The organism is Shewanella sp. YLB-07, assembly GCF_009377275.1.
Genome location: NZ_VOQB01000001.1, coordinates 230,685 through 288,355 on the forward strand (window position 1 = coordinate 230,685; position 57,671 = coordinate 288,355).

Below are 57,671 nucleotides of genomic sequence, written 5' to 3' on the forward strand. Positions count from 1 at the left end.
GGATAGCGATCGATGAGAACGAGCCGTTAAGTACAGAGATCGAACTCATGAAACTTCCCGGTTCTCAATCGAATGTTGAATATCCGATCCAGCTATCCCAATTTGGTCCAGTTAAGCATGTGAATGGACAAGACTATGCGCTGTCTTGGGTGGCACACCAAGGTTATGCGGTCGATATGGAGTTGATGGGACTAGAGACTGCTGTGAGTGTGCAAGAAGGATTAGCACTGGCAACGACGTTTGGGATCCCAGTACAGAACTTGATGTTAGTAGACAGTGAAGGCAACGCCGCTTGGAAGCCCGCCGGAGCAGTGCCATCTAGGACTAATCCTGCTAATGTGGCGCAATTACCAGAAACTTTCCAAGGAGCCTTGTGGGGGATAGATGAGAGAGAGCTACCACAAGTAGTGAATCCTGAGCACGGACGGCTGTGGTCGGCCAACTCCCGTGTGATATCGGCAGAACAATTCAGCCGCTTCGGTGATGGAGGCTATGCGCTAGGTGCCAGAAGCCAGCAAATCCGTGACCGTTTATTCGAGTCGGAGCAGTTTACCGAGCAGGACTTTTATCGATTGCAGTTAGACAATGAGGCTAAGTTTTTAACGCCTTGGCATGATTATCTGATTAACCTGCTCTCACTAGAACCGGTAAGATTTGCTAAAGATATTCAATTTATCAGGGATTGGCAGGCATGTGCCTGTGCTGACTCGGTCGGATACACCTTAGTTCGCAGTTTCAGGGCTAAGTTGATCGATGCCGGCTTCGCCCCAATAGAGACAGGTTTGAACGAGATAAACGTCTCTTTATCTCCGGTTAAGCGCTATCTGGAACCTGCCATGTGGCAGTTGCTCGAAGATGAACCTGATTCTTGGCTTCCCGAGCAGTATTCAAGTTGGGATCAGTTTGCCATTCAGGCTTACGTTGACTCGACTCAGGAATTATTAAGTAAACACAGTGATGAGGGAGCTCTAGCCGATCTTAACTGGGGCAAGGTTAATGCCCTTAAGATACAGCACCCCTTCAGTAAACAGATGCCTTTGCTAAGTGCTTTATTGGATATGCCAACCGTGATAGGTTTCGGCGATAGCTTTATGCCAGCAGTACAGAGAAGTACTTTTGGTGCATCCCAGCGCTTTATCGTGCAACCAGGGCTCGAGTCTCAGGCCATCATGGTGATTCCTGGTGGTCAGTCTGGTCACCCCTTATCCGATTATTACCGTGCTGGCTTCGATGAATATGCAAACCATGAGTCAACGCCTCTGCTGCCTGGCGTCATCTTGCATAAGATAATTATTCAAGCGATCTAAGTCGAAAAAATGTGTAAACCAAGGGAGAAGTACTTTTCCCTTGGTTTTGATTGGCTCAGTTCACTTCACTATTTATTAGCCATTATCCTAGCCACTTCTTTAGTTATTTTTTAGCCGACATTTAATATTTTAGTATAATCCCTTGATACTCATTAAGTAGTAACCTTTTTTTGTAAACTGATTTTGGTTTATCTCACTTCAGTTGGTGATCTATTTCGAGACATTCCCTTGCCATATTCGCATTAGTGAATATATTCACTGATAAGCACACTCTATGCAGCATATTTGGTGAATTATGACACTTTGTAAGTAAGTGTAATATCTGAAGTCTTCACCTGAAACTCTGATATGCTGCGATACAAATAATTACAATAGGGTCGTATCCCATGACATTCTTTCGACTTGTTGCGCTAGTGTTAGTTGCTGTGTTTTTGAGCGGGTGTCAGGAAGATGTGACCTTTCAAGTCGATACAGTGACAGAATTCAGAGTTGACTTTTCGGATACTCATAAAGGGTTGGTTAGTGAGGGAGAGATTGAAGATGCTGTCACTGCTTGTTACCTAAGAGTCTATGCGATTAATCACTTAGATTACGGAATTAAAATTGGCCCGCAAATAAAAGTGAACAATCATGGTGTTGAGCACACCTTGAGTATCGACTCTTGGGGAGATGACTGGGAGTACCTTGTTGCAGGTAAAGACGGCGAAGAATATAAACAGAAGCTTTGTTTTAAAGAGGAAGCACTTAATCCAATTAGTTGTGCAGAACTTGCTGATGCCATCAAAAATAAAGCGTATAAACTTGAGCTTAATCGATGTGAGAAAATAGACCAATCACCGGCAAGTTGTAATATGGGGATCGGTGTAGTGCAAGGGGGGATCAACTTCAGATCCATTGGAGCCAATGAGATGGATAGTACTCGGTTAGCGGATTAAATACTTAGCAGTTCACTTCGCTTCTAAGAATGACTTAAGAGGTTAAAAAATTTTTCAACCTCTTAATCGAACTTCACCTCAAACTGGGTTTACAGCCAATGATTTAAGCTGCATTTACCTCTTTATCGTCTAAATCGATTTGCGCTGGATCTTCCTGCTTCTGCACTGAATGACTTTTTTCTTGAGGAATAATCAAACTCATTAAAATTGCTGATATCCCTGCAACAGTAACTGATGAGCTGAATATGCTTTTAAATAGAGGAGAGAAAGAGTTTGTTACTTCTGGCACCGCAATAACACCAAGTCCTAAACCAAAAGAGACAGCCATAATAAGAAGGTCACGACGATCCAGTTTAGCCGTCGCTAAAATTCGAATCCCTGCCGATGCAACTGTACCAAACATCACTAATGTGGCTCCCCCTAAAACAGGCTTAGGTAATGTTTGTAAAACCGCGCCAATAACCGGGAATAGCCCTAATAAAATAAACAAGCCGGCGATATAAAAAGCAACATAACGACTCGCGACCCCAGTGAGTTGGATCACACCATTGTTTTGACTGAACGTTGACATAGGAAAACTACCAAATGTAGCAGCCAAACAAGAGTTTACACCATCACCTAACACTCCGCCTTTAATGCGTTTGATATATAGCGGCCCTTGGGTTGGCTCTTTAGAAACCATAGAGTTTGCCGTTAAATCACCGGTTGTTTCAATGGCGGTGACAACAGAGATAATGGCCACAGGAATAAACGCAGCTAAATCAAAATTAAATCCATATTTAAACGGGAGCGGTACTGCAATGACGGGGACATCTGGTATCTGAAAATCCACCATCCCCATAAAATAAGCGGTAACGTAACCCACGAACATACCGATCATGATACCTGATAGACGTAACACTGGATTGCTAAAGCGATTAATAGCAATAATGGTGGCTAAGGTGACCCCACCCACTATCAGGTATTTGGCTGCACCCATATCTTCGGCACCAAATCCCCCGGCAATATCAGTCATGCCAACCTTAATCAAGGATAAACCAATAGTGGTGATAACTACGCCAGTAACGACAGGGGTAATGACATGTTGAAGCTTATGAATGATTCTGCTTAAAAACATCTCCACAAATGAGGCAAAGAAACAAACCCCAAAAATCATGGCTAAAATATCTTCGGAACTCCCTCCTCTATTTTTGACAATGAAGCCCGCAGCCAATACTGCACTTAAAAAGGCAAAACTAGTTCCTTGTACACACAATAGACCCGAGCCAATAGGACCGAAGCGTTTTGCTTGTATAAATGTGCCAACACCAGAAACAAATAGCGCCATGGAAATAAGGTAAGGCAGTTCACTGCCTAGGCCCAGAACACCGCCTATGATCAATGCGGGGGTGATAATGCCGACAAAACTGGCCAGTATATGCTGAAAAGCTGCAAATAAGGCTTTAAGTGGTTCGGGACGATCATGCAGTCCGTATAACAAGTCACTATTCTTTGGTGATGTACTCATATCTACTCCGACTCCTTCTGGTTGTGGTGCAATTATTTTTATTTTATTTATCTTTAACGCCAACGCTCCTACTTTGATTAAGCGAAACACCTATAAAAGTTGTCACAACTGTCAGCTTGAATCTCAACATATAGTGGTTTTTTTGTGCTGTCTATAATTTGAACTGCCACATGGTGGAATATTCGAATGGTTTTTGAGGATTTTATGAAGGGGGGATAACGCGAAGTGACCGTTTGTATTTGCTCTGTGTATTAGTGTTTTCACTTAATATAAGAAACCACTGTCCGGGCTATGTCCTGATCTTGTGAGTAGATCATAGGAGCTTGCTCTATCTAGGTTTTATACCAGTAGGTACCAGTGTCTTCTATTACTCCTTCCATTGAATATACCTACATCTGAAATTTACCATTATTACAGGCACTGGGTCATCAAAGGGTGTGTTTGTTTCATCGGCGAAACTAGAGGCTGAATGATTCTTATGTTGCCTTCTTGTGGGCTTTGTTCAGATATTGATAAATATGTTGACATTATATCCATTGGAAGTGCATAAATATCTAGATGCCTAATCGGATTTTGGTGAATAGGGTATGGAAAATATTCATCGATAAGTGGCCTTTTGAACTGATGAGCTGAACGGCGGCAGAGACCTTATAATAAAAAATGGAAGTAGTATGAAAAACACAAGACTTCAACCAAATGGTTTTGCGCTAGCCATTACTTTAGCTTTAATGAGTAGCAACCTTTACGCTGAAACAGCCGAAGTGGAACAATTAGATGCGAAAGTAGAAAAAATATCTGTGCTTGGTAGCCGGGTATCGAGTCGTACGGCTACCGAGTCAGCTGTTCCTGTCGACATTATTAGTGCAGAAAGCCTTAGCCGCGGTGGGTTTACCGAGTTAGGTCAGAGCCTGCAGGCGAGTGTCCCCTCATTCAATTTCAGTCGAACTCAGGTCTCCGATGGCTCAGATCTTTTTCGCCCTGCGACATTACGGGGGCTTCAGCCTGATCAAACCTTAGTGTTAATCAATGGTAAGCGTCGCCATAATCAGGCTATTTTTGGCCTTAACGGTACCGTTGGAGCTGGCGCTGCGGGTACCGATATGAATGCTATTCCGCTTATCGCCCTTAAAGATGTGCAGGTACTGCGTGATGGCGCCGCGGCGCAATATGGTTCAGATGCCATAGCCGGAGTGATAAATCTATCACTCAAGGACACCACAGGTGAGACATCAGGTTACTTGCAAGGCGGCACAACGGGGGAAGGCGATGGTGATAACTATTCTGTTGGACTCAATACCGGTTTTGATCTTGGTGATGACGGCGGTTTTATCAACTTGTCTCTAGAGTACCGAGATGACGATGGCACTAACCGCGCCCAACCCGATATAGGTGGCTCACCCACTATAGCTCCAGGCACTCTGTCCGATGAAGTTCGCTGGGGTCAAGGTAATGCAGCCTCTGAATTTCAGTCGGTTTTCTATAATGCCATGATGCCTGTGGGTGAGGTGGAACTATACTCTTTTGGTGGATATTCAAATCGTACAGCCTTAGGCAATGGTTTTTGGAGAAACTTCAATGAAGCGTCTAAAAACATAGCTCAAGTGTACCCAGATGGCTTCCTGCCTCGTATCTATAATGAAGCACAGGATATCTCTGTCGCCGCAGGCGTGCGTGGTGATATCAATGATGATTGGCAATTTGATGTCTCTGGTGTTTATGGCCAAAACCGCTATGACTTCGATTCCAGAAATAGTATCAATGCGTCATATGCTGCCGAATACCTTTATAATAATCCTGATGCCAGCGATGCAGATATCGCTGCTAATTCAGGTCCTACATCGGGTTATTCCGGTGGTTTCCGTTTCGATCAGACGACATTGAATGCTGACATTAACGGTTTTGTCGATATCGGTTGGGATGAACCTCTCTATGTCGCGTTTGGTACCGAGTACCGTAGCGAAAATTATGAAATTGTTGCGGGTGAACTTGCATCTTATTCCTGTGGTATGTCTAACGCCGATAGCGCTTTTCCATCGGTTATGGATCCTGATGTGTTCGCAGGTTGTGGTTTTCAGGCATATCCGGGCTTGAGACCCGACGCAGCAGGTAAGGCCGATCGTAATAGCTATGCCTTCTATCTTGACCTTGAGACTCAATTAACGGATGTGTGGTCTTTGGGAACGGCGGCTCGGTTCGAAGACTTCTCCGATGCGGGTAGTGATCTGGTGTGGAAAGTATCATCTCGCTATGAAGTCACCGATGACTTTGCTCTACGCGGCGCAGTTTCTACCGGTTTTAGAGCGCCGTCTCTGCAGCAAAGTGCTTATACCGCTTATACGACTAACTTAGGTCCAGGGGGAGTGCTTTCTGATTCATTCACGGCTACAGCAGGTTCAGCTTTCCCGTCGGCATTAGGTGTTGAGAGCTTAGACCTTGAAACCTCCGAAAACTTGAGTCTTGGTTTTGTCTTTAATGCGACGGAAGAGATCTCGGTCACCTTAGATGCTTATAAGGTTAAGATTAAAGATAGAATAACCTTGGGTAGTCTACTTACTGCCGAAGATGTGGCCTTTAGTCCTGAAGCTGTAGCGGCATTAAATGCTACCGGGGCTGATCAGGCTAACTACTTCTCTAATTCGGTAAATTCGACGACTCAAGGCTTAGATTTGATTGTGACCTATGGTACCCAAATGTTTGCGGGTGACTTTAATGCTACGTTGGCGGGTAACCTCAATGAAACTGAGATAGACAGTGTTAATGCGGCAGAAGGCATTCCTGAAGATGTGGCACTCGACGATCTACAGCGCAGTTTCTTGACCGATGGTCAGCCTAAAGAGCGTGCGACCTTAACTTTCGACTACAGTAAAAATGATTGGCGCGGAATGATCAGAGCTAACTACTTCGGAGAAACCAACGTCACCTATTTTGGTAACGATCATATAGGCTTACCCGATGAGTTATCGCCAACGGGTTCATTTTTGCCTACCAGCATAGTGGAAGCTGCCGTTTTGGTCGATATCAATATTGAATACCAGTTTACTGAGTCACTGAGCTTCTCTGCGGGTATCAATAATATCTTCGATGTTACTCCGGACGAGTTAGGGGCCAATGAATCACTCGATTTTATTACTAATCAAGCATTCAAGTATCCGGTTCGTGCATTGCCATATGGTTTCGACGGAACTACCTATACGGCAAAAGTTAACTTTAACTTCTAACGTTAACTTCCTAATACCAATTGGCATTAGTCTGTATAACTAAAAAAGCCATCGGCATCTATAGATGCTCGATGGCTTTTGATTTTCAGTTGTGAACTTAAAGCTTACAACTCACAACAGCTTTTCCTCGAAGCTTGCTATTCTTTCAGCTCTAGGCTGCCCTTAAGCCATTCTCTGTGTCGGCTTCCAGCGCAGTAACTGAGTCGGTAACTTAACCCCTTGTGAGGTCAGGTTGTTTACTCGGTTAAGGTAAGCTGCGCCATACATTAGGTGTTTGGCCACATCGACGGCGTTACGGTCCTGGTAGTTATCTAAGTAACTGCCTTTAGCCCACTGGTTGAATGCGCCCAATGCTGGACCTGCCCAGATTTGATAATCCATCTCACGGCCCACTTCGCCCGAGTTTGACCAGCGGCTGGAAAGCCCCAAGTACCAGCGGAAGATAAGGGCCATCTTACGCTTAGGATTCCCCTCGGCGCGCTCGATCTGCTTAGGATCACGTTCATTAAAATGCGCCACTGTGCCGGCCCAGATCTCATCAAGAGATGAGCGGAACACTTGCTTCTCTAACTTCTCACGCTCAGCAGTCGGAATCGCTTCGATAGAGTCGTAACGTGTGTAGAGTTCGTAGAGCTTGTTGGCTCGCATAGGGAAAAGCGTACCACGCTTAACTACCTGCAGCTTGACGCCCATCTCGAACATATCGGCAGCGGGTGCCATGGTCACATCGGCCATCTCAGTGTTCGCCAGCAGCTTGCGAGTGTGCTCACTGGCTCCGGCTTCGACGCAGGCTTGGTTTACCGAGCCTGTGACTATATAGGCGGCGCCCATGTTGAAGGTCGCTAAAGCTGCGTCAGGTGTGCCCACACCGCCGCCACAACCGACGCGGATCGGCGTGTCGTATTGATACTTGGTTTGAATTTCTTCTTTCAATGCCAAAATGGTCGGCAGCAGAGTCACTAATGGACGGTTATCTGTGTGTCCGCCAGAATCCGCTTCGGCCGTGATGTCATCGCTCATAGGAACAAGTTGCGCCAGTTCCATCTGCTCAGGCGTAATCGAGCCGTCATCGACCAATTTTTGTAGCATCTTGACCGGGGCTGGCATCATGAACTTCTCAGCCACTTCGGTGCGGCTGACTTTAGCGATAACTTTATTGGCGATAACAATATTGCCATGGCTATCACGGCTAAGCCCAGCTGCGCGGTAGTAGACGATTTGAGGTGTGAGTCCCAAAAATGCTGAGGCTTCTACGGTGCGAACCTTATGCTTGATAAATAGCTCGACGCTGCCACGCTCTAATGCTGGCTCACTCGGGCTATGAATAAGGTTAAACATGTAAGGGCCGTTCGGTAGGGCGGCTTGGATACGGTTTATTGCGGTTTCTACGCGGCTTGGAATAAGACCCGCAGCACCGAATGAGCATAAGATGCCTGCTCTTCCCAGGGCGATAACTAGCTCTTCAGATGAGATGCCGTTGGCCATAGCGCCTGCATAGTAAGCGTATTTTACACCGTGTACGCGGCGGAAGTTACTGTCGCCCAGGCTTTCTGTGCCTAAAGCCGGTGCAAATGCGCTGACAGGGTGTGCATTGCTATTTGCGCCTTGTTCTGAGGCTAAGGCCGCATCCTGTGCGATGCCGACACCTTTCTCACTGTGGTTAACGACATAACAGCCGCGGCTGAAATCTTTCAGTTGTCGCTCCATGGTATTGACATCGAAACTGATATTGGCATCGGTAACCGACCAAGGCCAAGGAGAAAGCTTTTCATTGGTTGTAATAGGATTCATTCTTGACCCTTAAAGTAATTCTTTTAGTTCAATGTGAAGCAGTTTAGCTGTGTCTCTTTCACATTCATTAATCTTTAATTCTTGTGCTGTTAAGCCGTTAATGACTAAAGCGCTCTTCTTTAGCCATTAACTTAGTCTTAAAAACGGTGTTTTTAAGACTCTTCGATACAGATGGCAATATCAAACACTTGGTAAATACGCAGACCATCTTTACTCAGGCTGGCGTCACCTGTGATGATTTTCTTACCATCGACATCTTTAATCGAGGTGATGCTGACATCCATAGACATCTGCTTGTTCAGTGGATTGATCTGTCCACGGTACTTCCACTTGATGTCTGACAAGATCTGACCGAACTTAGGGTTTTTAAATCCAGCGCCCAAATCTTTAGTGATGGCGTAAGTCTGCATGGTTTCTATGATAGCTTCAACACCAAGAGAACCCGGCATAACAGGATCCTGATGGAAGTGGAACTGGAAGAACCAGTCACTCGGATCGATTGTGCGCTCGGCATAAAGATAACCAAGACCTTCGGTGCCGCCGTTATCGACTATCTCGACCTTATCGATAAAGTTAAGCTGTCCACCGGCTAAGCGGTAGTGTGGCTGATCTTGTGGTGCGTTAAAGTGACGGCTGCTCTTGTCGAGTAAGTTTACCGTATAATCTGCTGCTATGCCTTTAGCCACATGCCATGGCTGAGTGACCTTACCATTGTCCAGACCTAACTGGTCTTTGAGGGCGTCGCCCTTGAAGTAACCAAATACCGCCTTACCTTCGTAGAAAGGTACGCCATCAGTGCTCAGCTCGAAGCTGAAGCTCTGGATGATGTTGGTGCCGGCCATCACAGTAGACAGCAGACGAGAGTCGTTACGAATTGTCTTACCGCGTAGGTCGATATTTCTTAGCATCTTGCCGTTACCGTCTAAGTTACGGAAGAAAAGCTCTAAGCCTGGGAAGCCAAGTGTGGTGCCCATGTAGCCCGAGATAAAGCCATTTGGCTGCAAGGATATTTCCATCAATATCGAGTACGGCATGGTGGCTTCATGGCTGTTCTTATCAAAATACCAGGCATCACTTGGGACTTCGTATTCGGCGATACAAGATGAAGGCTTCTTAAATTCACCGCGCTTACCGTTGACTTCAATCACGCGTGTCGTCACCTGCAGATCGCCACAAGGTGTGCGTGGTGGGATCATACCGCGATAGATGGAGAACTCGGGGCCGAAACAGTTTTCTATGTTACCGGTAGCAAACTCAAACATGTGATATGGGGTAAACGGCACGGTATCAGGCACACGGTTTGGATAATCAGGGGTAACAGGGGCCTCGACATGCTGGATAGGAATAACGCCCTTATTAGGAATCTTAGTCTGATCCGGGATTTGCGCCATCAAGGGGGCGTTAGGGCGAACAATCTTCGCTGTGCTACCAGAAGCATGCTGAGTATTTGTAGCCGTTTCAGTGATCAGGCTAGGGTAACGAACACACTCATCTTCTTCCTTGATCATGACTCCCAAGTTCTTGAAGTCTACAACTGTCTTACCATTAAGAATGATATCGATATTGGCTTTAGCGTAAGGGCGTGGGCTGAAACCGATTTCTATTATTTCCATACGATAAGTCAGCACACCAGATTGTGGCAATACCTGACCGCGACAACGTACCTGCTGTGAGGCATCTGCCAGTGGCTGGAAACGGCCATTCTTGGTTTGGGTGTGCATACCAAGATGCAACATATAGAACTGCAATAATTGACCACAACCTTCAGCCATCAGAGAACCGGCCATCACCTCATCACCCTGGAAGTGACACGGGAAGTACCAATGATTTGGCTCTAGTTGCTTATGACCTTCGATGAGACCTAGGCCCCAGGCGCCGCCTGTGCGTTCGACCTTGCTGATCTGTTCGATCATCAGAAATTTTTCTGATGCGAAGCAAAGCGATGCTTGTGTCGGACCTGCATGAGTGGCACCGAAACAACCGGCAATATCAGCATTGAGAAGCTTGTGGATATCGCCATAGTTGAAGCTGGTTTTAGGGCAATCCAGCAGAGGGTTGAAGGTCTGCTTGACGACTAAATTACGTGCCTTTATCTCATCTTCGGTGTGAATCACGCCCTTACCGTCGGCCAGTTCTTCATCGGTGAAGAAGCCTGCGCAGCCACCATCCATCTTGAGGACCATGGTATCGCCAACGAAACACTCGTAAGAGAAGAAGAACAACAGGGTATCGCCGTTACGGGCATAGTTGTTGATCTTAATGTCATAACGCAGGGTATCGCCGCCACGAGGTAAGTCGCTAAGGAAGGTGAGGGTACAATCAAGCAGGCGATAGACACGCTCGCCCTTGTTCTCGAAATCAATGCCTAAGTAGCTAATAAGCATCAAGTCACACTGACCAGACTCTACCGCTACGGCCCAAGGGATCTGACCGTCGACCAAGTAAGGTGCATCAACCGGGATATCATACTCTGTGGTCATAGTGCAGGGTTTATACTGATTCATGGTGGCATCGAGTTTAGTCACCCTAGATACCAGCAGGTAATCTGTGGTTGGTAGACGTACGCGACGAGAATAGCCGTCTATGATGGCGTAATCTGAGCCAAACACCTTAGCGATATCACCCTCGGCATATTCAACCAAGTCGGCATAGTTCCAGATACAAGGTTTAAGTTCAGGTGTCGGCGCTATATAGGGCGCTATGTTAGCGTGATCCGGCGCTAATTCATTCTCTTGTTGTAAAGAGCTAGCAGCCGCAGGCGCTTGTGCAGTAACAAATTGTGCTTGTACAGAGGGTGCTTGAGTATGTGTTGAGCCTGTTTGGCCAGTTGCCTGGGCTATCTCTTGGGCAAGCTGCTGTTTCAGAAGAACGTCGGCCACTTTCATGCCAGCTGAACGGCTCTTTAAAAATGCCTGATGAGCTTGCTGTGTGAGCTGCTGGTTTTGCTGGAATGCTGCTAAGTCACCTGCGGAGACGTCAATTGGTGTACTTGGCGTTATTATTACTTTATTTGTCATAGGGGTACCTAATACTGGGGTAGGACTCACAGGTGCTGCTTCGATATGTTGCGATGCTGTTTGCACTCTTGCTTGAGCGGGGCGCGTGACCAATGGCTTGTGCTGCTTAATCACAGATGAAGCACTGCCTTGGGCAAGCTTCATCTGAATTGAGGGTAAACTTGCCAGTGGTGTATCGACGATATGTTGATAGATATCGCGGCCACCTAAGGTCACTTGCTTGAGCAATTGATGTTTAGCATCGGACTTGAGCTCACTGCTTAAGCGTGATTTAAGCGCATTGTTTTCACTCGCTGTTTGACTTAACAGCAGTTGAGATTGTTGATCTTCATTGATGTTCACCACAAGTGCACTGCCAGCATTACTCTGTTTGGACAGGCTTAGTAGGCCATGAAGCAGGCCTGCCATTCCCGCAGCGGCGAAGCTGTGTCCGATGCGGCTATCTGCGCTGGTGCCAATCGCATTAGGAAATGCACTTAGCGAAGAGACAGATGTTGTAGATGAACTTCCTGGTGCGATATTGGTTTCAACGAGCTTTATGGTGCTAATGTCAACGCTGGCTTGAGTCAATAACTTATCGGTGACAAGATTCGATTCGTTTGCTCTGCCGAAGGCGAGTGCACTAATTTGGCCATAAGAAGTGCTTACATCTGTGCTAGCTGCATCAGGGACAAGTACTATTGCACCGGCACCTTCACCCACATTCCAGCCTGTGTTCGTCGCGGGATCAAAGGCAACAGGTTCAATACTGTTTTTCAGTATCACCTGTTCGAAACTACCTGAAAGGTCAACTGCGGCGATGACGACAGCATCGAGCGCTTCACTGGCCATCATATTTTGCGCGACATCGATACAGCGGCTGACAGATTGCTCTGCGGCTGAGATGGTAAATGCCGGGCCATCGAAGTCCCATAAGGATGCGATACGCGAGGCCATGATGTTGCCGATAAAGCTGGTGTATTGATTGAGCTTAGCCGCATCGAGTACGCTATCCATGGTGATAGCTTCCAGGGCTAGGTATTCATCACCGGTTAAGGTCACCCCGATGGCTGCAAGGCTCTCTTGCAGTTGAGTGTGCAGGTTAACCCGGCCGCGAAACTGGTGCAGTTCTAGCTCGGTTTCCATGGCAACTAACACGGCGACTTTCTGCCCAGGCTTTAACTTGGCATCACGGATAGCTTCATCGGTTACCTTCATCAACATAAGCTGTTGTGAGATCAAACGGTCATCTTCGTTTGGTGGCAGCTTGAAGCGTAGAAAATCTAGCTCGAAGCTGTCGATATAGGCTCCCTTAGGGGCTGCATTAAGACCAAACTCTGCCAGTAGATCAGGGTGTTTATCTAAACCTTTCCAGCGCTGTATCGGTAGCGAAATAAAGCCGTCAGTATCTGATGCAATGGCATTATTGAGCTTATTGATACTGCTCAATGGACCGAAATGAGACGCCATACCGACTATTTTCATCGCTTCAGGATCGGCGGTAATTGGCGTGGGTATCGCGGCGTTTTCATGTTGAATAGAGTAGGATTCCAATAACAGGTGAGCATTACAGCCACCGAAACCGAATACCGATACGCCGGCGTGGCGCAGCTTGTTTCCTGGTTTCACCGGCCAGGATTGTACCTGATTGGGTAGCGTGTTTGCGCTAAACAGACCCTTAGGTGATTCGATGGCATTGCTGATATTGATACTCGGCGGCAATGCTCCCTCTTTCATGGCGAAGATCATCTTCATGACCCCAGGCATGCCAGCAGCAGTGAGCAGGTGGCCCAAGTTAGACTTAGCCGAGCCAATTAGCGGCGCATCGGTGCCGGCAAGCTTGTCTTCGAAGAAGGTCTCCATGGACGTAAGCTCAATCTTGTCACCCAGTGGCGTGCCTGTGGCGTGACACTCGATCACTTCGATATCTTTAGGTTCGATATCACTGGCTGCATAGGCACGTTCAAAGGCTTTAACTTGTCCTTTAGGGTTAGGACTCAGTACAAACTGGCCTTTACCGTCGTTGGACAGGCCGACGCCACTGACGACTGCATAAATTTTATTACCATCACGCTCGGCATCATCTAATCGTTTGAGTACCATGACGCCAGCACCTTCACCGGCGAACAAGCCTTTACTGTCACTGTCAAACGGTGCCGAGAAGCCATGATCCGGATAGGCATGGAAGATGGAGAAGCCCATGTTGATGAAGAAAGGATCGGCGCCAGAAACGGCGCCGGCTAACATCACATCGGCCTTGCCCGCGGTGAGATAATCACACGCGAGTTTTAGCGAATAGACAGAGCTGGCACAGGCGGCATCGAGACTGAGTTGAACAGCGCCTAAACCTAAGGCATCGGCAACGACCTTCGAGGCGTTGTGAGCGATAGCCCCATTGGCATTATCGATAACCGTTTCGCTGCGGACTCTTTGTGTGTGAGCATTGGTTGGGTTGAGCTTAAAGCCCTTGTTGCCAAGTTTATCTTGCAAGGCTTTTTCAACGGCGCTGTGATAGATAGGCAAAAACAGATCATTTGAGCGGGTTGTCGGAAATGACAAGGCGCCCATGATGATCCCCGTGCGCGCTAAAGAGGGACTGTTTAAGGTGATCCCGGCATCGATAAGTGCTTTACGGCTGGTGTCCAGCGCCCAAAGGAAGCTGTTATCCAGGCCCGACAAGCTCTCACTGGGTAGTTGATAACCTGTGGCATCGAAGCTGAAGTTTTCAATGTAGCCACCCTGATTACAATAGAAGCGGTCTGATTGGCCCTGAACACCCTGATAATCTTGGGTGTTAGCCCCTAGTTTCTCATTGGTTAGGATACTGCGAGAGTCTCGCTTATCGAGTAGATTCTGCCAAAACTCCTGTGGGCTTTTAGCATCGGGATAGAGGGTGGCTAGACCCACTATGGCGATTTTTATCTGTTTGCTTGAAGGCTTGTCTCTATTCTTATTCGAGAAGGACATTAAACTTCCCCTTTGAGTAATTTGTGTGCATCGGGCTCACCGGAGACGATGCCATTGTGATTGGTTAAACCCGTAGAGTTCAATTCTCGAATCGCAATCTCTCGGTTGAGTCCATCGATGAGAGGTTGCAGTGATAGCGGCACTCTATGACTGATAAGTTGTCCCAATGCCTTTAGTAGGCTAGTGATGTCATCTCCGCCTTTGGCGTTGACTGGCACTGTGCAGCATGGGTAGCTGCTCGCCTCGGCACCGCAGCTTCTGTCGAGCTTAGCTATCTTGTCGATCAAGGTGCTGTTTTGTCTATCTGCGCCCAGTTCGACAAATAGCTTAGCGCCTTGTCGTTGAGCGCTATGGATTAGCGAGGTAAAGTCCAAGGTATTACAGAAGGTATCGGCGATAGACTGGGCAATCATATTGCTATCAATAGCGCCTGCTTCGTTGACGGCCTTATCGCGCCTGTCACCAGACAGGCTCGCAGCACTGATAAACTTGATATCTTGTGGTAATTCTTCACACAGTGGTTGAGTATAAAACTCAATCACGTTGCCGTGCTCTTCCATCGCAGGTGTCGTGTGCATAGCAGTCACTCGGTTAGCGGCTATGCCACGCTTCTTCAGCTTGCTCAGTAGTTCTCGGCATTGAATTTCACAACCCGCGATCACACAGGTATCTCCCTGAATGATGGCCAGATATGCCCGGGGGAATTCAGGTAGCAGTGCTTTAATCGGTTCGCTAGGGCTACGTACTACGAAGCTGTTCCAGACTATGTCGCTATCTGTGTTGTTCAGTTTCCATGCTTGCCTCACTGCGGTCAGTTGTCCGGATATGGCGGTGGTAAACAAGGGATCCGTTTGGGTCTTGCTTATCAAATCATGGGGATTGTCCCATACGCCAAGACTGGCCCACATAGAGGCTTCACCCATGGAGTAACCTAAGGCAAAGTTTGGGGTGATATTGAACTCTTGCATCAAGAGTTGAGTCAGCAGATAACTGCTGCCTACACCGGCAATAGCCAGATCGCCTAAGGGCATGGCCGGGGCAACTTTAGCGTCTAAGTGATAGATCGCATCGGCTTGCAACATAGACTTGAGATCGCCCTCACGCTCTAGTCGTGAGTAGAGTGTTGGGAAGTATCTGTGAAGCTCGCTAAACATGTCGGCATAAACAGTACCCACTCCAGGATAGACGAAGGCAAGACCCGCTTTTTCAACATTGCCCAATGGCTCCGAAGTGAAGTAACTGCCTGCAGGCGTCTTGTAGCTATGCAGGCCGTCCTCAGCCATTACCGCTGGCAATGCTTCTATCATAGCGTTGAGTTCAAGCTGCATAGCGTCAACTGAGCTTGCTTGGAGTGTGACGGCGTAACGGGTGTTGGTCTGCTCGAACGCGATAAGATTATCTCTCATCACAGTGAGCACAGAATCTGAGTTAGGCTCAGCCAGAAGTTCTGCCTTGAGACGGTTGAGGGCGGTTAATAGCTCAGTTTGAGTATCACCCGATAGTACAAGCTGTAAGCGCTGACTGTCGACAATCGATTTTGGCGCAATAAAACCTGTACCTTGGGTAATAATAAAGCTGGTATTAATCTGTTTGCCTGCCGAAATATTGTTAACTGAATGAGAGAAGTTGACCGCAGTCACTCTTGCCTGATGATTTTGCGTAAACCAGTAGTGACTCTTGGCCTGTTTAGGGCCCAGTGTGACACCCTGGTTTACTTCATCTCTAAATCTAGTTCGAAAAGCAAGTTCGGTGATCAACTGATGAACAGCTGTAAATTTCTGCTGGCTGTTAAGATCATGCAGATTTTCAATCTTACTCACAGTGGCGCTATCGCGTTTGGCCTGAGCCAGTGCAAGCGCCATGGTCTGCTGTACACCGTCATTACCTTGTTGTATCGCCGCGAGCTGCGCATGAGGATGGATTCTCAGCTGCGCCGCCTTGAGCGCAGGCATCATCAACAGGGACTGGCTCGGTGTCGATAATTGAACTAGTTTTCCTTCATCGATAGCTTGAATGCTAGCCTTGAGGTTAGCCTCGAAATCATCGACTTCAATGTTAACAATCTGCTCTAAAGCCTCTTTTTGAGAAACCCCTTCTTTAGAAGATAGCAGTCCTGATTGATAGAGTTCAGGTAGCAGTACCTCGAGTGGATTAGCCGACAGACTATCGCAAGATAGTCTTGTCGACGGCAACACTAAAAGCGCGATGCGTAGTGGCATCGCTACTTTTTGAGGCGCTTGCTGCTGTTGAGCATTAAGCGTCGGATTCACTATTTAGCCTCACTTGCTTTATCAAGAGCCGCTGAAGGCTCCGCCAAGAAGGCATCATTCAGGCTCTTGCTGACGGTGACTTTTGCCCCCTTCATCATAGCGCTGAGTTCGCCATTTTCATGGTAAAGTGCGACATTAGCCTGGAGTGAACGAGAACTGGTTTTAACCACTTCAAGCTCGATAAATCCAGACTCACCAAAGGCCATGGGTTTGTTGGAGATAAACTCACCGATAGCCGATGGCAGACTGGCCGCACCGTACGTGAGTCTCGCCCACACCAGCATGGCTTGTAGAAGCAAGTCTTCGGCGAAGGGTTGGCTGCCGCCAATGTGAGTCGTCGCGACAAAATGACCGCAATCTTTATCACTCACGTTTGGCAAACGGCAACTGGCTAACAGACCCGAATCATTAAACTGCAATATCTTCTCAATGCCCTGTAAACGAGGTCCGTGGAACAGGGTACCGTTACTATAAAGTTCACTCGCAGTCGTTACTGGTTTTTCAGAGCCTAAGTCGAACACTTTAGGCACTGGAGTATCACCTTGAGATGAAACTAAGGTCGCCTTGTATTGCGGACGTCCTTGACAGGTGATCATCGCGCTCATTTGCTTTGGTTGGGCACCTTCTAGTGGCGTCAGTTCAAGTGTTATCTCCTGAACATCATCATTTTCGAAGATGATCCCTTTAAGCAGCTTATAATCGAGCACTTTTACGCGAGAGCCGAGCATTTCGCTTGCCGCTTCGCGCATCCACGCGATTGCGCACACTGTTGGTAGCACTGAATTACCGCTAATGCGGTGGTCTTGAATAAAGACCATAGCATTAGGGTTTAAGGCTCTTGTTAACGTCAGAGGCGTTAAAGAAACAGGTGCTAGCGGGCGCGATGCAAGTTGCACCTCACCCGCATTAAGCTTTTTTACAGAAGAACCTTCTGTAGCAGAGCCTTCAGCGTTTTTTGATTGAGAGCCGTCGCTGCCCTGCATCGAAGTACCAACAAGCAATTGCACACCCGTTTTGCTCAATAGTTGGGTGGCAAATAGCTCGGCGCCAGCCTTGAGAGGGATAACGTACACACCACGGTCGGTAAACATCTTCTTCAGTGCTGGATTCACCATGCCGCCATCCCAAGGGCCCCAGTTAAAGCTCATCACTTTAGCTTGCGGGTTGCGTGCAGTGAACTGCAGTGCCGCCTTGTTGAGGATGTCGTTTGACATGGCGTAGTCGCTCTGACCTGTATTGCCGTAGAAACCTGCAGCCGATGAGAACATGGCAAGCAGTTTCACCTTACTCGAATCCAGTACAGCCAACACAGCCTTCAGACCATTAACCTTAGTGCCGTAAACGCGCCCTAATTCTTCAATGGTCTTGTCTTGAATATGCTTATCGGCAAGTACGCCTGCACCGTGGATAAGACCGGTAATGTCGTTACTTTTTCCTTTAAGCGCCTTGGAGATAGCAGCAGAATCTGTGACATCCATACTGACATACTCGGCACTTGCACCTACTTGGGCAAAAGCCTCAAGCGCTGTGTTTATCTCGATTGAGCTTTTAACTGTCCACACTAAGGATTCGACCTGTTTAGGTGTCGGCTTATTACCCGTAGAGATGATGTAAGCAATGGCAGCAGGTTTAAGTTCGCTGATCTGCTTGTTTTCAGCCCATGTCGGGATAGCAAGTAGCTCACTACGTCCTGCAAGGATAAAGTGAGACTTTGTACGCTTGGCTAAGGCAAGGGCGCATTCGAAGGTCACGCCTTTAGCTCCCCCGGTCACCAGTATTTTATCTGCACTGTTTAGTTCAGGTGCAGCATGTTTACTGCTCGCTACGCCTGCAATTAAGGTCGTACGTGAAACGTTACCTTTAGCGTCGAGTGATAAACCCACTTCTGGCAATTGAGTGACATTATCGAAAAGCTCAGCTGTGACTGCATCAGCAAGATGAGTTGCATCTAAGTTTGCTGCGATATCCAGTGCACGACAAAAGACGGTTGGCCATTCATGGCTGAGTGTCTTGGTTAAACCTGCCAGAGCAGCCTGGTTTAACTCGGCATCTTGCAGAGTTTCTGCGTTTAAGTAACCGAAGCCACCATCGATACGGCTGACGGTGACAAAGCTGCGGCGCTTATCACTTGACGCAGTAAGCTTTGGCTGAAGTAGCTTAGCCCAAAGGAACGCTTGGCTAACATGAGTGAAGCTCTCATCACTTAGGTTAACGGCATCAGTTTTTTTCTTGCTATCAGCTTCAGGCTGCAGGTGAATGAATCCACCAATTTGACCGAGTTGCTGTTCTATTTGAGCAATAACGGCGCTAATACCCGCTTCATCAGTACTCTTTGCCTGGAAGCTTGCGATATCGCTGTTAAGTGGTGATTGAGCATTGCCCTCAGGTAGACGTATAACGGCTACTTTAAGACCTTGCTTTGTCAGTTTCTCTGCTAACACGCCGGCGTTATGACCATCATCGGTGATCACAAGAGTTGCGTCTGCGGCGAAACAGTTTTTAATCGTGTCCGCCGCATTAAGCTTTTTTAGCGTTACCTCGCTGTGAGGTGGAAGCTCAAGTGAGGAGCTGATGGTATTAGCAATAGACTTAACAGCACCAGATACAGCAGCGCCTAGGGCAGCAGCTGTAGATAGCTTAGAGCCTTCAGCAAGTTTGGAATTCATGTAGCTTACGATTTCGCCTAGTGTACGACACTCGGCTAGATCTTCAGGGTTTAACTCAGGCAGGCCAGGCAGTTCGTCTTGTACTGTACCTAAAATCTCAACTCGCTTGATTGAGTCGATACCAAGATCTGCTTCCATATCCATGCTCAGTTCAAGCATCTCAGTTGGGTAGCCAGTCTTGTCGGCAACCACTGACATCATAGTCGCTTGTACTTTCTCTGCGCTTAAACCACTAGCAGCAGACGATACAGTACTAGCAACATCAGCCTCTTGAGAGTTCATAGAGCCATCAGCCGGCAGTTTACTGCCCATATAAGTAACGATTTCACCTAAAGTTCTACATTCGGCAAGGTCTTCAGGATTTAGCTCAGGCAGACCCGGTAGCTCATCTTGAACAGTACCTAGAATTTCAACGCGCTTGATAGAGTCGATACCTAAATCGGCTTCCATATCCATGCTCAGTTCAAGCATCTCAGTTGGGTAGCCAGTCTTGTCGGCAACCACTGACATCATAGTCGCTTGAACTTTCTCTGCACTAAGACCTGTAGAGAGTGAGCCCTCAGCGGCTTGTGAAGGTAAAGAGCCTACGGCGCTTGTTGCTTGAGTAGTTGAACTTCCTGAAGGAAGTTTACTATTCATGTAGGTTACGATTTCGCCCAATGTGCGACACTCGGCTAGATCTTCAGGATTAAGCTCAGGCAGACCCGGTAGCTCGTCTTGAACTGTACCTAGAATTTCGACGCGCTTGATAGAGTCGATACCTAAGTCGGCTTCCATATCCATGCTCAGTTCAAGCATTTCAGTTGGGTAGCCAGTCTTGTCAGCAACCACTGACATCATAGTGGCTTGTACTTTCTCTGCACTAAGACCATTCGTTGCTGGAGCTGAACTTATTTGAGCAGCAGGCGCCGCGGCGGTACTTGTATTAGTCCCTGCAGCTGGCAACTTAGAGTTCATATAAGCAACGATTTCGCCCAATGTGCGACATTCGGCAAGGTCTTCAGGATTTAGTTCAGGAAGACCCGGTAGCTCGTCTTGAACCGTGCCCAGTATTTCGACACGCTTGATAGAGTCGATACCTAAATCGGCTTCCATATCCATCTCAAGCTCTAACATCTCAGTTGGGTAGCCAGTCTTCTCTGCTACGACAGACATCATAGTGGCTTGTACTTTCTCTGCACTAAGACCTGTAGAGAGTGAGCCCTCAGCGGCTTGTGAAAGAGCTGCAGCGGCACTTGTATTAGCAGAGCCAGCGGCGCTTGTGCTTGTTGCTGTAGAGTTTCCAGCAGGTAGCTTAGAGTTCATATACGCTACGATTTCACCCAATGTACGACACTCGGCTAGATCTTCAGGGTTAAGCTCTGGCAGACCTGGAAGTTCATCTTGTACTGTGCCCAGTATTTCGACACGCTTGATAGAGTCGATGCCTAAATCGGCTTCCATATCCATCTCAAGCTCTAACATCTCAGTTGGGTAACCAGTCTTCTCGGCAACCACTTCAAGCATGGTTGCTTGAACCTTCTCTGCAGAGAGTGAGCCCTCAGCGGCACTAGCATTAGTCGGAGCCATTGGTGTCACTACTGACGGTACTGGAGCAGCCTGATGGCTAACGGTCTGTACAGGCTTAGGTGCTTGTACTGCTGCAGGTTTTACTTCGGCTTTAGCAATAGGCGCTACTACTGGTGCTGCAACCTGAACTGGCGCTACTATAGGCGCAATTACAGCTTGAACAGGAGCAAGAGTTTTAACTGGTTGGGCTGTTGCTTGTGTAGAGAGCGCTGCCGGCGTGCCGTTAAGCATATTTAGTGCTGCAGTGTTGCTGCCTGTTTGCATCTCAAGGAATTGAGTATGGCTTTGCAGAGTTTGCGACTGAAGCTGGTGGAACTGCTCCATAGAGCGTTGTAGGCTCTCTGGGAGCGCAATACCTGCGCCAGCTAGTTTAGTTTGCTCTGTCATCAAGGTGGTGAAGGTCTCACCGTATTGCTGGGGGATCTCCAGGAACTGTTGATGAAGCTCTGCAGCTTGCTGCTGGGCTGCAAAGAAGTGAGTTAACGCATCGCCGCTAACGCTAAGAGCCGCTGAAGGCTCACTATTTACAGTTGTTGGCGTGCCTACAACTTGATTACTAGACATTTGGTTATTAGACACGGGTACTGCAATCTCCACAATTTTTTCTACTTCCACAATTTTTTCAACGACCTTTTCTACTTCAACTATTTTCTCGACGATTTTTTCTTCAACAATCGTCGTGCTAGTCACAGTGCCAGTCTCTAATGACTTCGCCATCTTGGCGCGTGTTGCCTTGCTGATATGGTTGACTGCATTAAGAGATATGCTCATTGGAGACTTCTTCTCTGGTGCTGCAATCTCAGCCTGGTACGGATCGATATTGTCGAGCTTGATGCCTGCAACGGCCATCTGAACCGCGGCTTGCTTAAGCTGAAGATCGCTATCACCTTTAGGGCTTGGGTTGATAGAGATAGTGCTAATGACATTCTTGTCATTAAGCGCCTTATCAGCAAGGGTGCCCTGTACCAGCTTCTGCAGAATGTTCTTTGGACCGAACTCAACAAATATACGGGCGCCTGCGTTATACATGGCTTCAAGTTCCGCAGTAAAGTGTACCGATTGCAGCATATGCTTCTTGAACGAGGCCTTAATCTTTGCGGCGGTATTGTCATAAAGCTCACCCGTCGCGTTTGAATACAGCGCACGTTTTGGCTTACTGAACTTGGCAGCATCAATCGCTTTAGCAAATGGTGCTTGAGCGTGACCAACGAGCTCAGTGTGGAATGCGCCAGATACAGGCAGGTTTATCGCCTTATATCCAAGCTCACTAAGTGCTTTGGCCGCTTCACCGGTAGAAACAGTAGGACCAGCAATGACTGATTGAGTCGGTGCATTGTAGTTAGCGACTTTAACCCCATCGAACTTAGCGATAGTCGCTTCAAGTGTTGCTAAGTCTTCAGCAGACTTAGTGCCCTTTCCTTGGTGAAGAATAGCGAACATAGCGCCAGTGTCAGCTTCTACGCCGTCTTTGGCCGGGGCTTTAGTGGCCATGGCATCACCACGGGCAAATGCGAGCTGGTAGTAATCTTCACTGGAGATAACACCAGCTGCGCACAGAGCACTTAGTTCACCGAAGCTGTGTCCTGCAACCATGTCGGCATTGAAACCAGCGGCGGTGAATAGCTCATACTGACCCATAGAGATGGCGCCGATGGCACTTTGTGCGTTGGCGGTGTTGGTCAGTATCGCTTCTTGGGCTTTCAGGTCGTCTTTATTAAACACAGGCCTTGGATAAAGTGTCTGTGAAAGCGGCGTTTTGTCATTGGCGGCAAAGACTTTATCGGCGGTCACTAATTGCTGACGCATCTCAGGGTAGTAACAGGCAAGGTCGCGACCCATATTAAGATACTGAGAACCTTGGCCGGCGAATAGCGCGGCGACTTTCCCCTCAACACTCGATGCACGGTAGCTGGTGCCACCAGGTAACTGCCAAGTGCTATCATTACTGCCGGCTAGCTTAGCGACTGCTTGCTTGATCTGTGTTGCCAGTTCATCGCTTGTGTTAGCCACTAAACCAATACGAGGTGCGTTAGCATCAAGCTCACGCAGTGCATAGTTCGCAGCAGCTGTGGCTAGGATGAACCCATCTGTTGTCGCAGTTATAGCCAAGCTGTTTAGCTCACTAATAAGCGCATCTTTTGTCGCTGCACTAATAAGGAAGCTCTGAGCCACCTGACGTTGACGATACTTAGCTTTCTCTCCGTCATCTCGGCTGTGCTCTTTAGTGTATTCTTCCAACACGAAGTGGAAGTTTGTGCCACCAAAACCAAATGAGCTGATACCCGCGCGGCGCGGCGTGCCATCTGCGCGTGGTAGCCAAGGACGTGTCTCGGTATTGAGATAAAATGGTGAGTTCTCAATTTCAAGCTTAGGACTAGGCTCACTGATGTTGATAGTGGCAGGAAGTACCTTATGATGCAGCGCAAGAGATGCCTTGATTAGGCCGGCAGTACCTGCGGTCGATTTAGTATGACCTATTTGAGATTTCACCGAGCCTAGGGCGATATGTTGCTTAGTATCGTTGCCTTGGCTGAATACCGAGCACAGGCCGGCAAATTCAGCGGCGTCACCGGCGGCGGTACCAGTACCATGAGCCTCGATAAGGCCTAGAGTGTGAGGTGCAAAACCTGCGTCGTCATAGGCGCGGTGGAGAGCTTTTGCTTGACCTTCTGGGCGCGGTGCATAGATAGACTTAAATTTACCGTCCGATGATGAGCCTATGCCTCTAATCACTGAGTAGATTCGGTCACCATCACGCTCGGCATCTTCGAGACGCTTAAGCGCTATCATGCCGATACCTTCACCTATCATCATGCCTTTCGAGTCGATATCGAAAGGTTGAATGGTTTCGTTGGTGGTAAATGCAGGAGTCTTGGAGAAACTCATGTACATAGAAGGTGAGTTATCGGTACACACACCACCTGTGATCATCATCTCTGAGCGACCATCGACTAGTTCACTGACGGCCATACGCATAGCGGCTAACGAGCCAGCACAAGCGGCGTCGACCACACAGTTCATGCCACCTAAGTCGAAACGGTTGGCGATACGACCCGAGATAACGTTACCCAGTGAGCCAGGGAATGAGTTCTCTTCCCAGTGTACGTACTGGTCCTGAAATTTCTTGATCAGCATTTCGCTGTCAGTGTCACTGATGCCGCTATTTTTGAATACTTTCTTGAGTACAGGATACTGAAGACGGGCCGTTAAGCTGTGGCTGATCTTCTGTCCGCCACCCACACCCAGTGTGATACCAATCTTATCTCTGTCATAACTTTCAGGAAGGTTTGCATCGGCTAACACTTCTTTAGCCACGATCAAAGAGAGCAGCTGCGATGTATCGGTTAACTCCAGGATATTTGGCGGCAGGCCAAATTCCATTGGGTTGAAGTCGACATCTGGCAGGAAGCCACCACGCTTACAGTAACTCTTGTCAGGCGTACTCTTATTGGCATCGTAATAATCTTCGGGTTGCCAATGAGTCGATGGCAATTCGGTGATTGCATCGATTTTTTCACTGATTAAGTCCCAGAATTTATTCAGGTAACGAGAGTTAGCAAAGATACTTGCCATGCCTACGATGGCGATGGGCATATCTTTAAGACGTTTGTTTAGACGCTTATCGGCTGTCGAGTCTTGTACTGACTCTGGTGCTGATTTTTTATCACTCGCTAAAGGCTTCTTTGAAGGTTTAGAGGTCTGGCTCATTATGAGTCTCCACTGGGTGCCTGATTCTCAGGCGTCTTGTTGTTAGTTTCAACGTTTTGTGTGACATGCCCATGACTGAGTCTGGCACCTGGAAAACGCTGCAAAAAGGTGTGGTAGTTGCGAACAAGCAACTTACGCAGATGAAACGGCCCATGCTTTAACACATAAGCTATGTATCGGTTGGTGGCGTGGGTATTGCCATCTTGGTAAATATCTAAGTACAACCAGTCACTGCTTGTGTCTATGCCGAGCAGTATCGAACTGGGTTCCTCGTTGGTTAGTTGTGGCGGTATGGTCAGTGACACAACCTGAACCACGCTGGTTTGATCGTCATCGGCTATGGTCTTGGCCAAAGTATCCGGGTGTAAGGTGTAGGTTTCGAGGTTACTTCCCTGAATGACTGGTAGCTGATTGAAATAACGCTCAGGAACCAAAGGACTTTCGATACTGCCTACCTTTGAGACCCCATATCGCTTCAGGCAACGGGCTAATCCAGAACGTGACACATTGGGATTGATAAACTTCTGGGTGATCTTGAGGAGTTTGTCCAGAGGTGTCTTAAGCTGGTACCTGAGACCGACCACGACATATTCCTGCAATGGAGTGAGTGTGGTGTTGAGATGATGCGGTGTATTTGGGGTGTTTTCGACAGAGTCGCGCTTGCGCCACTTACGTACGGTGGCTTCGCTGATGTTCAGCACTTTGGCAAGTTGAGTCACAGAAAAGTCAGAACCTTGTATGAATCGTCTCATCTCTGGCGTCGTTGTGGCATTACGGTGTCGTGCTTCTGTTGCACTTTGCGTACGCTTATTCGGATTAATTTCTTCCTGGAGAAGAATTTTTTTGGCTTGCTTTACCATTAAATTAGCGGGTTTCCGTTAATAATCTATTGGGACTAGTGCGACTTTTTGACCGAGGTTACCTGCAGGATTTCCCGATTCGTCGCGTTTTTTAAAGCAATTTCTAGCTGATGGGCAGCAGATTACATGACCTTAGGGAGCAATACAATCACCTGGGACTTAATAATGCCTCTTCAGACCAGTTTCAGCTTACATGTGTACTCCTTATTCATATTTTCTTACAAATTCTGTGGCAAAAAACAAAACGTGACTTAGGTCAAATAACCAGCATTGACTAAGGTCTATACTTACAATTAACAGTTAATCACTATTGCCTTTTAGCATTTACGTATTAAACTTTGGGTTAACCTTTTCTTGAAGGAAACTCTGGAGGGGTTGTTATGGCGGAGTTTATCACCGAGCAGATCCGCAATCTTGCGGTGCTTGGACACACTGGGGCGGGAAAATCGACTCTGATTGAGGCCTTGCTCTATCGGGCCAAGGCGATAAGCCAAAAGGGCAGGGTGGATAGGGGCACAAATCATGCTGATTTCACTGCCCAAGAACAATCCCACCGCCACAGTCTCGAACCTTCCTTCTTAAATCTCGATTTTAATCACCACCACATCAATCTTATCGATACTCCTGGATTACCGGATCTCTTCGGCAGAGCCCTGTTACCCCTGCCAGCGGTGGAGTCTGTACTCTTAGTCATCAACGCCGGAACCGGCATCGAGACTTTGACCCATAGAGCATTCGAGGCGGCCAGAACCCAAGGGAAAGTCGTCTTGATTGCAATCAATCATATCGATGGCAACCAAGATAAATTATCTGAGCTACTTTATGATATACAAGCCAAGTTTGGCACTCGATGTCTGCCAGTTAACTTGCCCATAGCTGGTTTAGATGCTGTGGTGGATTGCTATTTACACTGTGCTAATGATGCCACTGGTGAAAGTGGCACCGAGTCGCTGTTTCACTCGGCGTCGGCAGCGCGTGATGAGCTTGTCGATACCGTATTAGAGGAAGATGAAGATCTAATGGAGCTTTATCTGGAGCAGGGGGAGATCTTGACCCCAGAGCAGCTCCATGAACCATTAGAAATGGCGTTAAGGATGGGTCATCTGGTACCAGTCTGTTTCACCAGTGCAGAAACCGATGTGGGCATTGATTCCCTGCTTGAGGTGATTACTAAGTTGATGCCCAATCCATTAGAGGCCAACCCTCCTCAATTTGTCAGAGGGTTCGGCGACGAAATGAAGCCCGTAGATGTGACGCAAAAAGCCGGAGACCATGTTTTAGCCCATGTATTTTGTGTCTCTATCGATCCTTTTTTTGGCCGCGTTGCTGTGATGAGACTTCATCAAGGAAGCATCACTATCGGCATGAAGCTCTACATCGGTGAGGGGCGTAAGCCTGTTAAAGTTACTCACTTGTTTAAGCTTCAGGGGAATAAGCATGTCGGTGTGCCGCGTGCTGTGCCGGGAGATATTATTGCACTGGCTAAGATAGATGAACTCGAGATAGGAGCCGTGCTCCATGATAGCCATGATGAGGACCAATTTCACTTGCCTGAAATGAACTTCCCTCAGCCCATTTTTGGCTTGGCGGTCAGCCCCAAGCGTCGTGGTGATGAACATAAGATTGCTGAAGTGCTACACAAGTTGGTGGTGGAAGATCCCAGTTTGCGCTTGGGTAACTATAGCCTGGGTAGCAAAGATGCCGAGGGGCAGACAGTATTACAGGGCCAAGGTGAACTTCATCTGCAAATCGCTATCGAAAAAGCCCATGAGCTATTTCATGTGGATATGGATACAGAAAAACCTGCTGTTGCTTACCGAGAGACGATCACCACCAGTGCCAAGATACGCTATCGCCATAAGAAACAATCTGGCGGTTCGGGCCAATTTGGCGAAGTAGAGATCTTCGTTGAACCTTTACCAAGAGGCACAGGTTTTGAATTTGTCAGTAAAGTGGTAGGGGGATCGGTTCCCGGCCAATATATTCCTGCGGTGGAAAGGGGGATAAAAGAAGCCATGTTAAGTGGAGGATTAGCAGGCTTTCCCATGCAAGATATCAGGGTGAGTTTGCTCGATGGTAAGCATCACAGTGTCGACTCTAAAGAGATAGCCTTCGTCATGGCGGGTAAGAAAGCCTTTATCGATGCCGTTAGTCAGGCGGATCCAGTTATTTTAGAGCCTATAGTCGAGATGCAAATCTGTGTCGCGGCTGAGCAAGTAGGGGATATTACCGGTGATATCTGTGCGCGTCGTGGCATGGTGTGCGGCACAAATTCAATCGGTGAGCAGAAGATTGAGGTGAGCGTCGAAGCGCCCCTCGCCTCAGTTGATGATTACTCAACACGGCTTAAGTCTATGACAGGTGGAGATGGTCAATTTTCGATGGTATTTAGCCGTTATGACGTGACGCCTGAACATGTGCAGCAGCAACTAGTTGCACATGCGAAAGAATAAGCTCTTTAACATCTGCTTCTTATATTAATGAATTTGTGCTTTCATCTTGCTCTTCATTTTAGAGAGGTCGCTGTAGAAAAATAAACTCTCAGCGATTTCCAGTACCCGCGGCGTCTCAGACTCATGTATTGCCTGATAGTAATACTCTTCGGCTGTGGCGGGGTTACCGAAGCTTTCGGATAGTTTAGCTTTAAGTATGAAGGTTATCACCGTCTCATGTTTGTTCGGTATGGCTTTGAGATATTTTAACGCTTCAATTGGCCGATCTTTAGATAACGCATTCATGGCCAGTGCTTCATTGACTTTATCGGATCTGATTCCCTTGACTAAAATGGGAATTATTTTCTCGAACGCTTGGTTGAGTTTGTCGACTTGCTGCTGAGGCTCCTTGCCTTTATTTAGGTAGGTGACCACCATGCTGTAGATGTAATTGGTGGAGAGCAGGTAATGATTGTCTGGCGCGAGTTCGAGCGCTTTTCTCATTAGGCCTACGGATTTTAACTGATCTTTGGGGGTGTGCAGGGCGGCAAAGGCTTCGAGTGTATAAGCCAATGCTTGTGGATCTTCTGGCATAGAGCTTAATAATTCGTTAATTTTTTCCTTGCTAACGTCGACATTAAAAGAGGTGAGAATATCGCTCAACATACGATTAATTGTTGGTTTTAAATTGTTGTTATCAATTCTATATTTTCGATCCAGATGCTGATATTGCGAGATGCGATTAAAGTACTCCACATTGATGTAACTGACGCCATTTTCCTCGGTAATGATAAACGTCAGTTCTTTAGCTGCATCATTGTGCGGCGTATTATGAAAGGCTATGCGAAAGTTAACATTGTATTTGAGGTATTCAACGATCTTAAAAATTACCCCATGTTGAATTTGTGCTGAGGTTATATCTGTATTGATTCTGGCTCGGATAAATCTGGGTTCTAAATTGTTATAGATGACTTCTGAGCCGAACTGAGTAGCCCTGTCTTTCTCTTCTGAGTTTGTGTCTTTTGATATCTTATCGACCCCTCGGAGCGAAAATGGGCTAATAAATACTAACAAAATGAGGCAGAAGATGAGCGTTGTAATAGCAATAGGCGCTGTTAATCCGGTTGCCTTCTTGGTTGATTTACCTTCATTATTTTGATTCTGCTTGCTAAGGCTTTCAGTTTTAGCACTGATTGAACTACTAGATTGGTTTAATTGAATATTTTTATTGTCTATGGCCGTTTTATTTGAAATAGAGTCGATATGCTTTTTATCATCTGGGCTTGCTTCTTGCCTAATTCCAGCCACATGAATTATGTGCCCATCTGTAAGACTCTCTTTTTCGGTGTGAGTGTCGGTTTTATTTGTTGAGGGTAAAACCTGGATGTTAATGTCGAGTTTATAACCACGCTTAGGGACGGTGATAATATAGCCCTGAAGGTGTTTATGGTTGGTTTTAAGAATTTTTCTCAACTCAAATATCGCTTGAGTGATGACTTGATCTGTTAGTACTAAGCCCTTCCAAACCTCATCAATCAATTCATCACGACTCAAGGTAGTCATAGGGTTTTGGCAGAGATATAACAAGAGGTTAGATAAACGGTTGTCGATAAGTGTTTCCTGCCCGTCTAATATGAGCTTATTTTCGTGGGGGATGAAGATCCAGTTATCGATTTGGTAACTTACCTTTGCCATCTATATTCCTGACTTATTCTATCTAATGCCATCTTAGGCTGTTTTTGATAAATATCAATTATTGCAGGTTGATCTTAAGTAAGGCCACCTAAATAGGTGGCCTTACTTAATGTGGAAAGCTTGTCGTGATTAGTTGGGCTCTTCGCATACTTGATAGGCATGCTGACGGGCTTTACGGCGCTCTGGACCAAAATCTTTCTGCTTCATCAGGTCTATAGCTAACTGACATGCATCAGTGATTTCACTTGACTTACTGTTATTACTAGCCATTTTGGGGCTATTTTTATGCTCACTTTTAGCCTGTTTTACATCTGTTACTGGCTTAATTGAGCTTTGATTATTGTCGCTGGTGTCCTTGATCTTTATGGCACAATAGCTGTTATTGGTGCGCCTGACTGACTTGCCTTTATCACTTGAGTCGATTGCTACACAATCGCCTTGCATGATCTTGTTCGTTTGACTCTCTATACGAACAAGTTTCTCAGACCCAATCATTTTTATGGTGTAGCCGTAGGTGGCGCTAGCATACCAAGGGTTAGCTATCTCATTGGCTTCCTGTATGGTGCCATAACTGACAGAAGCGTATGAATCTGCTGCAAACACGTTTGGTGTCAGTGCAGCAAACAGCAGCAAGCTGATAGCACTAATTTTAGAAAAACCAAAGAAGAGATTGGTCGAATTTTTAGCTAATAGTGGAGGCATATTTTTGTACTCTACAGTTTCGATTTCGGATTCGTTAGAATATGGGCTAGGTACTAACCTATGCAAAATGGAGCTAAGCCCATAGTCCTAGGCAAATGGACTTATCTCATCTTGATTTTAATTAAGAATTGGGGGGAGTGCTTGGCTGTACTCCGTCACTTTGGCGATATATTCGCTGAAGCCGTTATAGTATTTGTTGCCTTGCAGTAGGCTGGCAGAGAAATAGTCTGGTTTATCTTTACTCAAGCGTTTGGATACACTGCTGGTTAAATTTTTAAGGCCGCTGATACCGTAGATATAGTAGGACTTAGCCTTATTGAGCTTCATCTCAAAAGCTTGTTTATTACTCACTCTATCTATGCTGGTAAATTCATACATGTACTCAGTTTCACGGGTTATATCATCGAACTGAGTGGAAGCTGTGGAGATGTAAATATTATCTTTTATGTCCACTTGCTCGAGCTGGCTCATACTTTTATTGAATATTTCCAAGTCTATGTTGCTGCTGTCCAAGCTGGCTGCTGAGGCTGATATAGAGGTGAATGCTAATAAGGTTATAGCCAATGTTTTCATGTTGAACTCCTAAAACCACATTAAGAAAATTACTAGAGGCCTAGGTTATTGGCTTTGAACCTTAGATACATAAACAACAGATAAAAAATATATAAACTCATCTGCTTTTAGTTCAAGCGATTGTATTTAATTTGTTTATTGTTTTTATATTTGTGCTTATGAGCTGTCTTCATCGTAAATGACCAAAAATTTATAAGCGTTTAACCTGCAACATTTGACGTTTATATATTGATTATATTTACCTTATCTTTAGTTTATTTTTTGTATTTTCCCTTTCATTAATATCTGCCCTATGAAATGAATTTCGATTGAGCAGGAGCTCCTATGTCTAGATTAGTGTCAGAAGAAGTATCAAAGAGTTTGCCTGAAAAAGTGACGGGTAAAATGTCGAAGAGGTTTGTGATCGGTACCTTTTCATTAATCGCTATTATTCTTTTATTGGTATTTGGTTTTTACTTTTTTAAGCAATATATGATTAAAACTAAGTTGGCGGCTTTCTCGTTTCCCCCTGTGGCGGTGACATCTGTGAGTACTTATAAGGAAGACTGGCTCGAAGAGATCAAGGCTGTTGGCCATGTGACAGCTAACCAAGAGGTGGATATTACTCCGCAATTGTCAGGGCAAATTAAGCGGATAGCTTTTAGCTCAGGTGAGTATGTTGAGGAGGGCCAGCTTATTGTGCAGTTAGATACTCGTCTGCTAAAGGCAAACTTAAAGACCAGTCAGGCTAACCTGATGTTGGCAGAGCTCGAGTACCAACGTCAGTTAAAACTGTTAAAGACTCATAGTACTTCCCAAGATGCTGTAGATTCGTCATTTGCTAAGCTTTCAACCAGTCAGGCCGACGTCGAATATATTCAAACCCAGATGGATTTTATGGCCATCAAGGCACCATTCTCTGGTCGGCTTGGTATAAGGAACGTGAACATAGGTGATTATGTTCAGCCAGGAACATCGATCGTTGAGCTTCAAAATCAAGATAATCAATTTATCGATTTTTCAATCCCTGAAGCCTATCTGTCAAGGGTGGCGTTAAAACAGCAAGTTCATTTCTCAACCGATACCTATCCAGGTGAGGATTTTATAGCCAGTATCATTGCCATAGACCCTATGGTCGACAGTGTTTCACATAACTTAGATATCCGTGCTCAGGTGCTGGGCTCCAGAGTACCACTTATCTCAGGTATGTATGTTGAAGCCAATATTCAAAGTAATCACATGGCCCATGTGATCCCACTGCCAAGTATTGCAGTGACATATTCTCTTTATGGTGATGCCGTCTATGTGCTTAAACCTGAGACTAAGTGTGCTAGTAAAGAACATAAAGGAATGTTTGAATATCAGGTTGAGCGCCGAGCCGTTCAAGTGGGCCCTACAAGGGGAGGAAACCTTGGAATTGTTTCTGGTGTGAGTGAAGGTGAGCAAGTGGTGACTTCTAACCAGCAGCAGTTAAAGCCTGGCAGTAAGGTTTTGCTAAACAACAGTGAAGCGTTTGCTGTAGCAGCGAACTCAGATCAAACATCAGTGGTACAGAAAACATTTACTCAAAAGAGAGTGGGTAGTAACAGCGCTGAAGTTAACCATAACCAGGGGGAATAATGATGAAGTTTACTGATATTTTTATAAAGCGCCCCGTCTTATCGGTTGTGCTAAGCCTTGCGCTATTGGTACTCGGATTCAAGGCCTATGACATGTTGCAAGTGAGGCAATATCCAAAACTAGAAACAGGAGTCATAACCATCAGCACCCAATATCCGGGAGCGAGTTCGTCGAGTGTTCAGGGCTATGTGACTCAGCCTTTACAGGCACAGATTGCCCAGACTGAAGGTATCGATTATATGACCTCCAACAGCAGTTTAGGTAAGTCTTTGATCACGGTTTATCTCAAGCTGGATTACCCCTCAGATAAAGCACTAACCGAAATCTTATCTTTGGTACAGCAGGTGAAGTATCGGCTGCCCGCAGGCGTACAAGATCCCAGCATTCTAAAGTCAACGTCTCAGTCGCCGATCCTGTATCTGTCATTTTCCAGCGACACCTTAGCCACTGAGCAGATCTCTGATTATATCAGTCGTGTCGTTAAGCCTACATTGTCGACTGTGAGTGGTGTCTCTAAAGTCGATATTCTGGGACAACGTGATTTTGCGATGCGTATTTGGCTTAATCCAACCAAGATGGCGGCTTTAGGGATCACCGCCAGCGATGTGCAAAATGCCATAAAAAGCAATAACACTGTAAGCGCGGCAGGCAAGATTAAAGATGAGTATATTGAGATGGATATTAACGCTCATACTGATGCATCTTCGGTTGCCGATTTTAACAATATTAGCTTAAAAGAGGTCGATGGCCGTTTAATACACCTTGAGGATATTGCAACTGTGGAGCTCGGGGCTAATTCTTATGATGCTCAAGTTAACTTTAATGGTAAGCCTTCGGTATTAACGGCTATCAGCAATACGTCTAATTCTAATCCGCTCTCTGTGGTTGCCGATGCCTATAAAGTGCTTCCAAGTATTATTGATAGCTTGCCAGTGGGGATGCATGCGTCTGTTGTCTATGACTCGACTAAGTTTATTACCACCTCAATCGATGAAGTGGCCAAGACATTAATTGAGGCGGCATTAATCGTGGTGATGGTCATTTTCGCTTTTTTAGGCTCTATGAGAGCCATGCTCATTCCACTAGTGACAATACCTCTGTCTTTAATTGGTTCTTTATTCTTTATGTTGACCTTGGGCTTTAGTATCAATCTGCTGACGCTCTTGGCTATGGTGTTAGCGATTTCGCTGGTGGTAGATGATGCGATAGTTGTGGTGGAAAACACATTTAGGCATTTAGAAGAGGGACTGTCTCCTGTGCAGGCGGCAATGGTCAGTGCCAGAGAGATAGCCGGGCCGGTTATTGCTATGACCATCACCTTAGCTGCAGTATATGCACCTATTGGTTTTATGGGCGGTCTCACAGGTAAATTGTTCACTGAATTTGCCTTTACCTTAGCGGGTTCAGTGCTTATCTCAGGCTTTATTGCCCTGACGTTAACGCCAATGATGTGCTCAAAAGTTTTATCTAAGAGCGTGTTGGAGGGAGCTCTGGTCAAGAGTATCAACTCAGTGATGGCTGCTATCACGCACAGATATACTCGTCTTCTGAGATTAGTATTAGATAATAGAGTGATGGTATGGCCGCTGGCGGCCAGTATCCTATTGGCTTTGGTATTTATGTTTAGTCACACAGCCTCAGAGCTTGCGCCCCAAGAAGACCAAGGGGTCGTTATGATGATGGGGAAGGGACCTGTCCAAGCCAATACGGATTATTTAGCGCATTTCACTCAACCTCTCACTCAAGTTGTTAATCAATATCCCGAAAAGCAGATGGATATGATGGTTAATGGCTATCAAAATGATCATACTTTCTTTGGTTTAACCGTACTTAAAGATTGGAGTGAGCGAGAAGCGACAGCGAAAGAGGTCATGAAGCGTTTTCAAGCTGATAGTAAGACGTTACCCGGTGTGCAGATTTATACCTTTTCGCCACCCGACCTACCTGGTACGCCTCAAGGACTGCCATTTCAGATGATCTTGAAAACACCTACGGGCAATTATAATGATCTCTACCAATATGCTGAGAAGCTAAAAGATTACGCGATGAAAAGTGGCAAGTTTATCTATGTTCAAAATGATTTGAATTTCAGTAAGCCGCAGATAGAGGTCAGTATTAATCGCGATAAAGCGGCGCTGATGGATGTCAGTGCTCAGGAGATAGGTGTGGTCTTGTCTCGCTATTTAAGTGGCGGATTCATCAATTACTTTGCCTTAGAGGGCAGGAGTTATCAGGTGATCACTCAAGTGCCTCAGGAAGATAGAAACGCAGCAACAGATTTGAATCAATATTATGTTGAGTCTCAGAGCCATGAGATGGTGCCATTAGCGTCATTAGTCACAATTACTAAGAGTGTTCAGCCTTCTAATATCGACCAATTTCAGCAACTCAACAGCGCTATGATTGAGGCTAAAATGATGCCGGGTGTGAGCATTGGTGAAGCGTATAAGGTGATGGAGCAAGGCGCAAAGCAGATTTTACCTCAGTCCTATTCTGTAGACTCATCGGGTCAGTTACGTCAGTACCTACAAGAAGGTTCATCTCTGGTGGCAACCTTCTTCTTAGCCCTGATCATTATCTATCTGGTGTTGGCGGCTCAGTTTGAGAGCTTTCGAGACCCCTTGATAGTGTTGACCAGCGTCCCTTTATCGATATTTGGTGCCATGCTACCGCTTTATTTTGGTCTTGATACGTTAAATATCTACACGGAAGTGGGTCTGGTGACGCTAATCGGACTGATTAGTAAACATGGGATCTTGATTGTTGAGTTTGCTAATCAGCTACAAAGAGACATAGGTTGCAGTAAGTATGAAGCGGCACTTAAATCGGCTTCGGTACGCTTAAGACCTGTGTTGATGACAACAGCGGCCATGGTGATAGGTGTTGTGCCATTATTGGTGGCATCTGGTGCTGGTGCACAGAGTCGTTTCTCTATTGGTTTAGTGATCACTGTGGGTATGTCAATTGGCACCTTGTTTACCTTGTTTGTTGTCCCGACGGTTTATACCTTTTTAGCGCAAGATCATAAAAAGCAGCGAGAGATAGAAACTGATGATCAAAGGAGTGAGGTTGCTATTGGGCTAAGTGAGTAAAGAACTGGGCGAGTATGGAAATAGGGGCTAGCCAGAGGCAGGCTGCTGGCTTCAACTCGCCTTGATAACGAATGCTTAAACCTCATTAAGATTAAATCTAACTCCTCATAAACCGATTTAAATAGGACATTTCTATGAAAACTTTAATACATTTTACATTGGCTTTGGTACTCGTGTTCTTGTCGGGGTGTTCGAGCCTAACGCCAACGGCAACAGATCTTGCTACGACAGATTCATTGATCAATGAACCTCTACATGAGGTAGATTATGACGCCGACAAGAAGGGAATACAGTGGATATCTAAATCTATAGTTCCCCAATACTATACGGCTTTAATGGTGTCTAAAGTGGAGCTTAAACGCGACTACACTCAGGATAAACAGATCCCCGAAGCGGTATTAAACCAGCTTGCCGATGAGATAACAGAACAATTACGGCAAGAGATTTCCTCTTCAATGAAAGTTGTTGATAAGGCGGGGGAACATGTGGCTCAAATCAATATAAGAATTAGCCGAGCCACAACCGAACCTGAAGATTTAAAGCTAACGGAAATTATCCCCATAGGAGCCGTAATTGGCTCTGTCAAAATGGCACTAGGAACAAGAGATAAAACGGTTCGGATCATAGTCGAAGCGCAAATCCTTGATAGTGTTACCTCGAAGCCTCTGGCTGAGCGTGTCTCAGTGATCAGTGCACCAAGTGTACTAGAGAACAGTAGGGCTCATTTGAACTATGAACAGATACGAGAAAATGTTGATAATTTCGTGAAAGAAACAAGACAGTTTATCCAATCTGCAGCTAACGAAGCCAATCAGATATAGCAGGTAGATAGCTTAGAAATAATATAAGGGTTATGAGCCCTTATATTTTTGGGCTAAATCTTCTTTTTTTGATCTCACTCCCTTGTCATACGAATCACTGTTTCGCTTTTTGTTCAATAGGTTATAGTGGCGTATTCCTTGTTGATTGATTCAACGGTGAATTTGCCATTTTTTTATTGGGATAGTTAGTGAGGACTCTTGTTATGCGTTGTTCATTGCATTCTAACGTTACAGCTTATGTTGCTTTAACTTTGCTCGTATCTATGTTAACTCCAAGCTTGGCTATGGCTAAATCAGCCACCGAAATAGTCACTCTGTCGGACAAACAGATGCGAGGGGATTCGAGTTATACCGTGGCGACCATGAATATCATTCGCCCCGATTGGACCCGCTCCATGAGCATGAAAAGTTGGACCAAGGGTCAGGATTTATCTCTTGTACTAGTGACTGCGCCGGCAAAAGATAAAGGCAGTGCATCCCTCAAGCGTCAGAAAGAGATGTGGAACTGGATCCCCAGTATCGAACGTGTGATAAAAATTGCGCCATCTATGCTCAGCCAATCTTGGATGGGCTCGGACTTTACCAATGATGATCTTATCAATCAGTCATCCATAGTGGTGGATTATGACCATCAGCTCATCGAAGAGCAGGTTATCGACGGTGACAACAGCTATGTGATAGACGCTATCGCTAAACCCGATGCGCCAGTGGTGTGGAGTAAGATCAGGTTATGGGTTTCAACAGAGAGTTATCTTCAGCGTAAAGTCGAATTTTATGACGAGTTCGATGACTTGGTAAATACCATGGAGACCTTCGATGTTAAACAGATGGGTGGACGTTTAATCGCGACTCGCATGATCATGCTCCCCGCCGATAAGCCAGGTAATAAGACCGAGATGCTCACCCATGAAGCTCAGTTTGATTTCGATATTGGCGATGACTTTTTCTCTCAAAGTCAGATGAAGGCGTTGAGGGATTAAGCTTGAGTGTACCTAGAACCTAGGTCCTCGTTCCCCTTTAAGGAAATTTATGTTACTAAAACTCGCTTGGCGAAATTTGTGGCGACAGAAGCGGCGCACAATTCTCACCGCATGCGCACTCGCCTTAGCGTTAATCCTGTCGTTAGTGATGCGTAGCACCCAAGAAGGGAGTTATGCAAATAACATCGAAAACAGTGCCCGTTTTTCCACCGGTCTTATTCAGCTACAGCATTCTGATTTTGCTGAGACTCAGAGTATTGATGATCTTCTTCCTGAAGATGATGCCTTTATCGATATTGCTAAGCAGATCTCTGATGTAGAACGTGCTTTACCCAGAATAGAATCTTTTTCACTGGCAGCTGCAGGTGAAAAGTCTAAAGGGGTCATGGTGCTGGGAGTCATACCTGAGCTTGAAGATGACTATTCGGGTATTGCCAGTAAGCTAGTCGATGGCGAGTTTCTTACGCGAGATGATAAACAGGTGTTAATTGGTCAAGGGCTGGCTGAGTATTTTAAACTAGGTGTTGGCGATGAGGTAGTACTGTATGGTCAAGGCTATCGTGGACAGACCGCTGCTGGTCTCTACACCATTAAAGGTGTGCTGCATTTCCCAATATCTCGGCTCGATAATCAACTCATCTATATGCCATTGTCACTGGCACAAACACTATTTAGTACCGATAAACAGGTGACCTCTTGGGTGTTACATACCCGGGATCTCCCTCATCTTGAACAAACCGTTAATCAGTTAAAGCAGGTTTATAGTGAGCGAGGTGAGGCTGCTGGTTTTACTGGTCAGGTCAATGTGCGTGACTGGAAAGACCTCTCCCCTGAGATGGCGCAGCAGATAGCTATGGATAAGGCGGGGGGAATATTTATGATGTATCTGCTTTATGGCGTCGTAGGTTTTGGCTTGTTTGCCACTATCTTGATGATGACATTAGAGCGGCAGCGAGAGTTTGGCGTCATGTTAGCCACAGGTCTGTTGCGGCCTAAACTGCTTGGCTTAGTCATGCTGGAATCTAGTTTTATCTCACTGCTCGGCATCATCATAGGTTTGGTTATCGCCACACCTGTGCTTATCTGGTTTAACTTCTATCCGATTCAGTTAACTGGGGAAACGGCGCAACTCATGTTGGATATGGGCTGGGAGCCAATCATTCCTATGATGCTGGCGCCTTGGTTGTTCATCGACCAGATCGTAATCGTACTCGCTCTGATGTTGCTCTGCTTGATTTATCCGTTATGGCGGGTCTACCGTTTAGATCTCGTGACTGCGCTCAAAGGCGGTGAGCATGCTCATTAAGTTGGCGTGGCGAAATCTTTGGCGTCATATATTTCATACTAGGTTACATACCTCGATTATGCTCACAGGTTTGGTATCTAGACTGATAGGGGCTGTGATTAATGCTGATTAAGCTGGCGTGGCGAAATCTTTGGGGTCATATATTTCATACTAGGTTACGTACTTCGATTATGCTCACTGGTTTGGTATCTAGACTGATAGGGGCTGTGATCAATGCTTATTAAGCTGGCGTGGCGGAATCTTTGGAGAAATAAATTACGTACCTCGATTATGCTCAGCGCCATGGTATTTGGTCTGATGGGCGTAGTGGCTATGATGGGGTTTATGACTGGCATGTACGGCAACATGATAGAGAATGCTATTGCCTGGCAAACTAGCGACCTTCAGGTTCACAATAGAAAATATGTTGATAACCCAGATCTAAAACTCATTATCCAATCACCCGATAAGATAACCGATGCCTTAGCCGATATACCTGAGGTGAAGGCTTGGTCTGCACGATTTTTGGTCGATGGCATGGTGGCATCGGCGCGCTCCAGCCGCGGGATCCGTATCAATGGAGTCGATAGCTATGATGAAGCCAGAGTCACTCCTTTAGCCAGCAAGTTAGTCGAGGGGAGTTGGCTGACTCACGAGGGACGACACCCTGTCTTAGTATCACAGAAAACCGCCGACCGTTTACGCTTACGCCTAGGCTCAAAAGTCGTCTTGACCTTCAGTAACATAGACAAGGATGTCACGGGAGCAGCCTTTAGAGTCACAGGAATCTTCACGACCCCATCGACGGGGTTCGATGATGGCAATCTCTATGTTAGACGTGGTGACTTGATGAAGCTGGCTGGTCTTGAGGGGGTTCATGAGATCGCTATCGTGCTCAACAATAGTGGCAGTTATTTCTCTAATGAACTTGCCTTGCAGGTGAAAACCAAGCTTGAATTTGTGCTTGAAACAGCTAATACAGACAAGCTAAATAGCATCAGAGACTGGCAGGAAATTCAGCCCATGTTGGCCACCATCATTTCTCAGATCGGCGTGAGTAATGCCATCGTGCTGGGAATATTTATGTTGGCAATGGGATTTTGCATTATTAACATCATGTTGATGTCGGTATTTGAACGCACTCGTGAGTTTGGTGTTTTGATGGCAGTGGGCATGCAAAAACATAAGGTATTTACCTTGATCATCCTGGAAACAGGCCTGTTAGGTGTTACCGGAGGTATCTTGGGTGTTTGCGGTGCATGGATCTTAGTGACTATTTTACAAGTTACGGGAATAGAGCTTGGGGCTATGGCTGAAGGCGTTGGCGCATTAGGGGTCGATACGACGCTTTATCCTCAAGTCTCGGCGGGGGAGTACTTTCTTACCTTAGTGACTGTGGTAGCCGTGAGCCTGTTTGCGGCTCTGTATCCAGCAAGGCAGATATTGAAACTTAGCCCGATCGATGCCATGGCTGAAAAGCACTAAATATTTTTATTTTTGATGAGTAGCCTTAGTCAGAGGTAATGAGGAGGAGCTAAATATGAGTATTCGAACGACTCAACTGTGTAAGACTTACAACCAAGATACTGATTTTCCTGTTCATGCAGTCAAAGCCTTAGATCTTAATATTGAACAGGGAGAGTTTGTCGCCGTGATGGGACCCTCGGGTTCGGGGAAAACCACCTTGTTAAACATGATAGGTGGCATCGATGAACCTACATCCGGGAAGGTAGTCATTGATGGCAATGATATCTGCGAGCTTAGTGATAAAAACTTGATCGCATTTCGCCGGGATAATATTGGTTTTATCTTCCAGGATTACAGTTTACTGCCAGTGTTGACTGCACTGGAAAATGTAGAATTTGTCATGCAGTTGCAGGGACATAGCGAGGCAGAATGTCGGGTACGAGCCACTGAACTCTTGAATCGCGTGGGATTGGGGGATCATTTGCATAAGGTGCCTTCCAAACTCTCTGGTGGTCAACAGCAGCGTGTCGCAGTGGCACGAGCGTTAGCCCCAAGGCCCAGGTTTGTGATGGCCGATGAGCCGACTGCAAATTTAGATGCGGCCAACACCTCTGAGTTACTGGATATCATGCAGCAGCTCAACGAAAATGAGGGCACGACTTTTATCTTCTCAACTCATGACCCACGGGTGATCAAGCGTGCGCGCCGGGTCATTGTCTTTGAAGATGGTCAATTAACCGAGGACCGTGTGCGGTGAAGAGTGCAGGGACAGGTACAAGTGCAGTGAAGAGTGCTGTGAGACTCACTGCTTCACTATTGTTTGGCTTAATTATTTTACTCTTGAATCCGGTACTCGCTTCACCTATTCCGGGTCTTGAACCCGCTAAAAGCTGGGACCTCGATGGTTATATAAAGTACATGGGCACTTACACTTCTCCCGATGACTCATCAGGTATATCGGATCACCTGTTACATCAAAGATTTAACTTCGAATACCGCTTCGATAGTGAGCTGAGATTTAATGTCTCGATGCGTAATCGACTCTTCTATGGGGATAGTGCAGAAGTTCCCGGCTATGGCGATCTGATAGGCTCAGACCCTGGTTACTGGGATATGTCGACAACCTGGCTTGATAACGATGCCTGGGTGGGGAATACTCAGTTTGATCGTGCTTATATAGATTGGAAACCCAGTGAATTCGCTGGTGGAGACTGGCAGGCTAGGGTGGGGCGTTTTCGTATTAACTGGGCGATGAGTACGTTGTGGAACCCAAACGATATCTTCAATGCTTACTCGATATATGATTTTGACTATGAGGAGCGAAGTGGCGCTGATGCTGTGCTTATTAGCCGACAACTCGGCTTTGCCAGTTCATTAGATTTTGTCTATAACCCAAACCAAGACAGCAAATTAACCAGTTTTGCTATGCGTTATCTGAGCAATTATGAGAGCTGGGATTTGCAGTTTTTAATCGGAAAGTCGGGATTTGATCATGTCTTGGGAGCCGGTTTTGCCGGAGATCTATCGGGGGCCGGATTCAGAGGCGAGTTTAGCTATTTTGACCCTCAATATGACTATTGGCCAGTCGAAGACGCGGCTGCATATAATGCGAGCGCTAGTATTTCAGGCATTCACACTCCAAGTGCTAATGCTCCGAATATTAATACAGCGGACGTTTTCAATGCTTTTTCCGGTGAGCCACAGCGTTTAGTTGCAACTAGTGTATCGACTCTGGAGATGGATTACAGTTTCACCGGACCGAGAAACTGGATGGTCAGAGGGTCAGTGCTGCATATCTCCAATCCGACTGAGCCTGATAGCGCCTTGCTCTATTTAAACCTTCCTCTGACAGCAAGAACCTTAAGTTTTACCAACTGGACCCGTTATCTGGAGCTTGGCTTCGATATCTCGCCCTTGAGCCGACTCACCTTTAGCAGCAGTTTTTATGATGATGGCTCTTACTTTATTGGTGCCAACATGAGTTATTCTCTCGCAAATGAGTGGAGCTTGTTAATGGTCGCTCAACGCTTCGATGGCAGCAGTGGCAGTTTGTTCGGCGTGACTCCCTCGACACTGGGTTATATGCAGCTTAAATGGAGCTTTTAGTCGGAGATTTATTACGCATTAGGGGAATGATTGCTTAACCCCGATTCATATTGATTATTAGCGTGTCATTCTGCATCTAATGCTATTCATTATTTGAGACCTTGCTCACAAACAGCACTATATATTTGACTACAATAGTCGAAGTTAATAACATGCGTAAAATATAAATGTTTAACGTGTTGTTTAAAGGGGATCACAATGGCTTTAGCAGGTGTTAGTTTTTTCAAAAAGAAAGATGCGGCAGGAAAAAATACCCAAACTGAACTTGAGTCTATTCAAAGTTTGAAGCAGGGATCAGAGCAGGAGAATACTGATATTGAGGCAGAGAAGAAGCCTAAACATGGTGAACCCGGTGTGTGCTGCGGCTCATGTTCATAATTTCGAATGGTATGAATGTTAGTTGAAATCGAAAGTGTCATAAAAAATCCTCGATAGATCGAGGATTTTTAGTAACAAGCTCTCTCATCATTAAGAATGAACCATCTCTAAGCTTAGGGCTTTTCAGCTTTTTTCGTTGAGGATGTCGGTTAAACAAGCTTGCATCACTTGGTTATTGTATTGATGGATGATATTTTGTGCATTGAGTAATTGAGGTAACTCTAACAGGAATACTAGGCCATAAATGCCAAGGCCAATCCAGGGAGGCTCGACACAGAACAATAGAATGAGCCCTAAAATAAATAGACTCGAATTCACTGCGCCGCGAACAAATTTCCCAAGGTAAAAGTGGTGAAATCCTGCAATAAAGCACCAATTTAATACGGCATAGGTGTCCGGATCTTTAATGCTTTTAAGCTCTAATCTATGGTAATGCTTTCTCTGTTCATCGCTTAGCTGACGAACTTTAAGACGTATAGCTTCCTCTTGTTCGACTAAGGCCTGTTTAGACAAGAACATCATTGCCCCTTATGCAGTGGATCATGACTGATATTGGCACAATCAGGCTCTGAACAGCGCATAATACGTTTTAATCCGAGTTTGCAGCCAGTAAACAGGCCATAATAATTGATGGCTTGTTTAGTGTATTCTGAGCAGGTCGGTATAAAGTTACATTCCAGACTAAAGTAATGTTTAGAGCCGCCTTTGCGCTGATAGCTATTAATCAAAGCGATAGCCAGCTTGGATAAACTCATTAGCCGTTACGACCTAAAGTGACAATCACGGCTTCTCGACTCCAAAATAGCCAAAAACGCTTACGTTCGATCACTTGAAACACGACTTGCCAGCCTTCAGCGGCTTGCTCATTAAGTGTTGCTTCCATTTTTTTTAGTGGTAGACCGCTGGAGCCTAAAAAGATCGTACCGCAGCCACCTTCGACGATATGAACTACCTTGTACTCTTTATAACTTGTCATTATCTTCCTAAATTAAATTTTAATTCTAATATAGACAATAACTTACATTAATAATTAGGTGACGTAAATGACATTCAATGCCTATTGAGAGTAAAGAAGCTGATATTTATATAACAAAACATAAAACTGGATGCTGCTTTTGATTAGGTATCTCTATGGCTTTGGCTTTGATAAGATCTCATCTGTTTATTTCACTATTTCGGAGCTAGTTTGAGCCAAGTCATTTCACCCAAGGCGTTAAGCCGAGGGAAACTCAGTCTTTTTTTCTGTCCACTCGAACATGAACTTTTAACATCTGAGCAGGCTGACTCGATTAGGCGTTGGCTACCCGAAGATGAACTGACTAAGGTGTCGCGTTATATTCAGCTTTCGGCCAGAGATAAAGGTTTGATGGTTAGAGGGTTCCTAAGAGGAATCTTATCCCTAGTTGCTAAGGAAACTTGTTCAAATGGAGAATCTGTTTCACCGGCGGATTGGCGTTTCGAATATGGCAAAAAAGGAAAACCTAAGCTGATCAGTGAGCAACAAGCTCAAAGTGGACTGCTGTTTAATATTAGTCATAGTGGTGACTGGCTGGTGGTCGCTGTGATGGAGGAAACTGAATATCATAAAATTAATGAACTAGGGGTAGATATAGAGCGATGTAGGCAAACGACGAACATTTATCCTATCTTGAATCATTATTTTACTCATGAAGAGTCAGAGGCCTTACTTGCGCTGCCAAATGATAAACAAAGAGAACGCTTTTTCGATTTATGGGCGCTGAAGGAGTCCTATATCAAGGCTAAAGGCCTTGGCCTGGCTTTATCTCTTAAATCATTTAGCTTCGATTTTTCTGGCATTAAAAAGGAAAAGTTAGATTTATTCGCAAAAGGTAGCTGTATTGATGTGTTACCTCTCTTTGAAGACATTCAATTAAACCTTCATCGGGGAGAGTCGGTAAAATTGGCTGATACTTGGTCGGTGTTATTCGGTAAGTTAAATGAAGATTATCGATTTGCTGTGAGTCTAGATAACGATTCAAAGCTTGATACTCATGCTCAGAAAATGGACATCACAACTCTGTTAAAAGAATTTGAATCTAATTAGTACAATAAAAAAAGAGCAGAGTGACAAAAAACATCATTGCCATTTCTGCTCGAGAGGGAGCGATAGATAATCCTTAACCTAAGCAGGAAGAACCTGAGTCAGGCATTATCGATGCGCTTTATTGCTCTTTTAGCTTAACATTCAATTAGTATTTAGCCTGCAATGTTAACCATAGCTTGTCGGTATCATTCGAGAAGCCGTAACCCGCATCGGCGCCACTGAAACTTGCGTATTTCACGCCGACATCATAGTGCTTCGCAAATGGGTAGGTTGCCGCTATGCCCCATTCCTTACCCATATCGATATCACCGTAGTCAGAATCAAACTTATGATATTTGGCGAGTAGTTTAAGCCCCGCAACTTTTGCTGTTAATACCACATGGGCATCTACGAGACCGTTCTCCCAGTTTCCCATACCGCCAAAGAGAAATTTATCTGTCCAGCCGTTGAAGGCGTGCAGTGTCGCTAGTGGCGTGATAAAACCAGCCTTGCCGTCATCAGAGCCTAAGACTTCGTAACCTATTTTGGCACCGAAGCCTTCGAAACCTACACCAGCACCCAATTTATAATAATTAGCGGTGTAACTTGTCGGGTTATCCCCGCCCTCAGATTGCTGAGCATATTCTGCTTCATAGCTGAGCTTGATAGCATCAAGCTTGAGTTTTCCTGCTGCACGAATACCGTAAGTGTCGCTTGAGAAGGCGGCAACATCTATGTTGTCAATCAGGTATGCATAGCCTGTGATATTCGCAATCTCACCCGCTTTGTAGTTTATGTTAAGCAGGTTTGTTTCGTTCTTATGCTCATCTTTGCCTGAGTCCTCAGAGAAGATGCGGTTTACGTTGTTAATATAAGAATAGTAAACCGTGAGGTTTTCAAGGGCGGTATTCTTTACCGAGAAGGCATCATAAGTTTGCTCATTTTGACGGAAACCTACGCCACCGACGAATCTTTGATTATCCAGCAATATTCGCTGACGACCATATTTGACCAAGGTTTCAGCTGGGCCTCGATAGCCGATGAATGCCTGATTGATCTGAGTGTATTCATAATCGCCGATCAGTGGTTCGTTGTCGGTGGAGCGTACATCATCGACTTCAGTCAGTGCAAACAGCTTGTAGATATCACCGGTCTGGTAGGTTAAGCGAGTACGTAATGTGGTTTGATTTTGATTATCGACCGTATCTACATCGGCATCTTCGTAGCGTAAACGAAATTGTAGATTAATTTTTGAATCATCGATAAAGGCTTTCTTTAATGGGTCTACGCTGTCAGCGGCAACCGCAGAGGCTGAAAGAGAAGCTAAAATTGCTAGGGTAAGTGCACGAACTTTCATTGTGTAGTCCTTATGTTTCATCATTGCTCAGTGACTGTTATAGATGTGAACTGGAATTGCTTGTTTGATCTGAAACAAACTTCATCTATGATTTTGATATGGTGTCAATAAGTGTGACGAAGATCGTTGACTTATCCAGATTCCGTATTACCTATAAAGTAGTATTTTTAGCTTTTTCTAATTTAGGTTTTTCGGATGATGCAGGCCTGAAATAGGAACTTTGATTGGTTTGCAACGGTTTAATGAAGCTGGTATCAATGAGGAAAAGCATAGGTTCAATTGTTGAACCTATGCTTATGTAAAGTCGTAATGTCAGTAACTAAAAAAACACCCAAGGTGAGAATTTTGGGTGTTTTAGAGGCCTGTTTTAGTCTGTTTTAATCTAGCGAATAGTATTAAAAAACAGCTTTGCTCACTTGAGTCTTAGTGGGTTCCATTCACTGGCTTTAAAGGCACGATTTCAAAGTCAGGTTTAAATTCGACTAGGCTAGAAGCTATCTTATTGAATGCCGTCTTGTCGCCGCTTAACTTTGCTGTACCATTTAACAGTAACGTTTTGAGTTTAGTTTGACCCATAAGAATACGAGTCACGTCGGCTTTATTGACTGTCAGGTTTGCATCGGCTGGCTTAGGCTTTGTCACTTCTATGTTACTCAAGTTACCGTTACTCATCTCTACATATAGAATACGCTTGTCGTCCGGAGTGATGATGTTCATCGTCACCAGACCTTGCTTAGCTGCCTTAATACTGTCGATTTTGACCGCCAGGAAGTCGAACAGAGTTGGCATATCCATTTCGCTGATCACATCCGCTGACGCTGTTTTAGGCGCTCCAGGCATGATGCCTATTCTTAGCTCCTGAGCGCCAGTGAGGTAGATGTTTCTCCAACCGGCGGTTTCAGACTGATAACCGAGTTGCTCATAGGTATCGGCCAGTAGCTGACGTGCGGTATTGTTACCAGGATCGGCCATCACCACCTTATTCATTGCAGTTGCCACGAAGCGATACTCACCTTGTGAGTAGTCAGATTGAGCGCGCTTAATTACGGCATTGGCACCGCCCATATAATCGACAAATTTAGCGGCTTCTGGGTGGGTTGGCAGAGGATTTAGATTAGCCGGGTTCATGTCAAAATAACCTAAGTACATGTTGTAGACAGCCTTGGCATTATGACTGTAAGAACCATGATAGCCATTGGTATGCCATGACTTGATGATAGATTCAGGGATCGTTTCTTGGATCGCATCCCCTATATCCTGAATGGTGACTCCTTGGTTAGCCAGGCGCAGTGTCTGATTGTGAATTAAGCCATAGTTATCTCGTTGTAGCCTAAGGAAATCGTTGATCTCACTATTGCCCCAAATCGGTGCCGTGTGGGCAGAGAATAAGGTTTTGACTTCGCCACCGAAAGTGTTGATCATCGTGTTAATATCTTTGGACCACTTAAGGGCGTCACGCACTTTGGCGCCGCGCAAGGTATAGATATTGTGCATTCCCTGATAGGTGAGCTCGGCGGTCCACAATGCCTTCATTGAGGGAATATAGGTGATCATCTCTGAGGTGGCTTCGGTACCCGAGGCGTCCATAAATACCATTTCTAAGCCATCTATGGTCAGTGTTTCCCACTTGCCTTCACTGTTTAAGGTGTAGTCGGGTTTGACATAGGTTATCTCACCTTTCGATAATCCCTTCCCCAGGGCCGCATCGACGATACCGTGATCATTTTTGTCTAAGGTCGAGCCGTATTGATATGCGACGCGTCGGCTCATGGCATTTCCAGCTAGTACGTTTTCGTCGACAATTTCTTTGGTTATATTGTTGGAACCATACACTTTTACATCAGGGTAGAGTTCCTGCACCCCACGTGAACCACCGAAATGGTCGACGTGGCTGTGGGAGTAGATCATGGCAACAACCGGAAGATCACCACCTTCGGGTAAATTCTTCATGGCAAATTTGAGTGATAGTTTGGCCGCTTCCTTGGTTAGCAAGACATCATAGGCAATCCAGCCGTGTTCGGAGCGGATCAGTGTCATGTTGGCAAGATCGGTACCGCGAATTTGGTATATACCGTCGCGTACCTTATATAAACCGTCGGCCACCATATTCAATTTTGCTTGACGGTATAGGGATGGGTTTACAGTATCTGGGGCTTTACCACTGATATATTCAAAATCGGCGCGCAAAATAGCCGCTGTCTTGCTATCTAGCTTGGCGATAAGGTTTTTTGAGGCCTGATCGAAGGCTGCAGTATCTGAGAAGTTTAGATGCTTTGCGAAGTCATTATTGGCTTGAGCTGTTTGAGCCGTCGCATCTTTGCCCTGATAGTTAACGCTGATGCTTTCGTGCTCATGCTGAGCGGCAAGGCTATTGAAAGACAAGACCGCTATGATTGATACAGAGATAAGTGATTTTTTCATGGAACTACCTTGGTCAAAGTGTATTGATTGACGTCAGTATATCCAGCTTGAATAGATTAATAATTAGCGCTAACCTTGAAGTTAATATTTATATTGTGAATATTAAAACTGTTTTAAAATATACTCAGGAACCTGCTATGCCCCAACAGAAACATTTTGATCTCAACCTTTTACGTGTTTTTATTACGGTATGTAGGGTGGGATCTTTCAGTAAGGCCGCAGAGGAGTTAGACCTCACCCAATCTTCCGTGAGCAATGCGATTAACCGGCTTAAATCTACCGTGGGAGAAGATCTCTTTATTCGAGTGGGCAGGGGGGTCAAACCGACGGCTGGAGCACTTAGCTTGTATGAAGAGTTTAAGGAGCCGCTATCGAGTATCGAGCAATCCTTACAGGGGATGAAGGTGTTTGATCCCCTATGTAGTGAGCGTACGTTTTATGTATATGCTCATGAAACGACAATAGGCTTGCTACATAAGCGAGTAAATGATCACCTTAAATCATTGTCTGTCGATATTGTATTTCGTGAAATACCGATACAGGAAGAGCAACTTCAATTAGATCTTCAGCTCGAAGCTGTCGATCTGGCTATTGACCTGACCAAGCCTGAATTAGCATCTTTCTCGAACGAACTCTTGATGCAAGATAATTTGGTATGTGTGGTAAGAAAGGGGCACCCGAGAATATCAAACACCCTGAGCCGTGAGCAGTATTTTAGTGAGAAGCATATCGTTTTGAATATGAAACGGGGTAACTTGAGTATGGTAGATTTTCTAACCGATGAAGTCTTACCTCACAGAGAGGTGTATTGTGAGCAATCCTCTATTCTCGCTATGTTGGCGACCGTGGCTAAATGTGATGCTATCGCTGTCGCTGCTCAAACCTTTTCTCAAGAATATGCCGAGCTGTTCGGCTTACAGGTACTGCAGCCACCTCTCGATACTCGTGCTATTAACTATCATATGGTTTGGAGTAAGAAGTTAGATCGAAATCCTGCGAGTATCTGGTTAAGAAATACTTTAAAAAAGTTAATCAACGAGTAATGCATTAGCTTTTTATTTGAGAGACAGAGAATGAGCATTTATGTTTACCTTACGTAACGGCTAAAGCTAATCGTGGAGGTTACTGTGGTTGATTATCTCTAGTGTTTTTTGTTGATTACTAGAGATATTTCTTCTAAAGAAAGATGAGCATGGCTCACCTTTCTTTCATTAAAACCTTATTATTCTTCCGCTTATTGCCTGGCTAAACGATGATTTTCTGGTGGAGTCTCAAAATCACTACGGTAAGGGTTAATATCTAATCCACCACGACGTGTATAACGAGCATACACGGTTAGTTTGGTGCAATTGCAGAAACGTTTCAGATCGACAAAGATACGCTCGATACACTGCTCATGAAACTCATTATGCTGGCGGAATGAGATGAGATACCTGAGTAGCTTTTCTCTATCGATTTTTGGCCCCTGATAACGGATCATCACACTGCCCCAATCGGGCTGAGAGGTGATCAAACAGTTAGATTTAAGCAGGTTAGAATTAAGCGTTTCGGCAACGACCGCTTTCTCGTCTGTGCTGTTCTCAAGGTATTGAGGGTTAAAATTGTAGTCATCAACTTCTATATCAAGATCGTCGATACAGGTTCCTGGAAGTTCAACGATGCGTTGGCTAGCGAACTGTTTAGGTTCAAATATCTTAACGCTGACATCGCCTACGGCACATCTTGACAAGTCTTGGGTTAAGGTGGCCTGTACTTGTTCTATATCGTCGAATTTGGTTTGATTGAAACTATTGAGATAGAGCTTAAATGACTTAGATTCGATCAAGTTGTCGCTATCATAGCAGAGTTGAAACTCGGCTATGGCAACGACTGGCTTGCCTTTGGCATTGAGCCAAGATAGTTCATAACCCGTCCAGATATCAGTGCCATGAAAAGGCAAACTTTCATTGAGTTCGAGTGCATCACGATTAAGTTTACGCGGAACCCCTTGCAGCAAAGATGCGTCATACTCGGCCTGATAGCCCGTTGCTTTACCCAGTGTTAAGCCACTGAGTGCCTCGGCATCCGTATAGGGATCATGAACTTGTGTCATCAATAGATATTCCATGTCAAAATAGGAGTACATTATACTCAAATTTTGGACTCCTGCTAAGTGTCTTCTCTACCTGCTTTAGATAATTTCTTGAAAATATATCAACTGGCTTATCTCGAAAAGCTAGGTGAATCTCCGCGTTACTACCCTAGAGGTGAAGGATCTATTTGTATTGAAGGGGAGTTTGAACCCAGTAATTACGATGAGTCTAATGAAGAGGTCACCGTATGTTGGAAGCCGGTAAGAAGAGAAGAGCCAGGATCTTTTTCTAATGTTGAGATTGCGTTAGATATAGAGTTAAGCCCAGACATAGGGGCATTTTTTGGCGAATATTTCTCAGCTCCTCTGCTGTTTAATTGTGATTGGGGACAAGGGGAGCTATTACAGGTATGGAATCAGACAGATTTTGAATACCTACAGCAAAATATGATTGGTCATTTGATGATGAAGAAGAAATTAAAGCAAGCACCTACCTGGTTTATCGGTGTGCTAGGTGATGGAGATAAGATGCTAACGGTAGATAATAGTGATGGCAGCGTCTGGATTGAGATCCCTGGTGAAGCGCCATCTGAAAAATTAACTAGCAGTTTAAATGAGTTTATTGCCCAACTAACCCCTAGAATTGCGCCTCCTGAGCTTCATATCGAGGAGCCTATGCCTGAGTTGGACCATCCGGGAATTTGGAATCGGTTTAAGTTAATGTGGCGAAACCTGCGCGGTAAGTAACAAGATATTATGCGCGAACTCTTGGGGGTTATTGGACCTCATTGCTTCTAGCTAAAGATGATCCCAAGAGATGTTTGACACGATTCGGCAGCTGTCACAGCGAAAGTGGAACATGTCTAATAAAGGTTCATCGAGAAGCCAGTTTTTATTGCCACAACGGGGGCAGGGGCGAGTTTTCTCGCTTGCTAGATTATCTCCGCCGACACGATAGAGGTAATAATAGGTTGGGATTCTTGTTAAGTATTCGATGCGACCTCTCAGATCCCAGCCTCGGCGAAATAGATCACTCGACGTAGACGTTAACTCCTCTAATGCTGCAAACTCAGCTTTTGTTGCTGCAGCCATCTGCAGTTCGTCACAGGCTTGCCACTCAGTTTGCCAGCGAATGATGCGTTTATGATCGCCATTGAATGTTGCTGGCAGCTGGTAGAGTGGGATGGGCTGCAAGGTATCACCGTTTCGTACTGGTGAGCACATGTGCACATAGCTGGTATAAACAAGCTGCCAACTTGGTGTTTCAGAGCTGCTGATTTCTGAATTGATGTCTTGACCTATGTATTTTTCTCTCGGGGCGAGTATTTTTGACTCTGTCAGTTCGACGAGTGCTCTTTCAACCCATGGGCTGTTAAAACGTTTCGCTAAACTACTTTTCTCTGGCATCAAGAGCCTGACTCTAAACTCTCCATCATTGAATGCCACGGCGAATTCACGGCCTAAAATTTGCCCATTGGCTCTATAAGCTTCGAGTAACCCATTAATTGTTTTTTCGGCTGCTGTTATGGTGGTGTTGTCAAAACATTCAAATCTTAATTCAACAACATGCATTATTTTTTCACCTTCATTTTATGGTTTTCAAGCTGTTCTAATCGAGAATTAAGGTTTTGGTAGGCTAGTTTTAATTGAGTAAGCTCTGCTTTTAACTGATCAAGTTCGGACTTACCTTCATCAGGGACGACCGCTGCATGCATTTTACCCTGACTCGGGATCTTCTCTATTGAGCTAGCATCCATCGCCCTAAATTGCTGCAGGCCCTGGATCAGTATGGGCATAGGAATACTGTTGCCAATTTTTGTTTTGATCAGTGCAAGGCTAGGTTTTTTTCCTGCAATCGATATCGATTTAGCCGCTACCAATATTTGTTCTATTGGGCTCATAGTTGGTTATCTTTCTCACTTGTTTAGTAAATGTGACCAGTATGATCTGAGTTTACTACATTAAATCCTTATTTAACAAAAGGATGTATTATTGGCTTGTTTTTTGCTTTCTCTGAGGTTATCTATAATAAAGAAACAGGAAGTCATAGTGAAAACAAATTTAATTGGTTTGGCATTAATTGGTATTACAAGTTTAAGCTTATCTGGCTGCGTACTCAATATTGGTGATGGGGAATCGGGATGGAATGGTCAAGAGGGCTGGGAAGAGACTCAAGATACCAATCGTGAAAACTTGGCTAGATTAAGTCTGGGTATGACTCGAGATCAAGTTACCGTCTTGATGGGAACTGCAGATTTTAATGAAGCCTATATTGAGAAAGACAAAGAGGTTCATGTGCTGTTTTATCGCACACAGCGTAACAAGGGGGATGGTAAAACCACAAAAGATGAATGTACTCCTGTGGTTATCAGCAATAATACCCTTGTAGGCTGGGGAAATATGGCCTACAAAAATATCTAGTTAGTAAACTAAATTACCTAAGTTGGGCGTCTAAATGATCGATTAACTCAGACCATTGGGCGTCCTCTTCAATTGCCTCTTTTAAAAAGCTCTTCTGAGAATCATTCCAAAAATCAGCCTGACAGAGCAGAACGTTAGCGGGTACCGTATGATTTGCGATAAATGTGTTAATACTTTGTTCGCTATTATCTAATCCTAATTGATCAAAAAGATGACTAAGATCTTGAGGTGTGGTGTCCATATTGTTGGTTTCCTATCGCTTATCTGAATAACACAGGTGGCTTAAATATTAGTATGGATCAAACTTCATTAAATTGACGGATAAATAGCGCTTTATGATTAATATTTACACGCTTTAACTTGCTTGCTACATTGGTTGTTAATTGATTTAGATCAAGGGATAACTTAAACCGATGGCAACAGATAATCAAACATTAGAAACCTATCGAGCGGTATACCTTACGGCTGAAGATCTTCGTGTGGCGGCTTCGATACTTTATAACGCCTACCACGATGACCCTTTTTTTATTGAATCATTTCATTCTGGTGATCTTGCCATGTATGAGCAAAAGCTCAGAGGGGCGATTAGGGAGGAGTTAAATGAATTGTGGCAACAAGAACAGACGTTAATTGGGTTATTTGAGGGAGAGCGAATGCTCGGGGTAGCATGTATTGTGTCTCAGCAGCTGCCTCTGGGGGAGTCTCGATATTGGCATTGGCGGTTAAAGATGCTTATCAGTACCGGTTGGCAATCGACACAAGCCTTGATTAAGAAAGAGTCCTGTTTGTTAGAGCACCTGCCGAGTCCGAATTGTGGCATTTTACAATTTATTGCAGTGTCGCCTATTGAACAGAAAAAAGGCTTAGGTAGTAAGTTGGTGCAAGCGGTTTTGAGTTGGTGTGATGAGCAACCAGAAATGGATGGTATTGGTGTTTTTGCTAGTGAACAGCAACATGCTCAGTTGTTTAGCCTGCATGGTTTTACCGCCCTAGAGACTCTCTTTATCGGTAAGGTTGAGGGAGAGTTATTGTTTTATCGAGGGCAAGATAATGAGTAATCCTTTTTAGTGGCAATTTCCACTTGCTTATACTTCTGCCGGTAGTGGGCTATGGTTTTGCTTGGGTGGGTCATTTCATGTTTGAGAAAAACCGCCCGGCAACTTTTCAACATCCGCTTTATAGTTTTTTGGCGGACTGGGTGATGTTAGCTCAGAGAGTCTCACCATTATTTAAAAGATAAACTAGCAGCATGCCTCAATAGTCTGTTAGTACCAAGATTACTGCGATAAGTTATTTTACCCATTACCCATTACCCATTACCCATTACCCAGTGGGCTATTCACGAATATTCAAAATATGTGAAGTAAACATCGTCCTGAGTCTCTGTGAGATATCTCTTACATCCATGTGGGACAAAGTGGTGTGAAATTCACTGTTCATTTTTGCGGATAAAACTAACTATTAAAATTCAAATGGTTATTGGTTTTCCTTTGCTTTTTTTGTGAATGTGATTTTATTGTTTTTCTTACAGCAGGAGTATATAGCTGTCATTACAATTATCATTCTTATTAAGTTAATAGCAGAACGCTTATTGATTTCAGGATGAAACCTAATCTGTTATTAGACATTTTTACAGGGATGTAATGAGCATTTAAATGGACAAGATAGCTGATATGCAGCTCGCACTTCGAAGTGAATAATTGGTCTAATTTTGAATGTGATTTCATGGATAGATTAAAGGATGACTCTCGAGAAGAGAGGGGGACACACTTAAGGATTGAGTATGATTTGGTATAAGGATTACCAAATAAAATGGACCCAGGGAAGAGAAAGGGAGCTAGATAATTAAGGATGATGCAGGGAGCAAGTAAGTTAGCAGGATAGCTAAAAAGTATAAGTATCGGGCACGCCTAATGGTGTGCCCTTTCTTTTGCGCGTGTTCCGTCCAGAGTTAGGTTTACACTTTTCGAATCATGCAAAATATAGTATCGCCAATATTCTGGTCTTCATCTTTATTTGCTTTCGTTAGTGTGAGACATCTCTCACATGAATGTAAGACAAGAGAATTTTTTTGTCATGGTTATGCTACATGGATTGGGGTATTCTGTTTTAAAACAATGCCTTGGTGTTGTCATTGTTGTGTTTTTTAGTTAGCGCTAATCTTGGTGTTTGGTATTTGAACATTATTATTATTAAGATCATCTAGAATTTAACTCGTACAAGGAAATGTATGAAGTGAATGGATACAGTGATCAGGAAGATCGACAGTGGCAGAGGAAGCGTCACTGAAAGGATTCAGTCATGGATGAGGCGCTTTAGGATTGAGCGTCGCTATCAAGGAAGCCAGATTATCCAGGATGGAAAGATTTGCAATCTGGAAGATTGTATACACGGAATGTACTGAAAGGAATCGACAAGGAAGACTTTAGGGACACGCTCAAGGATGAGTCTGCTCGGTTAATGGATTATCGAGTAAATGGAGTAGTATACGGATAGTAAGTACGATATACAGGGATGGATTTTAGGGACACGCTCAAGGATTGAGTCAGCTCGGTTAATGGATTATCGAGTAAATGGAGCAGTATACGGATAGTAAGTACGATATACAGGGATGGATTTTAGGGACACGCTCAAGGATTGAGTCAGCTCGGTTAATGGATTATCGAGTAAATGGAGCAGTATACGGATAGTAAGTACGATATACAGGGATGGATTTTAGGGACACGCTCAAGGATTGAGTCAGCTCGGTTAATGGATTATCGAGTAAATGGAGCAGTATACGGATATAAGTACGGATATACATGGATGACCTTATGGACACGCTTAAGGATGAGTTAGCTCGGTTAATGGACTACCGAGTAAATGGAGAAGTAACAGTGGGTATTTATATCCACTATACAGGGAAATAACAGGACGTTACAGGGATGATGCAGGGAGCACATTGAACGCATGGATGGTGCAGGGAGCATAATAAATAGCAGGATTGCTTAACAAAAGAGACAAAAAGCGCGGCTTCTAGGAGCCGCGTTTTTTCTTTTCAGTATATTAGCTTTACTATCCTTACAGCCTTATTTGCACTTGCCTGTATTACAGCTGCCTTTAGAGCCACAGCTTCCGCCTACAGAACCGCGAGATTCTGGTGCATCAAGCCATTCGGGTTCCGGGAAAATTGGCCATTTAACCTTCTGTACTTTTTTCCCATGCATCCATATTTCAGCCTTATACTGATTAATACCATCGGTACTAAATTCAAGCAGATACTTAGCCTTCCATGTAAGTCCGCTGCTGCCACCTATACTTGGTCTAGCCGATTCCATTGCAATGGCGAGTAGTTGTACCTTTTGTTTATTGCACTCTCTCTGGGCAAATAGTCGACTGATTTCAGCCATCTGCCTCAATTGCCAAAAAAATGCGGCAACAACGACGAGTGCAACGATAAGTAAAAAATCTGTCATCATGATTTTATGACCTTAAATAATCCACCAATTGCAGATGCTAATTGTGGGCTTCTCTTTGGGTTACGCAGTTCAGCGAGGATCAGTGATCGTAATGCTGGTATTGCCACAATATCTGCAAAAATTTGATTGAAGAAATGCTGTTCTTGGCTTGCCAGAGCTTCTAAGAAAATAGTGCGGGTTTGCTCAAGCTTGAGTACAGTCCAATTTCTGCCTGCTATAGTGATCAAGGCTTCAGCATCGAGTATTCCTTGCTCTTGAATATGTGAAATCGCTTGCTGGGTTAATTCTTCATTCGATGCCAGAGCACGTAAAAAATAGAGCTTATTTTGCTTATCGGTACTGAGCAGTTGTTCAAAAACTCTGTTGGCGAGGCTCTTTTCAAGAGTAAGATGCTCGAAACATTGGCACAGGGCAATCTGAACTTCAATTGAGCAGTAGTCAAAGCTATTGACTAGCTGCTGGAGGTGATCGAGTTCGTTGGCTCTAACACTGATATCGGCAATCCCTTGTAGACCGACTTGTTGCCACTTATCGGCTGAGATTTGTCCGCTGAGGTATTGGTACGCATACTCATATTGAGAAGAGGCCTTACCATTAAGCTGCTTTCTCACCAGAGCATTAAACAGTGCCAGCTTTTCTGCCGATGGTTTAAAAGCGAAAGGATGATTAGCGAGCTTCTGCTGCTCTGCTTCAGTTAAATCTTTAGTTGGATCTCGCCCTAAAGCTTCTATGATCATCTTGATGAATTGGGTTCTGGGTGCGGGGGAGAGTAGGCCGCGTTCATCTAATGGTAATTTTAGAAACCAGATATAATGTTGCTGGCTCGCATCCCAAAATACGATGGCAAACTGGGCATGTCCCTGAATGGGATAAGGATAAGGTGATGCCAGATTCTCGAATTGGTGAAACGCCATCATATCGATGCTTTGCACTCTTCTGCCCATATCATAGACTTGAAACTGAGTATTTGCTGTC

38 protein-coding genes and 1 pseudogene (2 of these 39 cut by a window edge) are annotated in these 57,671 nt (G+C 45.1%); 19 read left to right on the forward strand and 20 right to left on the reverse strand.

What is annotated here, in order from left to right; translation table 11 throughout:
- Both FS373_RS00935 and FS373_RS00940 read left to right on the forward strand, forming a co-directional pair.
- Window positions 1-1,307, forward strand: partial view of a penicillin acylase family protein gene (locus FS373_RS00935; RefSeq protein WP_144047514.1) — the 3' portion only. The gene continues 997 nt to the left of window position 1, outside the view; the window shows 1,307 of its 2,304 coding nt (coding positions 998-2,304); its start codon lies off the left edge, out of view; the stop codon is at window positions 1,305-1,307.
- Window positions 1,308-1,693: 386 nt separating this feature from the next.
- Window positions 1,694-2,242 (forward strand): hypothetical protein, encoded by a 549-nt coding sequence (locus FS373_RS00940; RefSeq protein ID WP_152828868.1) that lies wholly within the window; start codon window positions 1,694-1,696, stop codon window positions 2,240-2,242.
- Window positions 2,243-2,345: 103 nt separating this feature from the next.
- On the opposite strand, the gene FS373_RS00945 is transcribed toward FS373_RS00940, so the two are convergent.
- On the reverse strand, window positions 2,346-3,749 hold the full coding sequence (locus FS373_RS00945) for a uracil-xanthine permease family protein (protein ID WP_144049067.1): 1,404 nt from the start codon (window positions 3,747-3,749) through the stop codon (window positions 2,346-2,348).
- A gap of 671 nt (window positions 3,750-4,420) precedes the next feature.
- Here FS373_RS00945 and FS373_RS00950 point away from each other — a divergent pair.
- Window positions 4,421-6,967: a TonB-dependent receptor plug domain-containing protein gene (locus FS373_RS00950; RefSeq protein ID WP_144047512.1), complete on the forward strand. Its 2,547-nt coding sequence runs from the start codon at window positions 4,421-4,423 to the stop codon at window positions 6,965-6,967.
- A gap of 162 nt (window positions 6,968-7,129) precedes the next feature.
- On the opposite strand, the gene pfaD is transcribed toward FS373_RS00950, so the two are convergent.
- The 5 genes from pfaD to FS373_RS00975 all read right to left on the reverse strand — a co-directional run bounded on the left by pfaD (window position 7,130) and on the right by FS373_RS00975 (window position 25,794).
- Entirely contained in the window at window positions 7,130-8,758 is a 1,629-nt protein-coding gene (gene pfaD, locus FS373_RS00955) for an eicosapentaenoate synthase subunit PfaD (RefSeq protein ID WP_144047511.1), read from the reverse strand.
- A gap of 152 nt (window positions 8,759-8,910) precedes the next feature.
- Complete coding sequence (locus FS373_RS00960; protein ID WP_152828869.1) at window positions 8,911-14,721, reverse strand: beta-ketoacyl synthase N-terminal-like domain-containing protein; 5,811 nt, start codon at window positions 14,719-14,721, stop codon at window positions 8,911-8,913.
- Window positions 14,721-16,991 (reverse strand): PfaB family protein, encoded by a 2,271-nt coding sequence (locus FS373_RS00965; protein ID WP_322619447.1) that lies wholly within the window; start codon window positions 16,989-16,991, stop codon window positions 14,721-14,723. The genes FS373_RS00960 and FS373_RS00965 overlap by 1 nt, the downstream gene beginning before the upstream one ends.
- On the reverse strand, window positions 16,991-24,934 hold the full coding sequence (locus tag FS373_RS00970; RefSeq protein WP_144047508.1) for a type I polyketide synthase: 7,944 nt from the start codon (window positions 24,932-24,934) through the stop codon (window positions 16,991-16,993). Before FS373_RS00970 ends, FS373_RS00965 begins: the two co-directional genes overlap by 1 nt.
- Window positions 24,934-25,794 (reverse strand): transcriptional regulator, encoded by an 861-nt coding sequence (locus tag FS373_RS00975; RefSeq protein ID WP_185976868.1) that lies wholly within the window; start codon window positions 25,792-25,794, stop codon window positions 24,934-24,936. The genes FS373_RS00970 and FS373_RS00975 overlap by 1 nt, the downstream gene beginning before the upstream one ends.
- A 380-nt stretch (window positions 25,795-26,174) precedes the next feature.
- On the opposite strand from FS373_RS00975, the gene fusA reads away from it, so the two are divergent.
- Window positions 26,175-28,247 carry an elongation factor G gene (gene fusA, locus FS373_RS00980; RefSeq protein WP_152828870.1) on the forward strand — a complete coding sequence of 691 codons (2,073 nt, stop codon included), beginning with the start codon at window positions 26,175-26,177 and terminating at the stop codon, window positions 28,245-28,247.
- 24 nt (window positions 28,248-28,271) lie between these two features.
- Here fusA and FS373_RS00985 read toward each other — a convergent pair whose 3' ends face one another.
- From FS373_RS00985 to FS373_RS00995, 3 genes are all read right to left on the reverse strand, one after another.
- Complete coding sequence (locus tag FS373_RS00985) at window positions 28,272-29,921, reverse strand: winged helix-turn-helix domain-containing protein (RefSeq protein WP_144047507.1); 1,650 nt, start codon at window positions 29,919-29,921, stop codon at window positions 28,272-28,274.
- Window positions 29,922-30,050: 129 nt separating this feature from the next.
- Window positions 30,051-30,623, reverse strand: a complete 573-nt coding sequence (locus FS373_RS00990; protein WP_144047506.1) for a hypothetical protein — start codon at window positions 30,621-30,623, stop codon at window positions 30,051-30,053.
- A 117-nt stretch (window positions 30,624-30,740) separates the two neighbouring features.
- Window positions 30,741-31,196, reverse strand: coding sequence for a hypothetical protein (locus FS373_RS00995; RefSeq protein WP_152828871.1), 456 nt, complete (start codon window positions 31,194-31,196; stop codon window positions 30,741-30,743).
- Between the two features lie 324 nt (window positions 31,197-31,520).
- Between FS373_RS00995 and FS373_RS01000 the strand changes: the two genes are divergently transcribed.
- From FS373_RS01000 to FS373_RS01040, 9 genes are all read left to right on the forward strand, one after another.
- On the forward strand, window positions 31,521-32,795 hold the full coding sequence (locus FS373_RS01000) for an efflux RND transporter periplasmic adaptor subunit (RefSeq protein WP_144047504.1): 1,275 nt from the start codon (window positions 31,521-31,523) through the stop codon (window positions 32,793-32,795).
- Window positions 32,795-35,887 (forward strand): efflux RND transporter permease subunit, encoded by a 3,093-nt coding sequence (locus tag FS373_RS01005; RefSeq protein WP_227992495.1) that lies wholly within the window; start codon window positions 32,795-32,797, stop codon window positions 35,885-35,887. Before FS373_RS01000 ends, FS373_RS01005 begins: the two co-directional genes overlap by 1 nt.
- Before the next feature lie 134 nt (window positions 35,888-36,021).
- The gene (locus FS373_RS01010) at window positions 36,022-36,708 is read left to right on the forward strand and encodes a DUF3313 domain-containing protein (protein WP_144047503.1); all 687 of its coding nucleotides are present in this window, start codon (window positions 36,022-36,024) and stop codon (window positions 36,706-36,708) included.
- A 284-nt stretch (window positions 36,709-36,992) separates the two neighbouring features.
- On the forward strand, window positions 36,993-37,688 hold the full coding sequence (locus tag FS373_RS01015) for an outer membrane lipoprotein-sorting protein (protein WP_227992497.1): 696 nt from the start codon (window positions 36,993-36,995) through the stop codon (window positions 37,686-37,688).
- Window positions 37,689-37,737: 49 nt separating this feature from the next.
- Window positions 37,738-38,994 carry an ABC transporter permease gene (locus FS373_RS01020; RefSeq protein WP_152828872.1) on the forward strand — a complete coding sequence of 419 codons (1,257 nt, stop codon included), beginning with the start codon at window positions 37,738-37,740 and terminating at the stop codon, window positions 38,992-38,994.
- 213 nt (window positions 38,995-39,207) lie between these two features.
- The gene (locus FS373_RS01025; protein ID WP_144047501.1) at window positions 39,208-40,458 is read left to right on the forward strand and encodes an ABC transporter permease; all 1,251 of its coding nucleotides are present in this window, start codon (window positions 39,208-39,210) and stop codon (window positions 40,456-40,458) included.
- A gap of 55 nt (window positions 40,459-40,513) precedes the next feature.
- The gene (locus tag FS373_RS01030; protein WP_144047500.1) at window positions 40,514-41,197 is read left to right on the forward strand and encodes an ABC transporter ATP-binding protein; all 684 of its coding nucleotides are present in this window, start codon (window positions 40,514-40,516) and stop codon (window positions 41,195-41,197) included.
- Window positions 41,194-42,546 (forward strand): hypothetical protein, encoded by a 1,353-nt coding sequence (locus tag FS373_RS01035; RefSeq protein ID WP_229380950.1) that lies wholly within the window; start codon window positions 41,194-41,196, stop codon window positions 42,544-42,546. The genes FS373_RS01030 and FS373_RS01035 overlap by 4 nt, the downstream gene beginning before the upstream one ends.
- 198 nt (window positions 42,547-42,744) lie before the next feature.
- Window positions 42,745-42,924 (forward strand): CCGSCS motif protein, encoded by a 180-nt coding sequence (locus tag FS373_RS01040; protein ID WP_144047499.1) that lies wholly within the window; start codon window positions 42,745-42,747, stop codon window positions 42,922-42,924.
- Window positions 42,925-43,047: 123 nt separating this feature from the next.
- Here the strand turns inward: FS373_RS01040 and FS373_RS01045 are convergent, their stop codons facing one another.
- Genes FS373_RS01045 through FS373_RS01055 form a run of 3 tightly spaced genes read right to left on the reverse strand, consistent with a single transcriptional unit; the run spans window position 43,048 to window position 43,900 of the window.
- A complete protein-coding gene (locus tag FS373_RS01045; RefSeq protein ID WP_227992499.1) occupies window positions 43,048-43,446 on the reverse strand; it encodes a TM2 domain-containing protein in 399 nt (132 codons plus the stop codon).
- On the reverse strand, window positions 43,443-43,679 hold the full coding sequence (gene yidD, locus FS373_RS01050) for a membrane protein insertion efficiency factor YidD (RefSeq protein ID WP_144047498.1): 237 nt from the start codon (window positions 43,677-43,679) through the stop codon (window positions 43,443-43,445). Before yidD ends, FS373_RS01045 begins: the two co-directional genes overlap by 4 nt.
- Entirely contained in the window at window positions 43,679-43,900 is a 222-nt protein-coding gene (locus tag FS373_RS01055; protein ID WP_144047497.1) for a DUF4177 domain-containing protein, read from the reverse strand. Before FS373_RS01055 ends, yidD begins: the two co-directional genes overlap by 1 nt.
- Window positions 43,901-44,110: 210 nt before the next feature.
- Here FS373_RS01055 and FS373_RS01060 point away from each other — a divergent pair, with 210 nt between their 5' ends.
- Window positions 44,111-44,989, forward strand: coding sequence for a 4'-phosphopantetheinyl transferase family protein (locus tag FS373_RS01060; protein WP_144047496.1), 879 nt, complete (start codon window positions 44,111-44,113; stop codon window positions 44,987-44,989).
- A 145-nt stretch (window positions 44,990-45,134) separates the two neighbouring features.
- Here FS373_RS01060 and FS373_RS01065 read toward each other — a convergent pair whose 3' ends face one another.
- Together FS373_RS01065 and FS373_RS01070 are read right to left on the reverse strand one after the other, a co-directional pair.
- Complete coding sequence (locus FS373_RS01065) at window positions 45,135-46,325, reverse strand: alginate export family protein (protein ID WP_144047495.1); 1,191 nt, start codon at window positions 46,323-46,325, stop codon at window positions 45,135-45,137.
- A gap of 423 nt (window positions 46,326-46,748) precedes the next feature.
- On the reverse strand, window positions 46,749-48,746 hold the full coding sequence (locus FS373_RS01070) for an alkyl/aryl-sulfatase (protein WP_152828873.1): 1,998 nt from the start codon (window positions 48,744-48,746) through the stop codon (window positions 46,749-46,751).
- Between the two features lie 137 nt (window positions 48,747-48,883).
- On the opposite strand from FS373_RS01070, the gene FS373_RS01075 reads away from it, so the two are divergent.
- A complete protein-coding gene (locus tag FS373_RS01075; RefSeq protein ID WP_144047493.1) occupies window positions 48,884-49,789 on the forward strand; it encodes a LysR family transcriptional regulator in 906 nt (301 codons plus the stop codon).
- A gap of 191 nt (window positions 49,790-49,980) precedes the next feature.
- On the opposite strand, the gene queF is transcribed toward FS373_RS01075, so the two are convergent.
- On the reverse strand, window positions 49,981-50,838 hold the full coding sequence (gene queF, locus FS373_RS01080) for an NADPH-dependent 7-cyano-7-deazaguanine reductase QueF (protein ID WP_185976867.1): 858 nt from the start codon (window positions 50,836-50,838) through the stop codon (window positions 49,981-49,983).
- Between the two features lie 60 nt (window positions 50,839-50,898).
- Between queF and syd the strand changes: the two genes are divergently transcribed.
- Entirely contained in the window at window positions 50,899-51,564 is a 666-nt protein-coding gene (gene syd, locus FS373_RS01085; RefSeq protein WP_144047492.1) for a SecY-interacting protein, read from the forward strand.
- A gap of 51 nt (window positions 51,565-51,615) precedes the next feature.
- Here syd and FS373_RS01090 read toward each other — a convergent pair whose 3' ends face one another.
- Both FS373_RS01090 and FS373_RS01095 read right to left on the reverse strand, forming a co-directional pair.
- Window positions 51,616-52,389: a Zn-ribbon-containing protein gene (locus tag FS373_RS01090; protein WP_144047491.1), complete on the reverse strand. Its 774-nt coding sequence runs from the start codon at window positions 52,387-52,389 to the stop codon at window positions 51,616-51,618.
- A complete protein-coding gene (locus tag FS373_RS01095) occupies window positions 52,389-52,718 on the reverse strand; it encodes a hypothetical protein (protein WP_152828875.1) in 330 nt (109 codons plus the stop codon). The genes FS373_RS01090 and FS373_RS01095 overlap by 1 nt, the downstream gene beginning before the upstream one ends.
- A gap of 148 nt (window positions 52,719-52,866) precedes the next feature.
- Between FS373_RS01095 and FS373_RS01100 the strand changes: the two genes are divergently transcribed.
- Window positions 52,867-53,238, forward strand: coding sequence for a DUF3192 domain-containing protein (locus FS373_RS01100; protein WP_144047489.1), 372 nt, complete (start codon window positions 52,867-52,869; stop codon window positions 53,236-53,238).
- 13 nt (window positions 53,239-53,251) lie between these two features.
- On the opposite strand, the gene FS373_RS01105 is transcribed toward FS373_RS01100, so the two are convergent.
- Window positions 53,252-53,479 (reverse strand): DUF2789 domain-containing protein, encoded by a 228-nt coding sequence (locus FS373_RS01105; protein ID WP_144047488.1) that lies wholly within the window; start codon window positions 53,477-53,479, stop codon window positions 53,252-53,254.
- Between the two features lie 172 nt (window positions 53,480-53,651).
- On the opposite strand from FS373_RS01105, the gene FS373_RS01110 reads away from it, so the two are divergent.
- Window positions 53,652-54,296: a GNAT family N-acetyltransferase gene (locus FS373_RS01110; RefSeq protein WP_152828876.1), complete on the forward strand. Its 645-nt coding sequence runs from the start codon at window positions 53,652-53,654 to the stop codon at window positions 54,294-54,296.
- A 5-nt stretch (window positions 54,297-54,301) separates the two neighbouring features.
- Window positions 54,302-54,478: pseudogene (locus tag FS373_RS01115) on the forward strand (Mpo1-like protein); the annotation flags it as partial.
- 1,828 nt (window positions 54,479-56,306) lie between these two features.
- Here the strand turns inward: FS373_RS01115 and FS373_RS01120 are convergent.
- Both FS373_RS01120 and FS373_RS01125 read right to left on the reverse strand, forming a co-directional pair.
- Complete coding sequence (locus FS373_RS01120) at window positions 56,307-56,696, reverse strand: DUF3301 domain-containing protein (protein WP_144047487.1); 390 nt, start codon at window positions 56,694-56,696, stop codon at window positions 56,307-56,309.
- Window positions 56,693-57,671, reverse strand: the 3' portion of a protein-coding gene (locus tag FS373_RS01125; protein WP_152828878.1) for a DUF3549 family protein. 35 nt of this gene lie beyond the right edge of the window; 979 of the gene's 1,014 nt are visible here — the last part of the coding sequence; its start codon lies beyond the right edge, outside the window; the stop codon is at window positions 56,693-56,695. Before FS373_RS01125 ends, FS373_RS01120 begins: the two co-directional genes overlap by 4 nt.

Excerpts from the sequence above, each read along its gene's own strand:
- FS373_RS00940 (WP_152828868.1), top strand. The coding sequence starts at position 1,694 with ATGACATTCTTTCGACTTGTTGCGCTAGTGTTAGTTGCTGTGTTTTTG.
- FS373_RS00945 (WP_144049067.1), bottom strand. The coding sequence starts at position 3,749 with ATGAGTACATCACCAAAGAATAGTGACTTGTTATACGGACTGCATGAT.
- FS373_RS00950 (WP_144047512.1), top strand. The coding sequence starts at position 4,421 with ATGAAAAACACAAGACTTCAACCAAATGGTTTTGCGCTAGCCATTACT.
- pfaD (WP_144047511.1), bottom strand. The coding sequence starts at position 8,758 with ATGAATCCTATTACAACCAATGAAAAGCTTTCTCCTTGGCCTTGGTCG.
- FS373_RS00960 (WP_152828869.1), bottom strand. The coding sequence starts at position 14,721 with ATGTCCTTCTCGAATAAGAATAGAGACAAGCCTTCAAGCAAACAGATA.
- FS373_RS00970 (WP_144047508.1), bottom strand. The coding sequence starts at position 24,934 with ATGAGCCAGACCTCTAAACCTTCAAAGAAGCCTTTAGCGAGTGATAAA.
- FS373_RS00975 (WP_185976868.1), bottom strand. The coding sequence starts at position 25,794 with ATGGTAAAGCAAGCCAAAAAAATTCTTCTCCAGGAAGAAATTAATCCG.
- fusA (WP_152828870.1), top strand. The coding sequence starts at position 26,175 with ATGGCGGAGTTTATCACCGAGCAGATCCGCAATCTTGCGGTGCTTGGA.
- FS373_RS00985 (WP_144047507.1), bottom strand. The coding sequence starts at position 29,921 with ATGGCAAAGGTAAGTTACCAAATCGATAACTGGATCTTCATCCCCCAC.
- FS373_RS00990 (WP_144047506.1), bottom strand. The coding sequence starts at position 30,623 with ATGCCTCCACTATTAGCTAAAAATTCGACCAATCTCTTCTTTGGTTTT.
- FS373_RS00995 (WP_152828871.1), bottom strand. The coding sequence starts at position 31,196 with ATGAAAACATTGGCTATAACCTTATTAGCATTCACCTCTATATCAGCC.
- FS373_RS01000 (WP_144047504.1), top strand. The coding sequence starts at position 31,521 with ATGTCTAGATTAGTGTCAGAAGAAGTATCAAAGAGTTTGCCTGAAAAA.
- FS373_RS01005 (WP_227992495.1), top strand. The coding sequence starts at position 32,795 with ATGATGAAGTTTACTGATATTTTTATAAAGCGCCCCGTCTTATCGGTT.
- FS373_RS01010 (WP_144047503.1), top strand. The coding sequence starts at position 36,022 with ATGAAAACTTTAATACATTTTACATTGGCTTTGGTACTCGTGTTCTTG.
- FS373_RS01015 (WP_227992497.1), top strand. The coding sequence starts at position 36,993 with ATGGCTAAATCAGCCACCGAAATAGTCACTCTGTCGGACAAACAGATG.
- FS373_RS01020 (WP_152828872.1), top strand. The coding sequence starts at position 37,738 with ATGTTACTAAAACTCGCTTGGCGAAATTTGTGGCGACAGAAGCGGCGC.
- FS373_RS01025 (WP_144047501.1), top strand. The coding sequence starts at position 39,208 with ATGCTTATTAAGCTGGCGTGGCGGAATCTTTGGAGAAATAAATTACGT.
- FS373_RS01030 (WP_144047500.1), top strand. The coding sequence starts at position 40,514 with ATGAGTATTCGAACGACTCAACTGTGTAAGACTTACAACCAAGATACT.
- FS373_RS01040 (WP_144047499.1), top strand. The coding sequence starts at position 42,745 with ATGGCTTTAGCAGGTGTTAGTTTTTTCAAAAAGAAAGATGCGGCAGGA.
- FS373_RS01045 (WP_227992499.1), bottom strand. The coding sequence starts at position 43,446 with ATGATGTTCTTGTCTAAACAGGCCTTAGTCGAACAAGAGGAAGCTATA.
- yidD (WP_144047498.1), bottom strand. The coding sequence starts at position 43,679 with ATGAGTTTATCCAAGCTGGCTATCGCTTTGATTAATAGCTATCAGCGC.
- FS373_RS01055 (WP_144047497.1), bottom strand. The coding sequence starts at position 43,900 with ATGACAAGTTATAAAGAGTACAAGGTAGTTCATATCGTCGAAGGTGGC.
- FS373_RS01065 (WP_144047495.1), bottom strand. The coding sequence starts at position 46,325 with ATGAAAGTTCGTGCACTTACCCTAGCAATTTTAGCTTCTCTTTCAGCC.
- FS373_RS01070 (WP_152828873.1), bottom strand. The coding sequence starts at position 48,746 with ATGAAAAAATCACTTATCTCTGTATCAATCATAGCGGTCTTGTCTTTC.
- FS373_RS01075 (WP_144047493.1), top strand. The coding sequence starts at position 48,884 with ATGCCCCAACAGAAACATTTTGATCTCAACCTTTTACGTGTTTTTATT.
- queF (WP_185976867.1), bottom strand. The coding sequence starts at position 50,838 with ATGACACAAGTTCATGATCCCTATACGGATGCCGAGGCACTCAGTGGC.
- FS373_RS01090 (WP_144047491.1), bottom strand. The coding sequence starts at position 52,389 with ATGCATGTTGTTGAATTAAGATTTGAATGTTTTGACAACACCACCATA.
- FS373_RS01095 (WP_152828875.1), bottom strand. The coding sequence starts at position 52,718 with ATGAGCCCAATAGAACAAATATTGGTAGCGGCTAAATCGATATCGATT.
- FS373_RS01105 (WP_144047488.1), bottom strand. The coding sequence starts at position 53,479 with ATGGACACCACACCTCAAGATCTTAGTCATCTTTTTGATCAATTAGGA.
- FS373_RS01110 (WP_152828876.1), top strand. The coding sequence starts at position 53,652 with ATGGCAACAGATAATCAAACATTAGAAACCTATCGAGCGGTATACCTT.
- FS373_RS01120 (WP_144047487.1), bottom strand. The coding sequence starts at position 56,696 with ATGATGACAGATTTTTTACTTATCGTTGCACTCGTCGTTGTTGCCGCA.